This is a genomic window from Sphingomonas kyeonggiensis (assembly GCF_030812785.1).
GTDB lineage: Bacteria > Pseudomonadota > Alphaproteobacteria > Sphingomonadales > Sphingomonadaceae > Sphingomonas > Sphingomonas kyeonggiensis_B.
In genome coordinates, this window is sequence record NZ_JAUSTJ010000002.1 from 1,567,362 (window position 1) to 1,624,824 (window position 57,463).

The following is a 57,463-nucleotide window of genomic DNA, read 5'->3' on the forward strand; positions in this document are numbered from 1 at the left end:
GCGCGCGAGCTACACCCCGGCCGGCACGATCATCCCGCTCTCCGGCGCCAGCTCCGGGACGGTGCTGGTCAACAACCCGAACGGCAACGGCACCTTCATTCCGATCAACAGCGGACCGTCGGGCGCCTCGGCCAATCCCTATGACGACTGGGCGTTCCAGCGGCCGTTCAACCGCGTCAACGCAGGCGGCTTCCTGACCGCGCAGATCGACGACCATATCGAGCTGTACAGCAACGTGCTGTGGTATCGGGACAAGTCGTACAACACGCAGCTGAACCGCACCTATTCGTACAGCGTCTATGGCAGCACGCCCTATCAAGTGAACTGCGACAACCCGTTCCTCTCGGCGTCGCAGGCGCAGACCCTGTGCGGTGCGAACGCGGGCGTGGCGGGTCAATATGCACCGCTCGACGTGCGCTATCGCTTCGATTCGATGCCGCTGGTCCGTCAGGAGTTCGTCAACACGGGCTACCGCGTCGTCGCGGGCCTGCGTGGCCGGGTGCTGGACGATGTCTGGTCCTATGACGTGGCGGGCATGCTGTCGCGCGCGCAGCTCGACACCATCGACGTGCCGTTCGCGAAGTTCGACAACGTCAACCGCTCGCTCGACGTGGTGAACGTCAACGGCCGTCCGACCTGCCGCTCGGTGGTCAACGGCACCGATCCGAACTGCGTGCCGTTCAACGCCTTCTCGCCGTTCAACAAGGATCCGGCGCTCAACAACTATCTCTATGGCGGCGCCACCGGCGGCATCAGCACGCGCATCCCGCGCCTGCTGCAGTTCGTCGGCACCGTCAGCGGCGATCTCGGCAAGTACGGCATCCGCTCGCCCCTCGCCGAGCAGGGCATCGCGATCGCGCTGGGCGGCGAATATCGCGAGGAGATGGAACGCACCATCGTCAACGAGATCTACCAGGAGAACAACGGGGGCACGAACCAGCGCGTTACCCAGAGCATCCTGGAGGCCAATGCCGAAATCCAGGTGCCGCTGGTCGAGAACAAGTCCTGGACCAAGCTGCTCCAGCTGAACGGCGGCTACCGCCTGTCCAAGTATAACCGCCTGGACAACAAGTTCGGCACCTGGAAGATCGAGGGCATCTGGTCGCCGGTCGAGGACATCAGCTTCCGTGCGTCGTACAACAAGGCGCAGGCTGCCCCGGGCGTCGGCACGGCCGCCGGCGCGGCCAACATCTTCTGGAACCAGGGCTTCTACGCGGATCCCTGCGCCCCCCGGATCGATCCGGCCAACCCCGGTGGACCGCGCATCGCTCCTGCCGCAACGCAGCAGCAATGCGCCAACACCGGCCTTCCGGCGAACCTCTATGGCAGCACCACGCTGATCTGCCCGGACGATCGCTGCACCGTCCGTGAAGGCGGCTTCAACCTCAAGCCGGAAACCGCCTACACCAAGACGTTCGGCGTGGTGTTCCGTCCGCGCTTCGTGCCGGGGCTGACCGTCTCGGTGGATCGCTGGCTGATCGACCTGGAGGACCAGCTCGACTTCCTCCAGCCGCAGAACCTGATCAACGACTGCCTCAGCACCGGCAACGACTATTTCTGCCGGGCCATCGTCCGCAATGCGAACGGCACGCTGTACAGCTCGCCGGCCACGCGTCCGGCAACGGGCTGGGTCGCGCGCGGTTCGGCGAACGGCTATCGCTCGCAGTCGCATGGCTGGGATTTCCAGGGCCAGTATGACGTCGGCATGGGTTCGGCCGGCCGCCTCGAGATGAGCTTCAACGGCACGCTCATGACCCGGGTCGCGTCGCAGGCATCGCCTACCGCCACCTCGCGCGATTGCGTCGGCTATTGGGGCAATTCGTGCGGCGAGAGCATGCCCAAATGGGCGCACCAGATGCGCACCACCTGGATCCTGCCGGAGCGCATCGCCAGCGTTTCGGTGAACTGGCGCCATCGCTCGGCCATGCCGCTCGACGTCTACGCGCCGGCCAGCACGGGCATCCCGACGGCGGATCCGAGCCAGCGGCGTGACCAGTTCCCGGGCATCAAGGCCTATGACTGGTTCGATCTGGCACTCACCTTCGACATCAACAAGCAGATGACGTTCCGGCTTGCCGCGAACAACATCTTCGATCGCGACCCGCCGATCGTGCCCGACAGCCGCTCGCGCATCGGTCTGCTGCGCGGCAACACGATCATGGGCTATGACCTGCTTGGCCGGCAGATCGTCGCCGGTGTGTCGTTGCGCCTGTAACGGTGTGGAATCCCCGGGGACCTGGGTCTCCGGGGATATTTTCGTGTTTGCGTACACATGGGCCCGTGCAGGGCACGACGCTACTACAGCTTTCGCGTCCTCCATTTCGAATGCGACGCGGCCAAATCAGATAGGTGAAGGCGCCGCCGCGGCAGGTACACTACCTGCCTCATGCAAGCTTGCAGACGTCCACCCAGCGCTCCGAAACCAGCCCTGCAAGCCGCTCCGGCGCCACCTCCATCGAAGTCCTCCGCGATCCCGCCGCCGGGAAAACGGTCACGTAGCTGCGGATCGAGACGTCGCAATAGACCGGCAGCGGCGTCGCCAGCCCGAAGGGGCAGACGCCGCCCACCGGATGCCCGGTCAGCGCCTCCGCCTCCTCGGCGCCGAGCATCGAGGCGCGGCCGCCGAACGCCGCCTTGGTCTTCGCATTGTCGAGCCGTGCATCGCCGCGGGCGACGACGAGCAGCACGCCCTCGCCCACCCGCAACGCCAGCGTCTTGGCGATGCGCCCGGGCTCGACCCCGAGCGTCGCCGCGGCCTCCGCCACCGTCGCCGTGCTTGCCGATTGTTCGATCAGCTCAAGATCGGGAGCATGTTCGGCAAGCCACGCGCGCACGGTTTCGACGGTCAATCCTCGATCCTCTTCCTGAAGGTCTCCGGGAGCAGCAGCAGGCCGAGGATGAAGGTGCAGGCCGCGGCCACCACCGGGTACCAGAGGCCGTAATAGATGTCCCCGGTCGCCGCGACCATCGCGAAGGCGGTCGCCGGCAGGAAGCCGCCGAACCAGCCATTGCCCAGATGATAGGGCAGCGACATCGAGGTGTAGCGGATTCGGCTGGGGAAGAGTTCCACCAGCATGCCGGCGATCGGGCCGTAGACCATGGTCACCAGCAGCACGAGCGCGAACAGGATCGCCACCACCATCGGCTTGTTGATCCGGGCGTCGTCGGCCTTGGCGGGATAGCCGGCTTCGGCCAGCGCCGCGCTCAAGCGCTTGGAATAAGTGGTCATCTCGCCGACCGCGACATTGGTCGCGCCGATGCTGACGTCGCCCGAGCCGTTCGCCTTGGTCGCATAGGGAACGCCCGCCTTGGCGAGGGTCGACTTGGCGATGTCGCAGCCAGTCTTGTCGAACTTGTTCTTGCCGATCGGATCGAACTGGACCGAGCAGAGCGCAGGATCGGCATAGACCGTAACCGGCGCCTTGGCCTGCGCCTCGGCCAGCGCCGGGTTCGCCGCCTGGGTCAGCGCGTGGAACAACGGAAAATAGCTGATCGATGCCAGCAGGCAGCCCGCCAGGATGATCGGCTTGCGCCCGATCTTGTCCGAGAGCCAGCCGAAGAACACGAAGAAGGGCGTGCCCAGCGCCAGCGCGACGGCGATCAGCACGTTCGCCGTCATCCCGTCGACCTTGAGCGTCTTCTCGAGGAAGAACAGCGCGTAGAACTGGCCGGTGTACCAGACCACCGCCTGGCCGACGACCGCGCCGAACAGCGCGATCAGCACGATGCGCAAATTGCCCCAGCGCAGGAACGCCTCGGTCAGCGGCGCCTTGGAGACATTGCCGGTCGCCTTCATCCGGGCATAGACCGGGCTCTCGTTGAGCTGCAGCCGTACCCAGAGCGACACGCCGAGCAGCAGGATCGAGGCGAGGAACGGCACGCGCCAGCCCCAGCTCGCGAACGCCGCCTCGCCCAGCCAGGACCGCGTCCCGATCACCACCAGCAGCGAGGCGAACAGGCCGAGCGTCGCGGTGGTCTGGATCCAGCTCGTGTAGAGCCCGCGCTTATGGTTGGGGGCATGTTCCGCCACATAGGTCGCGGCACCGCCATATTGCCCGCCCAGCGCCAGCCCCTGCAGCACGCGCAAAGTCACCAGCAGGATCGGCGCCGCCACGCCGGCAGTGGCGAAATTGGGGAGCAGGCCGACCGCGAAGGTCGATCCGCCCATGATCCCCATCGTCACCAGGAAGGTGTTCTTGCGCCCGACCAGGTCGCCGATCCGCCCGAATACCAGCGCGCCGAACGGCCGCACCGCGAACCCCGCGGCAAAGGCGGCGAGCGCGAAGATGAAGGCGGTGGTGTCGTTCACCCCCGCGAAGAACTGCGCCGAGATCGTCGTCGCGAGCAGTCCGTAGAGATAGAAGTCGTACCACTCGAACACGGTGCCCAGCGACGATGCCGCGATCACCATCTTCTCGTTCTTGGTGGCTGTATGATGATCGCCCTCGGGCGCCGACGGGGTGTCGGACGTCAGGTCCTGGCTCAAGCTATCTTCCCCTTATATTGTTAGCGCTAACCAACCACAGTCCTGCCGTGGTTGGAACCCCCGTCGCTAATGCGCGCTCTTCGGCACGCCTTAAGGGCAGGTTCAGCGATTTGGACGGGACATTGCAAGCCCCAAGCGGACAAAGCCCAGCTTGGGCACGCAAAAGCTCTACTTCACATGCGCGTCCCGGGCGGGTAAACGGCCCCCATGTTCGAGCGCTTCTTCCTCTCCCACCCGCGCGCCGTCGGCGAGACCTATGGCGAGCATGCTGCAACGGCCGCGCGATTCGGCTTCACCATGATCGTCGGGGGCGCGGCCTGCGTCGTCCATTCGATCTTCCCCTCGCTGTTCGCCCGCACCGCCAGCGACGCAGTGAAGCGGCTCTATGCGCAGATGATGGCACGCCAGCCGGGCATGAACGCCAAGCCGCTCGCACACCAGCAGCCCGAGTGGCAGATCGAATACGAAATCTGAGCGGGGGACCGCATACATGATCGAGCACGTCGCCATCATCGGCGCGGGCTTTTCGGGCACGCTGCAGGCGATCAACCTGCTCCGCCACGAAGGCCCCCGCGCCACGCTGATCGAGCGCGCACCGGTGGCCGGCCTCGGCCTCGCCTATGGCGCCGCGCATCCGAGCCATGTGCTCAACGTCCGCGCCGCGAACATGAGCGCGTTTCCGGACGATCCCTCGCACTTCGTCCGCTGGCTCGAGGCGCGCGGCGTGGAGAATGCCGCCACCGCCTTCATCCCGCGCGTGACGTACGGCGAATATCTGCGCGAGCTGCTCGACGCCGCGCTGCTCGACCATCCCGACCGGCTGACGCTGGTGCGCGACGAGGTCGAGGATCTCGAATTCACGGACGGCGTGACGGTACGCCTCAAGGGCCGCACGATCGAAGCCGATGCAGCGGTGCTCGCGGTCGGCAACCTGCCTCCCCACGATCCGCCCGGCCTCGATCCCGAGGTGCTGTCGGATTCCCGCTACAAGGGCGACCCCTGGCACGCCAGCGTGCCGGAAGGCCTGGGCCCCGATGACACGGTGCTGGTGATCGGCACCGGCCTGACGATGATCGACGTGGTGCTGCTGCTCGACGCGCGCGGTTTCCAGGGCAAGATCGTCGCCCTTTCCCGCCGCGGCCTGCTGCCGCGCAGCCATGCGCCCGGCAGCGACTGGAGGAAGCTCGCCGAGCGCCCCGCCACCACCGCCTCGCAGCTGCTCCGCGCCGTGCGCGCGCGTGCCGAGGCGATCGGCTGGCGCAACGCGGTCGATGAGCTGCGCCCCTTCACCCAGGCGATGTGGGGCAATGCCAGCGATGCCGAGCGCGGCCGCTTCCTGCGCCACCTGCGCCCCTGGTGGGACGTGCACCGCCACCGCCTGGCGCCCGAGGTCTATGCCCGGCTGATGGCGGTGATCGAGCGCGGCCAGCTCGAAGTGATCGCCGGCAAGACGCTCGGCTTCGAGGAGAAGCCCGAGGGCATCGAAGTGAAGCTGCGCCGCCGCGGTGCGAATGCGGCCGAGACCATGCTCGTCCAGCGCATCGTCAATTGCACCGGCCCGCTGGGCGACCTCAACCGCACCGATGAGCCGCTGCTCCAGAAGCTGGCCGCCCGCGGGGTGATCCGCCCGGACGCCGCGCATCTCGGCATCGACGTCGACAACCAGGGCCAGACGATCAACGCCAAGGGCGGCCCCAACCGCACGCTCTACGCGCTCGGGCCGATGACCCGCGGCGCCTTCTGGGAAATCGTGGCGGTGCCCGACATCCGCACCCAGACCTGGAGCGTGGCGCGGCGGCTGTCGAACGCGCACTGGGTCGGCGGCGAAGGGCTGTAGGGCGCGAGACACCTGCCTCCTTGCCGTCATCCCCGCGAAAGCGGGGACCCATCTCCGGGACTATCCCCAATCGCAACGGACGTATTCGCGGCGAACGCACGAGATGGGTCCCCGCTTTCGCGGGGATGACGGATGCGCCTGTCTCAGGGCGGCAGCAACGACCAGCTGTCGGCGCCGTGATCGTACCAGAGGTAGAGCAGCTTGTTCACCTCGGCATAGACGATCGCCGCCAGATGCACGTCGCCGTCGGGCGCATAGGCGCGGAACAGCACCGGGTCGCCCGTGATCGCCTGGCCGAAGGGCGGCGCGGCAAGGTTGAGCTTCACCTTGCCGTCGCTCGCCACGTCGAACGAAAAGCCGCAGAGCTGCTGACCCACGCGGCCGAGCACCACGGTCCGGCTCGGCGTCACATGCTCGGCTGCCATGCCGTCGAGCCGGAAGGGAATCTCCTCGATGGTCCAGGTGTCGGCGCCGCGGAAATAGAGCGTCTTCTGCCCGGAGGGCACGAACAGGTGGAAGATCGTCTTCGGCACCGTGGTGTTGATCACGCACATGTCGCCATTGGGCTCGCCGGGCCCGGGCGGCAGCAGCCGTTCGCCATATTTGGAGTCGCCGGTGTTCACGAACCCGTTCTTGAGCGGCGACTGGGGCACGAAGACATTGGCGATCGGATCGCAGAGCCCGGCGATCCGGCCATGCACTTCGCCGATCGGCAGAACGAAATTGCCGCTACAGGTCGGCTTCAGGCTGCCATCCTTCCCCACATCATAGATCACCACCCCACCCGTGATGCGCACCGCGAGCCGGGCGACTGCATCGGCGCGGCCCGTCGGCCCCGGCAGCAGCACCGGATCGCCCAGGCATCCGCCCTCCACCAGCATTGCCTTGCTGCCCACGAACACCGGCGTGCCGGAATCACCTTCCTGATAATGGCCCGCCCACAGCATCCGGCTCGAGCCCGCCACGCAATAGAGGCTGAAGGTGCGCGGCCCGGTGGGCACCAGCACGGGGCTGGAGCGCATCTGCAATCCGCCCTCGAAGGGCGGGATACGGCGCATCGTGGTGCCGTGCTCCAGGCGATATTGGGCGAGGTCACCGCCGACTTCGGCGAAGATGTCGTCGGCGCGAGGTCCCGATCGAACCGCCGGCCGGCGCGGCGCGAACCGTCCGCGCGGCAGCGGCTCGCTGCCGAGCTGCGCGCCCAGCATCGTCGCGGTCGGCCGGACCTGGCGCGGCGCCGCCCGCGGCAAGGCGATTTCCGCCGCTTCGTCGGGCGATCGCAGCGCAGCCGCGTCTACCGGGCTGAGCAGCTTGCCTGGCGCCCAGCTCGGCTCGGGCGCGAACGGTGCGCCTTCCGCTTCCAGCGACTCGGGCGCCGGCTCGGGCGCGATGGCCGCGCGGGTCCGACGGACCGGGGCCTTCTTCACTTGCTTCGGCTTGGCCATGGCGCGCCCCTATTTCAGCTCGAACAGCGCGAAGCTGCGCGCGAGCGGGAAGAGATACTGGTCGTAATCGAGCATCATCGGCTCGGACCGCCAGAGCTGCTGCCAGCACCAGAGCGTGGCGAAGATGCCGCGTTGCGCCTCCAGGCTGGCAAAGCGGTAGAGCGGCACCAGGTTGGTCACCTTCACCGGCCGCCACATCAGGCAGGCGCCGAGCGAGGCCGCCCATTTCGGCGGATCGGTGACCAGCCCGGGATCGCCGCCGATCGCCTGGAGCAGCGCAGTGCGCTCCTGATCGTCCTTCAGCTCCTTCTTCTCACCCGAAGCCGAAGCGGATGCGGCGACGTTCACTGCCATCGCTTTCACCGCCGCCTTCACTTCGAGCTGCCATTTGGACAGCTCTTCCTTTGAATGGACGGTCTTCTCGTCCTGGACGTAGAGCTTGCCGCCGATCTCGGTCTCCAGCGCGAGATAGGCGCCCCAGTCCTCGAAGAAGTTGCGCAGCGCCTCGAACTCCTCGAAGCGGCGGCCGGAGAATTTGGCAAAGCTCTCCAGCTCCTTCATGCAGGCGGCGGTAAGGCGCGGCTGCTGGAGCTGGCGCACCTCGAGCTTGGGCACCGATATCTCGCAATAGGAATAGAAGGTGCCGTCGATCGCCTTGGATCCGCCGGACATGCCGCCCGATGCGGAACCACTGGCGCCCCAGCCTGCCCCGCCGCCGCCGATGCTGAGCGATCCGCCCACCGCCGAGCGGACCTCCCGCTCGGTGCGGCTCGAGGTGACGAAGTCGTTGCTGACATAGCTCTGGCGCGGCATGCGCGAGAGCACCGCGGCGTGCGGCGCCTCGCCGGTGTCGATCACGTCGCGATAGCTCCAGCTGATCTCGCCGTTGCGCAGCAGCACGCCCTTGAAGACGTTGTTGACCTCGAGCACCCGCGCCTTGGTCTCGGGGGTGAGCGCGGCATAGACGTCGTTCACCGTGGATGCGGTGGCGGTCCCGTCGCTCAGCTTCTTGGCGAGCAGGTCCTGGATCTTGGTGAAGTCGCCCAGATCGGGCAGCTTGTAGCCCGCCGGCAGGTCCGGCGCGGTGCCGCGGCTCGCCTGGTGGACATGCGCGATGCCATCCTCGCCGAGCAGCTGGATCGCGGTCAGCTTGCCCTCGGCCTCGGTCTGCACCGCCGAGCTGTTGACCATGAACTTGAACGACTTGTCGAGATCGGTGACGCCCGCGAGCAGCTTGCGCAGCTCGGCCAGCGTGGTCGACTTGTAATAGACGATATGGACCACGATCGCCGGATCCTTGTCCGCCTGGATCGTCAGCGGATAGGATTTGCCCTGCACCGCCGGATCGGGCTTGTCGGGCAGCGTCTTGGGATCGACGATCGGCTTGGGCCCGGGCGGCGGTGTCGGCGTTGGTGTCGGGGTCGGCGTTGGCGACGGGCTGGGCGTGGGCTTGGGCGCCGGCGAAGGCGTCGGTTCCGGCACGGGCATGGCTTCCTCTCCGAAGCGCGCGCGGCGCCGGCGCGCGAAATCCGCACGAGACGCCGGCCATGGATTTGTATCGACCCCGAGGTGCGCGTGTTGCCCCCGCGCCCTTTCCTTTATGCGGCCAAGCTTCCCCATCCTCGGAAGCGAGTCAACGAAGGCTCAAACCGTTTCGGTGCCGTTCCCGTCAACTAGTATCAATTGACACTAATTGCCCAAGGGTCTAGCTCGCCCGCGTTGTAGCTGGAGCGCACATCATGACCGACCCGACCAATCCCCTGGGCCTCAACGGCTTCGAGTTCGTCGAATTCACCTCGCCCGATCCCGAGGCGATGGCGAAGCAGTTCGAGATGCTCGGCTTCGTGCCGACGCACCGGCATCCGACCAAGAACATCACCCGCTACAAGCAGGGCCGCATTAACCTGATGCTCAACCGCGACGAGGCCGGCCGCGTGGCGGCGTTCCGCGGCGAGCACGGCCCCTCGGCCAGCGCGATGGCCTTCCGCGTCGCCGATCCGGCCAAGGCGATGGAATGGGCGCTGGAACACGGCGCCAAGCCGACCGAGGAGGACGACACCGTCATCCAGGGCATCGGCGGCTCGTACCTCTATTTCATCCAGGACGGCACCGACCTGTACGCCGACTGGGCGGCGTTCGACGGCTGGGAAGCCGCGGAAGCCGAGAACAATGTCGGGCTCGATCTGCTCGACCACCTCACCCACAATGTCCGGCGCGGCCAGATGCGGGTGTGGTCGGAGTTCTACAAGACGCTCTTCGGCTTCGAGGAGCAGAAGTATTTCGACATCAAGGGCCAGGCCACCGGCCTGTTCAGCCAGGCGATGATCGCCCCCGACAAGGCGATCCGCATCCCCCTCAACGAGAGCCAGGACGACAAGAGCCAGATCGAGGAGTTCATCCGCGAGTACAAGGGCGAAGGCATCCAGCACCTCGCGCTGACCACCCCGGACATCTTCGACACGGTCGAGCGGCTCCGTGCGAGGGGCGTGCGCCTTCAGGATACGATCGAAACCTATTACGAACTGGTCGACAAGCGCGTCCCCGGGCATGGCGAGGACCTGGAGCGCCTGAGGAAGAACCGTATCCTCATCGACGGCAATGTCGGCGACGAGGGCATCCTGCTGCAGATCTTCACCGAGAACATGTTCGGCCCGATCTTCTTCGAGATCATCCAGCGCAAGGGCAATGAAGGCTTCGGCAACGGCAACTTCCAGGCGCTGTTCGAAAGCATCGAGCTGGACCAGATCCGCCGCGGCGTGATCAAGGTCGACGCTTAAACGCTTTTTAAGCACGATCCCGCGAAAGGGCCGGGATCGGATTTGCCGGGCGCGCGTTTGCCGCTTTGGAAAGTTTGGAGAGGAAGCCGGGGGAGCGCTGCCAGTTGCGTAGCGTGGCGCTCTACCCGGCCACCAAATTCCGTCAGGCCAGCGCGAGTTCGCCGCGCACCTCACCCGCCCCTTCCCGGAAGCGTGCCTCGTCGAGCAGGCCCTCGCGCTTGGCGACGATCACCGGCACCAGCATCTGCCCCGCCACATTGGTCGCGGTCCGCCCCATATCGAGGATCGGGTCGATCGCCAGCAGCAGCCCCACACCGTCCAGCGGCAGGCCGAGCGTCGACAGGGTGAGCGTCAGCATCACCGTCGCGCCGGTCAGACCCGCGGTGGCAGCCGATCCCAGCACCGAGACGAAGGCGATCAGCGCATATTGCTCGAGCCCGAGCGGAATGCCGTAGAATTGCGCGACGAAGATCGCCGAGATCGCCGGATAGATCGCCGCACAGCCGTCCATCTTGGTGGTGGCGCCCAGCGGCACCGCAAAGGCGGCATATGCGCGCGGCACGCCCAGCGCCCGCTCGGTCACGTCCTCGGTCACCGGCAGCGTGCCGACCGAAGACCGCGATACGAAACCGAGCTGGATCGCCGGCCAGGCCGAAGCGAAGAAACGCAGCGGGCCCAAGCCATGCGCGGCGAGCAACAGCGGATAGACCACCAGCAGCACCAGCCCCAGGCCGATATAGACTGCGCCCGCATAGGTGCCGAGCGCCGCAAGCGACTCCCAGCCATAGCGGACCACTGCATCGCCGATCAGCGCGGCGGTGCCGATCGGAGTCAGGCGGATCACCCAGCGCAGCAGCAGCCGGAAGACCGCGAGCGCCGAGGCGTTGAAGTCGAGGAAGCGATGCCCCGCCTCGCCCGCCTTCACCGCCGCCGCACCGATCGCGACCGCCAGCACGATGATCTGGAGGACGTTGAACGAAAGCCCGGTGGTCGCGCCGGCATCCGTCACCTTGGTGGAGGCCGCGATGCCGAGGAAGTTCGCCGGCACCAGACCTTTCAGGAAATCGAGCCAGCTGCCGGTACTGGACGGCGCCGCTGCAGCGGCTGCGGCCACCGCGCTGTGATGCCCCGGCTGGAGTACCAGCCCCAAAGTGATGCCGATTCCCACCGCGATCGCCGCGGTGATCGCGAACCACAGCAAGGTCTGCGCAACCAGCCGCGCGGCATTGTTGAGGTCGCGCAGCGCCGCGATCGAAGCGACGATCGCCGTGAACACCAAAGGCGGCACCAGCACCTTGAGCAGTTGCACGAAGATCTGCCCGACCGTCTGCAGCGCCTGGGCGAGCCCGTTCGCCATCTCGCCATCGCTGCCGATCGCCCGTGCCGCCAGCCCCAGCGCCAGTCCGGCGGCCATGCCGATCGCGACCTGCACGCCGAAGCCCGGTAGCTGGAGCCGCCGCGGTGCGGCTGCGCTGTTGGTGGCCATTGATTGCGACTCCGGAATTAAACCCACCAAAGAAGTAGGAATTACCCGGATGCGGCCCAAGAAAGTTTAGGTTCGCGCCCTGATAGCTCGCCCCGCAGTAGATAGTATCATTTGACACTTTATGTGCGGCACACCAGAGAGAGGGGCATAGAGAGGATGCGATGACCGACTATTTCTCCGGCTTCGGCAATCACGTTTCCACCGAGGCCGTGCCCGGCGCGCTGCCCGTCGGCCGCAACTCGCCGCAGAAGCCCGCCTTCGGCCTCTATGCCGAGCAGCTTTCCGGCACCGCCTTCACCGCGCCGCGTCATGAGAACCGCCGCTCCTGGCTCTATCGCCTGCGCCCCACGGCCGAGCATCCGCCGTTCACGCGTTATTCCGGCGCGGCGAACTTCGCGCCCGGCACGGTCAGCGATCCCCTGCCCCCCAATCGCCTGCGCTGGAACCCGATCGAGGTGCCCGCGCCCGGCACAGACCTTGTCGACGGCATGACCACCATGCTCGCCAATCGCGATCCCGCCGATCTCGAAGGCGTGGCGGTGCATGTCTACGCCGCCAACCAGGACATGGAAACCCGTGTCTTCTTCGATGCGGACGGCGAGCTGCTCTTCATCCCCCAGGCCGGCCGGCTGACCCTGCTCACCGAGCTTGGCCGCATCGACATCGCGCCCGGGCAAGTCGCGCTGGTCCCGCGCGGCGTCCGCTTCCGCGCACTGCTGCCGGAGGGCGAGGCGCGCGGCTATGTCGCCGAGAACCACGGCGCGCTGTTCCGCCTGCCCGATCTCGGCCCAATCGGCGCCAACGGCCTCGCCAATCCGCGCGACTTCGAGACGCCGGCGGCGTGGTTCGAGGATCGCGACGAGCCCTTCGAAGTCATCCAGAAGCATCTCGGCAGCCTGTGGACCACCACCCTGCCCCATTCGCCGCTCGACGTGGTCGCCTGGCACGGCAACCTCGCGCCCTGGCGCTATGATCTCGCCCGGTTCAACACGATGAACACGGTGAGCTTCGACCATCCGGATCCGTCGATCTTCACCGTGCTGACCTCGCCGTCGGACGTGCCAGGCCGCGCCAATGCCGATTTCGTGATCTTCCCGCCGCGCTGGATGGTCGCCGAGGACACGTTCCGCCCGCCCTGGTTCCACCGCAACATCATGAGCGAGGCGATGGGCCTGATCACCGGCGCCTATGACGCCAAGGCCGAGGGCTTCGCCCCTGGCGGCCTGTCGCTGCATAATCTCATGGCAGGCCACGGCCCCGACGTGACCAGCTGGCAGGGCGCTTCGAACGCGGACCTCAAGCCTCACAAGATCGACGGGACGATGGCCTTCATGGTCGAGACCTGCTGGCCGTACAAGCCGACGCAATACGCCCTCGACCGCGCCCAGCCCGATTATGACGCGGCCTGGGCGGGCTTCCCGAAGGCACAGCTGCCATGACCGCAAATTCCTCCCCGGCACGGGGAGGGGGACCGCGACGCGCAGCGGCGTGGTGGAGGGGGCCCGCTCTCCACGAGCGAGATTCCTTGCGGAGCACGGGCCCCCTCCACCATTCGCTGGCGCGAATGGTCCCCCTCCCCGTTCCGGGGAGGATTTAAGTGGACCGCCTCACCGAGACCCCGCCCAACGTCACCCTCGGCCCGCTCGACCTCATCCCCGACGGCAAGGCACGCAACTTCGTCCTCGAGATGCGCGCGGGGCGGTTCCACGGTTTCGTCGTCCGCCAGGGCGAGGCCGTGCATGGCTATCTCGACCTCTGCGCGCACATGGCGCTACCGCTGTCGAACAGGCTCGACGACTATCTCACCCCCGATGGCAGCCACATCCAGTGCAGCTGGCACGGCGCGCTCTATCGGATCGAGGACGGTGCCTGTGTCGGCGGCCCGTGCGTCGGCGCGAAGCTGCGCCCCTGGCCGGTCATCGTGCGCGACGGGATGATCGTCACTGCCTGAATGTCGGCATATCCGGAACGGACCAAGTTGAATCCCAAGTCACAGTGCTTTCTATTGACCGACTCATCTTGAGGGCGCCCAATGCTCTCCGGTAAATATCCCTTACGATACTTGCCAATCTACAGGAGCGAACCATGGCTGACCTTACCAAGTTCGTGAATTCCGCACTCAAGCAGGGCGAGACGTTCGACGTCTATCTCAATCGCTTTCCCAAGATCGGCTCCGGCAAGGCCAATGCGCTCGTGCCGTTGCATGCCAACTTCACCGTCGATGCCTCGGTGCTCGGCCATCCGATCAAGGGCGACATCGACATCACCATGCCCGATCTCAGCCCCTCGGGTACCTGCACGATCGGCTTCCTCGGCGGCCGGCAGCAGGCGCCCTACACCACCAGCGGCAACAAGCTCGAGATCAAGGCGCAGGGCCGCACGATCACCTTCTACGGCGGCGACAAGCAGTGGAGCTGGATCGATGTGAGCGGCATCCCCGGCTCGGTCGGCATCTGGCCGACCAGCCATGCGCTCCAGGACGAAGACGAACTCGACCTCGCCGGCATCGAGGCCTGATTTCTCCCCCGGTTCCCCCGGCATGAGGTCGCGCCGGGGGAATTTCCTCTCTTGCTCTCTCCCCTCTTGCCGCCCCGAGTGAAATCGGGGAAAAGGCAGGAAAATAGGTCAGTATTGCTGACGCGCATATCCGGAGAGAGGCCATGGAACCCACGCTCGATTTCGGTCTCGGCGAGACCGCCGACATGATCCGCGAGACCACGCAGCGCTTCGCCAAGGAGCGGATCGAGCCGCTCGCCGCGAGGATCGACGCCGAGGACTGGTTCCCCCGCGAAGAGCTGTGGACCGCGATGGGCGAGCTCGGCCTGCACGGCATCACCGTCGAGGAGGAGTTTGGCGGCCTGGGCCTGGGCTATCTCGAACATGTCGTCGCCCAGGAGGAAATTGCCCGCGCTTCGGCCTCGATCGGCCTCAGCTACGGCGCGCATTCGAATCTCTGCATCAACCAGATCCGCCGCTGGGCCAATCCCGAACAGAAGGCGAAGTATCTCCCCAAGCTGATCTCCGGCGAGCATGTCGGCAGCCTCGCCATGTCGGAAGCCGGCGCCGGATCGGACGTCGTCTCGATGAAGCTGCGCGCCGAGAAGACCGACCGGGGCTATGTCCTCAATGGCACCAAGTTCTGGATCACCAACGCGGCCTATGCCGACACGCTGGTGGTCTACGCCAAGACCGGCGAAGGCTCGCGCGGCATCACCACCTTCCTGATCGAGAAGGACATGCCCGGTTTCTCGATCGGCCAGAAGATCGACAAGATGGGCATGCGCGGCTCGCCCACCGCCGAGCTGGTGTTCAGCGATTGCGAGGTTCCGGAAGAGAATGTCATGGGCCCGCTCAACGGCGGCGTTGGCGTGCTGATGTCCGGCCTCGATTATGAGCGCACCGTGCTCTCGGGCATCCAGCTCGGCATCATGCAGGCCTGTCTCGACGTCGTCCTGCCCTATCTGCGCGAGCGCAAGCAGTTCGGCCAGCCGATCGGCCAGTTCCAGCTGATGCAGGCCAAGGTGGCGGACATGTACGTCGCCCTCAACTCGGCCCGCGCGTATGTCTATGCGGTCGCCAAGAGCTGCGACGCTGGCAGGACCACCCGCTTCGACGCCGCCGGCGCGATCCTGCTCGCCTCGGAGAATGCTGTGAAGGTCTCGCTCGAGGCGATCCAGGCGCTGGGCGGCGCCGGCTATACCAAGGACTGGCCGGTCGAGCGCTTCGCCCGCGACGCCAAGCTGCTCGATATCGGCGCCGGCACCAACGAGATCCGCCGCATGCTGATCGGCCGGGAACTGATCGGCGCCGCATGAAGGCGCTCCGCATCCTGGCCGTGATCGGCGCGATCCTGTTGATGGCAGGCGAAGGCTATCGCTCCTGGGGCGCCGGCCGACCGGCGGTGTTCTGGATGGACGACATGCTGGCAGGTGCGATGATGATCGCCGCCGCGATCCTGGTCGGCCGCCAGAGTTTCGCCACGCGCAGCTTCTTCGCGGCGAGCTGGGGCGTCGCGGTCGGCATGCTCTACGGCAGCTTCTTCGGAAAGCTCTACGATCCGGCGAGCAGCAATCCCGGCAATTTCTCGATCGGCCTGCTGACCTGGCTAGTCGGCGCCGCGTTCGCCATCGCGATCGGCGGGCTGGTGGCCAGCATCCTGCTGCCGGGGCCGCGTCGGTGAGGAATTCCCCCTCCCGCAAGCGGGAGGAGGAACGCAGGTCACCTGAACAAGCTCAGCGGGATCGCCTCGCCCATCTTCGTCTCGCCCGCGCCATTGGGGTGGAGATTGTCCCCACCCTGCAGCGCCGCGGCCAGCCGCTTCGGGTTGGCCGGATCCGCCACCACCTTTTCCAGGTCGACCACGGCATCGAAAGTGCCCGAGGTCCGGATCCAGTCGTTGATCGCGATACGCAGCGCCTCGCCATCCGGCGTATGATAGCCCGCCCCCTCATAGGGCAGGATCGTCATCCCGATCACCTTGATGCCATGCGCATGCGCGCGCTGGACCAGTTGGCGATAACCGGCCTTCAGATCCTCGGGCGTGACGACAGCATGTCTGGTACCGTTCCGCTCCTTGCCCGAATTGCCGATATCGTTGACGCCTTCGAGCAGCACGACATGCGTGACGCCCGGCAGCGCCAGCACGTCGCGGTCGAACCGGGCGAGCGCACTCGGCCCCAGCCCGGGCTCGATCACGCGATTGCCCCCGATTGCCTGGGTCACCACCACATGCGGCATCCCCGCCGCCGCGATCCGCCGGCCGAGCACATCGCCCCAGCGGCACACCGGCACCGCATCATTGGCGCAACCGGTATTGTCGGTGATCGAGTCGCCATAGGCGATGATCACCGGGCGTGGCTTCGGCGCCAGCACATCGACTTCGGCCAGCAGCGGGCGCGGGTCCGATTGGCTGACCGGCGTGAAATCCCGGCCGGTGAAGTCGCCTGCCGGCGAGATCGCCGTCTTCGCCCCGCCCGCGCCGTGCACGGTGTCGATCTCCACCTTGTCGGGCATGTAGAGCGAGACGTCGATCAGGTCGAAAGCCTTGACCGGCAGCGCGACCGGATCGCTCACCAGCGGCGCACCGCCGCGCAGCTTGCCTTCGCCTTGCCCGTCAAAGGTAACCCGCACCGGTTTGCCCCCGGCAATCCGCACCGTCGCCGCGCCGATCCGCATCGCCGGGCCATAATCATTGGCCAGCCGGATGCGGACCTTGCTCCCCGCAGCCGCCACGCGCACCTGCATGCGCAACGTCGCATTCTCCAGCGACACGCGTTGCTCCGCCTGGGTCGCCTGCCACATGCTGGCGGTCCAGGCGGGGGTCCAGCCGTCAGGGCCGGCATGAGCGGGATTGGCGGCAAGCAGCAAGGGGGCGATTGCCGCTCCCAGGGGCACTAGGCGCATTCGGGTCTCTCCAGCTATTTTGCGGGCATATTATCTTATCAGTCTTATATTACTAGAGCGCAGTCTCGACTTCTTCTCTCCCCGGCCTGCGCCGGGGAGAGACGCAACAAACTGGCTAGTAACGCTCCTCTCCTGGTTTTCCGGAGGAGGAACCAGATCACCAGATCTTCACGCGCTTGTCCGGCGCCAGGTAGAGCTTCTCGCCCTGCTGGACGTTGAACGCCGGATACCAGGCGTCGAGATTGCGCACGGTGAAGGCGCGCCAGCGGCCCGGCGCGTGCGCGTCGGTCGCCACTTCGGCCCGCAGCGCCTGGTCGCGCTGCTTCTCGCGCCAGCTCTGGGCGAAGGCGAGGAAGAAGCGCTGGTCGCCGGTCAGCCCGTTGATCACCGGCGCTTCCTTGCCCTTGAGCGAGGCGTGATAGGCCTCATAGGCGGCGGTCAGCCCGGCCACGTCGGCGATGTTCTCGGCCAGCACCTGCTTCCCGTTGAGGAACAGCCCCGGCAGCACTTCATAGGCGCTGTACTGCGCCGCCAGCGCGGCGCTCGCTGCCTGGAAATGCTTCAGGTCCTCGGGCGTCCACCAGTTGCGCAGCTTGCCCGCGCTGTCGAAGCTCGATCCGGTATTGTCGAAGCTGTGGCTGATCTCGTGCCCGATCGTCGCGCCGATCGAACCATAGTTCGCCGCCGCGTCCGACTTCGGGTCGTAGAAGGGCGCCTGCAGGATCGCCGCCGGGAAGTTGAGCGCGTTCTGCAGCGGCAGGTTTACCGCGTTGACGGTCTGCGGCGTCATCCACCACTCGCCCTTGTCGACCGGCTTGCCGATCTTGGCGAGCTGGTGCGCCGTCTCGGCCTTGTCCGCCCGGATCAAATTGCCCACCGGATCGTCCGCTTTCACCTCAAGCGACGCATAGCTGCGCCACGTCTCGGGATAGCCCACGCCGACGCGCATCGTCTCGATCTTCTTGCGCGCCTCGGCCTTGGTCGCCTCGTCCATCCAGCTCAGCCCGGCGACGCGCTTGTCGAACGCCGCCTTGATATTGGTCACCATGTCCTGGATGTCGGTCTTCGACGAAGCCGGGAAGTAATCCTTCACATAGAGCTGGCCGACCGCGTCGCCGAGATTGTTGTTCACGCTGGCGATGGCGCGCTTGTCACGCGGGCGCATCGCCTGCTGGCCGCGCAGCTGCTTGGAGAAGAAGTCGAAGCTCGCCTGGTCGAATTTCGCCGGCAACACGGAGGTGACCTGGTTGATCTGGTGGAAGGCCAGCCAGTCCTGCCACGCCTCGATCGGCTCGCTCTCGACCAGCTTGGCCAGCTTCACCGTCGTGTCCGGCTGCCAGACGATGAACTCCTGCTGCCCGCTTAGTCCCGCCGCGGCCCAGAAGCCGTCCCAGTCGATCCCGGGCGCCTTGGCGGCGAAGTCGGCCTTCTTCCACCAATTGTCGGCCTTCTGCACGTCCTGGCTGGCGACCAGGTCGGTATGCGCGGTGGCGATCTTGGTCTCCAGGTCGAACACTCGCCCGGCCCGCGCCGCCGGATCGCTCATGCCGGCCAGCGTGAAGATCTTGACCACATAGGCCTTGTAGCCCTCGCGCGCCTTCTTCATCTCGTCGGTCTGCGAGAGATAATAGTCGCGGTCTTCGAGCCCCAGCCCGCCCTGGAGCACATAGGGAACCGTGGTGTCGGGCTTGTCGAGCGCCTGGCTCACCCACAGGCCGAACAGATTCTCGGTGTGGAAATTGGTCGCGTTGAGCGGATCGACATCGGCGCGGACATTGCCGCCCAGCATCGCGGAAAGCTCCTTCTTGTCCTTGATCGCCGCGATCGCATCCAGGGTCGGCTTGAGCGGCGTGATCCCGCGCGCCTCGATGCCCCCAGTATCGGCATAGGCATTGTACCAGTCCGCGATCCGCCGCGTGTCGGTGCCCGCCGCGGCATTGGCCTTCAGCGCGGCATCGATGATCGCCTTGTTGTTCGCCTCGGCCTTGTTGAACACGTCGAGGAACATGCCGGTCGCAGTACGGTCGGCCGGAATCTCGGTCTTCGCCCGCCATCCGCCATTGGCATATTCCTCGAAATCGTCGCCCGGCTTCACCTGCTTGTCGAGCCCGACCAGGTCGACGCCTACTCCGGTGCCGGCCGCGGCGGTGGTGCCGGCGCCCGAGCCGGACGGCGTGCAGGCGGTGGTCGCGAGCAGCGCCGCGACAAGGAGCATATGGGTCTTCAACGCGACTCTCCTGTATTGCTGTATGGCAGGGGTGCTACTCCTGCGATCCGCTTTTCGCCAGCACCTTCCCATGCCCGCTTCGGCGGTGTAGGGAGAGGAAAACTAGGACAGGAAGGATGCCCTATCTATGAGCGCCCCGGTGCTCGATTCGAGGGTTGCGGCGGACGCGGAAGACTTCCGCGCACGCGCCGCGCATAACCGCACGCTGGTCGAACAACTCCGCGCCGATGTCGCCCAGGCGGCGCTCGGCGGCAGCGAGTCGTCACGCGAACGCCACACCGCCCGCGGCAAGCTGCTGCCCCGCGAGCGAGTCGAGCGCCTGCTCGATCCGGGCGCGCCGTTCCTCGAGATCGGCCAGCTCGCCGCCTGCGACATGTACGAAGGCGAAGTCCCCGGCGCCGGCATGATCGCCGGCATCGGCCGCGTCTCGGGCCGCACCGTGATGATCGTCTGCAACGACGCCACGGTGAAGGGCGGCACCTACTACCCGATGACGGTGAAGAAGCATCTCCGCGCCCAGGAGATCGCCGAGCAGAACCGACTGCCCTGCATCTATCTGGTCGATTCGGGCGGCGCCAACCTGCCCCACCAGGCCGAGGTCTTCCCCGACCGCGATCATTTCGGCCGGATCTTCTTCAACCAGGCGAACATGAGCGCCAAGGGCATCCCGCAGATCGCCTGCGTGATGGGCAGCTGCACCGCCGGCGGCGCATACGTCCCCGCCATGTCCGACGAGACGGTCATCGTCCGCGCGCAGGGCACGATCTTCCTCGCCGGCCCGCCCTTGGTGAAAGCCGCCACCGGCGAGGTCATCACCGCCGAGGACCTTGGCGGCGGCGACCTGCATGCCCGCAAGTCGGGTGTGGTCGATCATCTCGCCGAGAATGACGAGCATGCGCTGACCATCGTCCGCGACATCGTCAGCCACCTCCCCGCCGATCGTACCCCGGACCTCGCCCTGCTCGATCCCCGCGCGCCGAAATATGCGCCCGAGGAGCTGTACGGCATCATCCCCGAGGACGTCCGCGCACCCTATGACGTACACGAGGTGATCGCCCGCATCGTCGACGGCAGTGAGTTCCACGAGTTCAAGGCGCTCTACGGCAGCTCGCTGGTCTGCGGTTTCGCGCATATCTGGGGCATGCCGGTGGGCATCATCGCCAACAACGGCGTGCTGTTCAGCGAGAGCGCGCAGAAGGGGGCGCATTTCATCGAGCTGGCCTGCCAGCGCCGCATCCCCCTGCTCTTCCTCCAGAACATCTCCGGCTTCATGGTCGGCGGCAAGTATGAGGCGGAAGGCATTGCGAAACATGGCGCAAAGCTGGTCACCGCCGTCGCCACCGCGACTGTGCCCAAGATCACCGTGCTGATCGGCGGCAGCTTCGGAGCCGGCAATTACGGCATGTGCGGCCGCGCCTATTCGCCCCGCTTCCTGTTCACCTGGCCCAACAGCCGCATCTCGGTGATGGGCGGCGAGCAGGCGGCGAGCGTGCTCGCCACCGTCCACCGTGACGCGGACAAATGGACGCCGGAAGAGACCGAGGCGTTCAAGGCCCCGATCCGCCAGCGCTACGAGGACGAAGGCAACCCCTGGCACGCCACCGCGCGGCTATGGGACGACGGCATCATCGACCCGGCCCAGACTCGCGACGTCCTCGGCATCGCCCTGGCGGCCACGCTGAATGCTCCGATCCCCGAGCGGCCCGCGTTCGGCGTGTTCCGGATGTGATGAAGCCAAACGCCCCCTTCTCATTCCTCCCCGAGCTTGCCTCGGGGAGGGGGACCGCCCGGCGAAGCCGGGTGGTGGAGGGGCAAGCGCGCAAGCGCTTCCGCGACGATCCCGCGCAGAACAGCATCAAGGTCCTGGAGAACCTCGGCCGCAGGAACCCGCAGCGTCGCAATCCCGCAATCCGCCAACCACACATCCCGTCGCGCATCACGCACCGGCCTCTCACCAAAGTCATGCGCCTCGCCATCCACTTCGATCGCGAGCCGCGCATCGCTGCAATAGAAGTCGAGACTGAATGCACCCGTCGCATGCTCGTGACGAAACTTGAGCCCAGCAGGCCGCTTGCGCAGCTCGCGCCACAGCAGCCCCTCGGGCAAACTCATCGCGCGTCGCCTTGCCCGCGCCCGCTGCACAGCGCGCTTGCTCCCTTTCGGCGCATGATCCTTGAACATCGCAACCGCCCCTCCACCATGCTTCGCATGGTCCCCCTCCCCGAGACTAGCTCGGGGAGGAATTGAAAGATCCGGAATGAAGCAGCTTCTATTCGCCCTCGCCCTCCTCGCCCCGCTCCCGGCGCTGGCGCAATCCGGTCCCGTCACCCCCACGCAGAAGCTCCCCCCGGCCAACCCGCTTCCCTATGAGGACGCCGAGGCCGCCGCGGTGATGACCCCGATCAATGCGATGTTCGCCGGCCTCGCCGCGCATGACGGCGCCGCGATCCTCGCCCAGACGCGCCCCGAGGGCGGCGCCACCGTCGCGGTCGAGAAACCCGATGGCAGCCGCGCGATCCGTCACCTGAGCTGGGCCGAGTTCGCCGCCGGCATTAAGCCTGGCCCGGAGAAGCTCGAGGAGCGCATCTCCACCCCCGCGATCGAAGTCGATGGCGACATCGCCATGGTCTGGGCGCCCTTTGTCTTCCTGATCGACGGCAAGGCGCATCATTGCGGCACCAATCATTTCGATCTGATCCGCGAGAACGGGTCGTGGAAGGTGCTCAACGTCACCTGGTCGCAGCGCACCGCGGGCTGCACCGCCCAATGAGCCGGGACACGCTCTTCCTGCTCGATCCCGACTGGGCCGACCCGGCCTATGGCGGTGAACGGCATTTCTACTGCAAGGAATGCATGATCGTTGAGGGCCTGCTCGCCACCTTCCCCGAGCGCGCGGCGAACATCGACGTGGTCCGCGTCGCCTGGCCCCGCCCTCGCACCGCGGTGGTCGAGGCGATCGGCGAGGACAACCAGAACCTGCCCGCCCTCGTGTGGGACGGAGGGTTCGCCAACGACATCGAAGCCCTGCTCGCCGCACTGGCCGAGCGCCACGGTTTCCCGGAGCGACACCCTTGAGTGCTGGAAATGTAGGATTTTCCATGTTGAAACGAGACTCGGGAGCGTCCCGATGCTGGCCGCGCGCCTGTGCGTGGGGATTCAAGGGATTCAAGATAATGCACAACCAGATGGTTGAATATCGATGATCAATTCCCTCCTGATCGCCAATCGCGGCGAGATCGCCTGCCGCATCATCCGCACCGCCCGCGCGCTCGGCATCCGCACCGTCGCGGTCTATTCGGACGCCGACGCCAAGGCGCTGCACGTCCGCCAGGCGGATGAGGCGGTGCATATCGGCCCGTCCCCCGCCCGCGAGAGCTACCTGGTCGGCGAGAAGATCATCGCCGCGGCCAAGCAGACCGGCGCCGAGGCGATCCATCCCGGCTATGGCTTCCTCTCGGAGAATGCCGACTTCGCCGAGGCGGTGATCGCCGCGAGGCTGGTCTGGGTCGGCCCCAGGCCCGACAGCATCCGCGCCATGGGCCTGAAGGACGCCGCCAAGGCACGCATGATCGCGGCCGGCGTGCCGGTCACCCCCGGCTATCTCGGCGAGGACCAGTCCCCCGACCGGCTCCAGGCCGAGGCGGACGCGATCGGCTATCCCGTCCTGATCAAGGCGGTGGCCGGCGGCGGCGGCAAGGGCATGCGGCTGGTCGAGGCGTCGGGCGATTTCCTCGACGCCCTCGCCTCGTGCCAGCGCGAGGCCGCCAGTTCGTTCGGCGACGACCGGGTGCTGCTCGAGAAGTACATCCTCTCGCCCCGCCACATCGAAGTGCAGGTGTTCGGCGACACGCACGGCGACGTCGTCCATCTGTTCGAGCGCGACTGCTCGCTCCAGCGCCGTCACCAGAAGGTGATCGAGGAAGCCCCGGCCCCCGGCATGGACGAGCAGACCCGCGAGGCGATCTGCGCCGCCGCCGTCCGTGCGGCCAAGGCAGTCGATTATGTCGGCGCCGGCACGATCGAGTTCATCGCCGATGCCAGCGAAGGCCTGCGCGCCGACCGCATCTGGTTCATGGAGATGAACACTCGCCTCCAGGTCGAGCATCCGGTGACCGAGGAGATCACCGGCCAGGACCTGGTCGAATGGCAGCTGCGCGTCGCCAGTGGCGAACCGCTGCCGCTGCGCCAGGAAGAGCTGGAAATCCAGGGCTGGGCGATGGAAGCGCGCCTCTATGCGGAGGATCCGGCTACCGGCTTCCTGCCCTCGATCGGCCCGCTCACCGAGTTCGACCTCAATGATGGCCTTATCCGCTCGGACAGCGGCGTCGAGGAAGGCGGCGAGGTGTCTCCCTTCTACGACCCGATGATCGCCAAGCTGATCGCCTGCGGGCTGGACCGCGAGGATGCCATCGCCCGGCTCTCCAATGCGCTGCTCGGCACCAGCGTCTGGCCGGTCCGCACCAACGGCGCCTTCCTGATCAAGGCGCTGGCCGATCCGGACTTCGCCGCAGGCAATCTCGACACCGGCCTGATCGCCCGCAAGGGCGACGCGTGGCTGCCGCCCAGGCTGCCGAGCGACGAGGTCCTGCGCGGCGCCGCCTGGCGGCTGATCGAGAACGAGGAAGGCGAGACACCGCGCCTGCCCGGCTTCCGCCTCAATGCGCCGCAGCGCCTCCAGACCGTGCTCGACGTCCACGGCACCCGCGTGCCGGTCGATTTCGTCGAGCCCGCCGAGAACTGGTACATGCGCCACCTCGACGACCGGGTGATGGTCAACGAGGAAGGCCAGACCTTCGCGATCCGCCTCGCCCGGTTCGACGGTGCCACCGGCGCCTCGGCCGGCGACGGCGCGATCCTGGCGCCGATGCCGGGCCGCGTCACCTCGGTGGAGGTCGCTGCGGGCGAAGCGGTAACCAAGGGCCAGCGCCTCGTCACGCTCGAGGCGATGAAGATGGAGCATGGCCTCACCGCCCCGTTCGATGGCACGATCGCCGAATTGAACGTGGCGCAGGGCAGCCAGGTGACCGAAGGTGCCCTGCTGGTGAAGGTCGAGAAGATAGAATCCTAATCCGTCATCCCCGCGCAGGCGGGGATCCAGAGCCAAACAGGTCTGGTTTCTGTTACCCTGGATCCCCGCCTTCGCGGGGATGACGAAAAGAGAAGTGAAGCGACATGGCAGGCAGGTTCTACGACGAATGGCAGGTCGGCGACACGGTCGCCCACGAGCTCCGCCGCACGGTGACGGAGACCGACAACCTGCTGTTCTCGACCATGACCCACAACACCCAGCCGCTCCACCTCGATGCCGAGGCGGCGCGGACGAGCGAGTTCGGCCAGATCCTCGTCAACGGCACCTTCACCTTCAGCCTGATGGTCGGCGTCACCGTGGGAGACACCACAGCCGGCACGCTGGTCGCGAACCTGGGTTATGACGAACTGCGCATGCCCAAGCCGGTGTTCATCGGCGATACGCTCCGGGCGACGAGCGAAGTGATCGAGCTGCGCCCGAGCAAGTCTCGCCCCGGCCAGGGCATCGTCACCTGGCGGCACCGCATGCTCAACCAGCGCGACGAAGTGGTCTGCGAATGCCTGCGCTCGGCCCTGCTCAAGAGCCGGCCGGCAGCGTGAAGCATAGCGCCGACATCGTCGTGATCGGCGGCGGCGCAGCGGGTGTCGGTGCGCTGCGCACCCTTGCCGATGCCGGCCGGGACGTGTTGCTGCTCGAGGCGCAGGACCGGCTCGGCGGCCGCGCGCATACCGTGCACATCGCCGGCATGCCGATCGACATGGGTGCCGGCTGGCTCCATTCGGCGACCAAGAACCCCTGGGCCGTCATTGCCGAGACGCGCGGGTTCGAGGTCTATCGCTCGCCGGCGCGCTGGGGCGAGCAATGGCGCGAATTGGGCGCCTCCAAGGCGGAGCAGCAGGCACTCTGGGCGGCGTTCGAGACGTTCATGAACGCGATGCACAACCCGCCGCCGAGCGACTGCGCTTCCGATCTGTTGCCGCCGGACGGCGAATGGAACGCCGCGCTCGATGCGCTCTCCGGCTATATCAACGGCGCCCCGATGCGCGAGATGTCGGTGATCGACTGGCTCGCCTATGAGGAGGCCTCGCTCGACATCAACTGGCGGGTCTGCGACGGCTATGGCGCGCTCGTCTCCTCGCATGCCGCGGCGCTGCCCGTGGCGCTGGCAACGCCGGTTTCCGCGATCGACACCTCCGGCAGGCAACTCCGCATCGAGACGCCGCGCGGATCGATCACCGCCAATGCCGCGATCGTCACCGTCTCCAGCAACGTCCTGGCCAGCGGCGCCATCCGCCTGCCCGGCCATGACGCGATCCTCCACGCCGCCTCGGAACTGCCGCTCGGTCTCGCCGACAAGCTGTTCTTCACGCTGGAGGGCGGCGAGGCGATCGACGACAACGCCCATCTGCTCGGCAATCCGCGCAGTTCCTGCACCGGCACCTATACGCTCAAGCCCTTTGGCCGCCCGCTGGTCGAGTGCATGCTCGGCGGCGAAGGCGCGCGGGCGATGGAAAAGGAAGGGCTGAACGGCGCCGCGGAGTTCGCCATCGGCGAGCTGGTCCATCTGCTGGGAAGCGAATGGCGGGCGAAGCTGCGCTTCGTCGCCGGCTCGGCATGGGGCCGCGAGACCCATGTGCTCGGCGGCTACAGCCACGCCCTGCCCGGCAAGCACGGCGCCCGGGCCGTGCTGCGCGCCGGCGCGGATCCCCGCATCCGCTTCGCTGGCGAAGCCACCTCGGACGACGAATTCTCCACCGCGCACGGCGCGTACAACACGGGCGTAGCGGCGGCCAAGGCGCTGCTTTAGGTTCTCGCTGTACCCAATACTCGTCATCCCCGCGAAGGCGGGGATCCAGGGTTTCTCTGCCGCGTCGCTTTGAACTCTGGATCCCCGCCTTCGCGGGGATGACGGAGTATCTAGGCCGCCTTCCTGCCAGGCTCCGGATTGGAGAATTCCATCTCCTGGTCGATCCCGCCAAACTTGAGCGCCATCACGTCGCGGGCATAATTCTGGTTCAGCCTCCACGGCTTGCGGTGCCCCTGGCGGGGCAGCTTGTCCGAGGCGCGCTGGACATAGCCCGAGGTGAAGTCGAGGAACGGCACTTCCTCCACCGGCGCCGCCAGCCGCGGCGTCACCTGCCGCATGCCCCGCTTGCGCATCGCGTTGAGCAGGCGGGTGACATAGTTGGCGGTCAGGTCGGCCTTCAGCGTCCAGCTGGCATTGGTATAACCGAACGCGATCGCGAAATTGGGCACGTCGGAGAACATCATGCCCTTGTAGGTCATCGCCCTGGCCGGCTCGAAGAGCTTGCCGTCGACAGTGATCGGCATCCCGCTGAACAGCTGAATCTCCAGCCCGGTAGCGGTGACGACGAGGTCGGCCGCCAGTTCCTTGCCCGAGCCGAGCCTGAGGCCGGTCTCGGTGAAACGGTCGATCGTGTCGGTCACCACCTCGGCCTTGCCGCCCTTGATCGAGGCGAACAGGTCAGCATCGGGCACCAGGCAGACGCGCTGGTCCCAGGGATTGTAGCTGGGCGTGAAATGCGTGCCGACATCATAGTCCGGCCCCAGCTCGTCGCGGACCATCTGGACGATCCGCTCGCGGGTCTTCTCCGGGTTCTTGCGGGCGAGGCGGAAGAAGAATTGCTGGAGCAGCACATTCTTCCAGCGGGTGAGGCCATAGGCAGTCATCGCCGGCATCCAGCCGCGCATCCAGTTGGCGATGGCATCCTGCGAAGGCCGCGAGACGATATAGGTCGGCGAGCGCTGGAGCATGGTGACGTGTGCCGCCTGCTTGGCCAGCTCGGGCACCAGCGTCACTGCCGTCGCCCCGCTGCCGATCACCACGACGCGCTTGTCCTTGTAGTCGACGTCCTCGGTCCAGAATTGCGGATGGACGATCCGCCCCTTGAAGTCCGCCGCCCCGGCGAAGTCGGGCGTGTAGCCCCGGGCATAATTGTAATAGCCGGTGCACAGGAACAGGAACGAACAGGTGAAGGTAGACACCTCTCCGCCCCGCTCGGCGGTTACGGTCCACAGCGCATCTTCGCTCGACCAGCTCGCGCCGGTCACCCGCGTCGAATAGCGGATATGCTCGTCGATCCCGTAATCCTTCACGGCCTCGTCGAGATAGTTGAGGATCGACGGCCCATCGGCGATCGCCTTGCTCTCGGTCCAGGGACGGAAGGCGAAGCCCAGCGTGAACATGTCCGAGTCCGAGCGGATGCCCGGATAGCGGAACAGGTCCCAGGTCCCGCCCAGCCGCTCGCGCCCCTCCAGCACCACATAGCTGCGATCCGGACTGTTCTCCTGGAGATGCCAGGCGGCACTCACGCCGGAGATGCCGGCTCCCACGATCACCACGTCGAAATGCTCGGCCACGCGCCCTCTCCCGCCGATCTGTTTACACCAGTGTAAACAGAAAACGCGCCGGCTCAATAATCCCGCGAATATTTGAGACTGACGCTCGATCCGCCGAACGACCCCGCCTGGGAGAGCAGGCTCAGCGTGCGGCTGAGCGATATCTCGAGCTGGGTGGCGGTGAAGCCCCGCGCGTCGGTGATGATCTCCACATAGATGTCGTCGGTCAGATATTTGCCCGCCGCCAGCGCCATGCCGCGCCCGCTGACGTCGTCGGCGCCGAGGATGCGCAGCCGGTCGATGCCGGTGGCGGACTTGAGCTGGCCCAACGGATTGAGCCCGCCGCCCGAGCCGCTTAGCGACTGGAGCGCCGCAGCGAGCTGGATCGCCTCGGTAGCCGAGAGATTGGTCACGTTGGTCCCGAAGAACAGCCGGGCGAGCACTTCCTCCTGTGGCAAGGTCGGCGTCGAGCTGAACACGATCTGCGGCTGCTGGGCGGTGCCCGAGACAGTCAGGATCGCGGTGATCCCCTCGGCGGTGGTGCTGGCCTGGATATCGACGCTCGGATTGGTCAGCGCCGATCCCTGGAAGCGGATCGTGCCGCGCGAGATGTCGAAGCGACGGCTGGCGAAGCTGTAGGTGCCGCGCACGATCTCCATCGTGCCGCGGATATCGGGCGCCAGCGTGGTGCCGCGCACCGTGATCTGCGCGCGCCATTCGGACTCGAGCCCCATGCCGGTGACGAACAGGCGGTTGTCGGCATTGATGCGCAGGTTGAGGTCGAAATCGCCGAACGAGCGGCTTATCGCCTTGGCTGGCTCGTCCACTTCGCCGGTCGCGCGCTTGCGGCGGATGCCGGTCAGCTCGGGCACCTCGGCGGCGCCCTGGCGGATGATCTGGTAATGCGCCTCGGGGATGGTCAGCCGGCCCTCGATCTTCGAGACCTCGGGGTTCTTGGTGATGGTGATCTGGCCCGTCGCCGTCGCCCCCAGCGCGTCACTGCGTGCCAGCCGGGCGTTGTTGAGGTCCGCAGTGATCGAGATCGGATAGCCATTCGCCGAGGACAGGCTCACCCGCCCCTGCGCCTTCACCGTGCCGTCGCCCGCCTTGGCGGTGAGCGAATTGAGGATGAACGCGTCGTTCGAGAAGGCGCCGTCCACCGCCATGCCGGTCAGCCGCGTGCCGAAATTCTCGTTCTCGTATGTGAGGTTGGTCGCGCGGACCACGCCGGTAAGCCGCGGTTCCTCCAGCTTGCCCGAGAAGTCCGCCGCGATGCCGATCGGCCCATCGACCTGCTGGCCCGAGAGCCCGGCCAGCGAGAAGGGCACCGCCGCCGGACCGTTGTAGCGGATACCGCCCGAGAGCGGTGCGGCGAACATGCGCTCGGTCCAGGAGCCGGCATCCGCTCCGAGCGGGCTCAATGTCGCCACCACGCGGCCGATCGTCGTGTTGCCGCGCCGGATCAGCGCACGTGCGTCGCCGCCACTGGGCAGCAGCTTGCCGACGAAGCTGACGTTCACCGGCGTCGAGAGGCTGGCCAGGCTCGCCCGGGTGAAGTCGGCGATCTCCAGCCGCGCATCGGCGCTGGGGAAGGCCTCGGGCGAAGCCTGGGCGAAGTCGAGGCTGCCGGTCGCGGTGCCGCCGATGCCGAGATCGGGGACGAAGGCGTTGATCGCCGCCAGGTCGAGGCTGTCGAGCCGCGCCTGCAGCACCATGCCCTTGCCATAGCTGCCGGCGATCCGCGCCTTGCCCCGGTCGAAATCGAGCTGGGTCGGGGCGAGGTGATAGACCCCGTCGCGGATCGCGATGCGGGCCGGCTGCACGGTGTGGAAATTGACGCCGCTGCCACTGCCCTGCACCGCCACCAGCCAGTTTTCCGGCGCCAGCCTGGCGTTCGCGGCGATCTGGAACGGCACCCCGGTCGAGCCATTGGCGAAGAGCTGGGCAGTGCCGTTGCCGCCGGCATAGGCGATCTTCGCCCGCGCGGTCTTCAGCACGAAATTGCCCTGCCGCAGGTTCGCCACCTGCACGTCGCCGGTGATCTCGGGCGTCTCGGCCAGCACCACGGTTCCGTCGATCAGTGCACGCCCGATCGTCAGCCCGGCCTGGCCGGGTATCTTGGCGTTGGACGCGGTCGCATGCACGTCCGCCCGTTGCAGCTTGCCCTGCGCCGACAGCGCCGCCCGCCCGACCACGCCCGACCCGTTGAACGCCAGCGCACCCTCGAACGGGCGGGCAGCGGTCTGGGCGACCTTGCCGGTGATGTCCATGCCGGCAAAACGCCCGGCATTGATGTCGATCGCCAGCCTGTTGCCGGTCCGCACCAGCACGTCGGCATTGAAAGGCCCGTAATCGGTGTCGCCCTTGGCCAGCACCGCCCAGGCATTGCCCTTCCCGCGCACCTGCGCCTCGAGATTGGCCAAGCCGATGCCAAGCCCAGGCTTTGGCGCCCTGAGCAATATAACCGGCGCGTTGAGCGTCCCCGTCACCCGCGCAGTGAGCGGCCCGTACTGGTCGGAAACCGCGTCAGCGTTGATCAGGATCGGCCCCGCCGGATCATAGCGCCCCGATCCGCGCAGCACGCGGAACTTCGGCGCCTTCATCCGGACGTCGCTGATGCTGATCACGCCCTTGGGATCGAGCACCAGCCGCGCCGAGGCGACTGCGTTGCCGCCCAGGAACTCGCGCGCGCCATCGCTGAAGATCTTGCGTGAATTGCCGGCGATATGGCCCTTGATGCCCCAGCCGCCGCCGGGCGCCGCGAACAGCTCGGCATCGGTCCGCAGGTCGACAATGCCCACGCCGTCGATCTGATAGTCGTTCACCCGGCCCTTGAGCGCACCGGTATAACGGCCCTTGCCGACATCGGCGGCGATGATCGCAGTCGCGTCGATCTTGTCCGATCGGATGCGCAGATTGTCGGACAGCACCTGCTGGCCGGAGATCGCCAGGTCGCCGTTCACTGTCAGGTTGGTCACCAGCCCACCCGCCGCTGCATTCAGCCCCGAGACCCGCTTCGCCCGCGCCCGCACCGGCACAAGGATGCGATCCGTATCCACCCGCGCCCGCCCCTCGGCATAGAGCTGCTCGGCCACGGTCTCCCCAAAGCCGAGTGCGCCAGCGCTGAGCTTGTAATCGACCACAGGCCTGTCGAACGCCCCGTCCAGCGCCACCGACGCGCGCACCGAGCGCCCGACCAGGTTCGGCGCGATCGCCCCCGCCTTGAGCAGGATCGCATCGACCTTGAAGTCGTGGAACTGGTTATGCCCGAGGTCGACCTTGCCCTTGCCCTCGACCGACAATGCATCGGAGTGGAGCTTCACCACGCCATCGGCAACCCGGTCGGCCCATTTCATGTCTAGGTCCAGATCGAGCTGCGGCGAGGCCAACCGCTCGACCGGCCCCTTCAGCCACACGCCGGGATGCAACGGCCCGCGCAGCTGAAAGCGGCCATTGGTCGCGATCAGATCGAGATTGGCGAGCTGCGCCCCGCCCAAGGTACCAAGCGCCTTGCCCTGCCAGCGCGCCCAGTCGCCCTTTCCGGCCACTGCAACCGTCAGCGGCGCATCGAGCCCGGCCAACCCGGCGACCAGCCCCTTGGCCGGCGCATCGAGCTTCAGGTCGACATCGAACCGGTTCTTTTCCGGCGTCGCATCGAGCCTCAGCGCCAGCTTGTCACCGCCCGGCACGTTCGCCCCGGCAAGCGTGCCGCCATCGAGCACGAGCTGCGCACGCCCATCGGCCAGATGCGCCTTGCCCGCCAGCCGCCCGAGATAGCGCGCCCGCCCGTCGACTTCCTTCGCGATATCGATCCGCGCCACATCGAGCCGGCCGATATCGATGTTGATGTCGGGCAGCAGCGGCGCATTCGGGTCGCCCGAAGGCTTGAGCGCCGGCATGCGCAACAGCTTCACCTCGGGGCTGGTAGCGCTGCGCACGTCGATCCGGTTCTTGAGATAGGCGAAGGGCCGCCAGTCCAGCCGGATCTCGCGCGAGGTGGCGAACACGCCCTTGATATCGCGCACCTGCACGTCGCGCAGGATCATCGCGCCATAGAGTGAGCCGTCGATCCGCCCGATCCGGAAATTGAGCCCCGATCCCAGCGTCAGCGCAGCGATCCGGTCCGCGACGAAGCGCCGGCCCGGCTGGGTATTGATCCCCAGCACGAGCGCGCCGATCGCCAGCGCCAGGCCGGCGAGCGCGATCCCCGTCCACTTCACCACGCGCTGCCATAGCGGCCGGCGGACCTTCACCACCTCGGGCTCGGACGCCACGGCTTCGGGCGTTTCCTCGGCCATCAGAAGGCCTGCCCGATCGAGATGTAGAGCGAGACCTTGGACTCGCCCGGCTTGCGCGCGATCGGCGTCGCCACATCGACGCGGATCGGGCCGAAATTGGTGTAGAGCCGCCCGCCGATGCCCGCGCCGAAGCGGATATTCTGACCCGTGGGGTAGATGCCCTCATAGACCTGGCCGGCATCGATGAACGGGACGATGCCGTAATTGCCGAAGCGGTAGCGTGCCTCGATCGCGAACTCGTTGAAGCTACGTCCGCCCACCGGCTTGCCGTCCGGCGCGCGCGGGCCGAGTTCCTGATAGCCGAAGCCGCGTACCGATCCGCCGCCGCCCGAATAATAGCGCCGCGAGGGCGGCAGGTCGTCACGCGCGATGCCGACGATCGAGCCGACCCGCGCCCGCCCGGCAATCACGATGCTGCTCGACACCGGCTGGTAATAGGTGCCCTCGAGCATGAACCGCGCATAGGGCCGCGCCGCGCCGCGCACCGAGGTCTCCGGACTGGCATTGCCCTTGATCCGGAAGCCGCGCGTCGGGTTCAGCAGATTGTCTGAGCTGTCATAGCCGAGGAACAAGGGCGCGGCGGCGATCAGCCAGGTGCCGCGGTCACGCTGGTTGCGGTTGTAGTTCCAGCGATCCTCGTTCGATCCGACCAGCTCGGCGCCGTAATAATAGGTCCAGCGCTTCTGCCAGATCGGCGTGGAATCGCGCGAATATCGGAACGAGAGCGTGCCGGTATAGCTCTCATACGCGTCGTAATCCTGGTGGTTGAGCTGCGCGGCGATCTGGAAGGTCCTGTCGCGCTGGCCGGCGTTCGAGCGGCGGAAGGTGGTGGTCAGCCCCTGCTCCTGGGTGCCGAGCACGCCCGCGACGATCAGCGCGCCTTCGGGCGGGAACAGGTTGCGGTGCGTCCAACTGCCGGTCAGGCGGATGCCCTGCCCGGTCGAATAGCCGAGCTCCGCCGCCAGCGTGCGCGGCCGGCCGGGGTTCTGGCGGACGAGCAGATCGACCACCTCGGTGCCGTCCGGGCCCGCCTGCCCGGTGCGCACCGGCTCGACCGAGACAGTGGAGAACAGGCTGGTCGCGATCATCGCCTCGCGCAGATCGTCCACCGCGCGCACGTCATACAGCTCGCCCGGCTTGTAGCGGCGCAGCACGCGGATATGGTCGGCGTCGAACACCAGCTTGCGCGCCCGGCGCTGGCGCCGCTCACCGCGCTGCCCCCGCTCACCACGCCGCGCCGCGCGCTCGGCATCGCGCGCCGCCTGCTCGGCAAGCGTGCCGCTGCCCACTTCGGTACGGATGTCACCGAACACCGCCCGCGGCCCCAGCGCGATCGGCAGCGCATAGTCGCCGATATGGGTTTCCTCATCGAGCAGGATGTCGCGCTGCCCGACCTTGACGAAAGGGTAGCCCTGTTGCGGCAGGCGCAGCGCGACATTGGCCTCGGCACCCTGCACCCGCTCCGCCTCGATCGGGTCGCCGGGGTTGAGGTTGAGCTCGCGCAGCAACAGCCCTGGCGGCACGGTCGGATCGCTCGTCACCGTGACATTGCCCAGCCGGTAGAGCGGTCCCGGCGTCGCGCTGATCGTCGCGCGGACGATGCCGGGGGTCTTGGGATCCTGGTCGATCGTCGAGACCGCGGTCGCGTCATAATAGCCACGCGAGTTGAGCAGGCGTATCGCCAGCCGCTCATCCTCCCGGGCCCGCGCCGCGACCATCGCGCTGTTGGCCGCCTTGCCGCCGCCATTCTCCAGCGCGGAGAGGTCCTCGAACAGGCCTTCCAGCCCTACCGAGGACAGGCCGTCCTCATGCGTAGTGTAGCGGATCGTCACCGCCTTCTTGTCGGCGACCTTGTCCTCCACCGGCGGCTCGACCTTGAATTCGGAGAGCGGCGGCAGCGGTTTGGCGAATTCCGGGTCCTCGGCGGGCGCGGCGGCGAAGCTCTGCTCGACCTGGTCCTTCACCTGCTGCGCCGCCTCGCCCTGGGTTACCGGCGCAGGCGCGGGGGTCGGCGCGCCGCGGGGCGGCGGCATCGCCTCGAGCGGCGCGTTGATGTCGCCCTCGATCTTCGGCATCGCCGCCTCGAACTGGTCGTCCGGGACGATCGGGCTCTCATCGGCCGGGGCGACGATAACGGTGCCGTCCTGTGACGGGGCTGGCGTCGGCGTCGGGCTGGCAGAGGGTGCCGGCGCGGGGCCGGAAGGCGGCGCCCCCTGCCCCGGCTTCGGATCGGATATCTGGGCATGCGCGAGCCCCGGCACGAATGCCGTGCCGGCGAGCGCCGCCAGCCAAATCCGCTTCACCCCTTTACGCAAACGGCTCCCTTTCGAACCGCGTTCCTAGCCCGGCCCTCTCGCAAGCGTAACGACCCAAATGCGCTTTGGGTCCCCGTTTTTGCGAAAGCCGGGGGATTTCAGCGTGCTACCGCCTTCGCTTCAGCGCGAAATCTGTGGAGAAGTGGCTCGGTATAGCCGTTCGGCTGTTCCAGCCCCTCGAACACCAGCGCCCGCGCCGCCTGGAAGGCCAGGCTGGTGTCCTCATTTCCTGCCATCGGCCGGTAGAGCGGATCGCCGAAATTCTGGGCATCGACCTTGGCCGCCATTCGCGTCAGCGCCGCATCGACATCCGCCGCCTGCGCCACCCCGTGGAGCAGCCAGTTGGCCATATGCTGCGATGAGATGCGCAAGGTCGCCCGGTCTTCCATCAGCCCCACGTCATGAATGTCAGGCACCTTGGAGCAGCCGACGCCCTGATCGATCCAGCGCACGACATAGCCGAGGATGCCCTGGGCATTATTGTCCAGCTCCTGCGCGACTTCCTCGGCCTGCCAATTGCGCCCCTCGGCCAGAGGAACCGTGAGCAGCGGCTTCAGCGCCGGGATCGCTTCCCCGGCAATCTCCTTCTGCCGGGCGAAGACATCGACCTGGTGGTAATGGAGCGCATGCAGCGTCGCCGCGGTCGGGCTCGGCACCCAGGCGGTATTCGCCCCGCTCATCGGATGCGCGATCTTCTGGGCGAGCATGTCGGCCATCCGGTCCGGCGCCGCCCACATCCCCTTGCCGATCTGCGCCTTGCCGCTCAGCCCGCACGCCAACCCGATGCGGACATTGCGGTCCTCATAGGCCTTGATCCAGTCCGCCCCCTTCATCTCGCCCTTGGGGACCATCGGCCCGGCACGCATGCTGGTGTGGATTTCGTCGCCGGTGCGATCGAGGAAGCCGGTGTTGATGAAGACGATACGGTCCTTCACCGCATGGATGCACGCCGCGAGATTGGCCGAGGTCCGCCGCTCCTCGTCCATCACGCCGACCTTGATCGTGTGGCGCGGCAGCACGAGCAGGTCCTCGACCGCGTCGAACAGCGCGTCGGTAAAGGCGCATTCCTCGGGCCCGTGCATCTTGGGCTTCACGATATAGATCGAGCCCGCACGGCTGTTGCGGTACCTGCCCAGTCCGCGAACGTCATAGAGCGCGATCGTGCTGGTCAGGATCGCGTCGAGAATGCCCTCGGGCGCCGCGCTGCCGTCGGCCAGATGCAGCGCCGGCGTGGTCATCAGATGCCCGACATTGCGAACGAACAGCAACGACCGCCCGGGCAGCACGCCCCGGTCGGGGTTGAGCCTGCGGGTCAGCGTCCTGCCGCCCTTGTCGAAGCTCTCCTCCAGGTCGCCCTGCATCAGCCCCAGCCAATTGGCATAGGCCGCGACCTTGTCCTCGGCATCGACCGCGGCGACCGAGTCCTCCAAATCGACGATCGCAGTCAGCGCGCTTTCGAGGATCACGTCGGCGATACCGGCGGGATCGGTTCGACCGATCGGATGGTCGTAATCAATGACCACCTCGATATGCAAACCGTTGTGCTGAAATAGGAAATTCTGCCCATTCCGTCCAACGAAACCCGACCGGTCATCGATCGACATATCGATCTCGTCCGGACAGCTGGCATCTCCCCAACTCCAGCAGTTCAGCGGCACTGCCTTGTCGAGAAACGCCTTGGCGAAGGCGATCACCTGCGCCCCACGCTCCGGATCATAGCCACCCGGCTTCGCGACACCCGGCAGCGCATCGGTGCCGTAGAGCGCGTCGTACAGGCTCCCCCAGCGCGCATTGGCGGCGTTGAGCACGAAGCGGGCGTTGAGCGCCGGCACCACCAGCTGCGGCCCGGCCATGGTCGCGATCTCGGGATCGACATTGCGCGTGCCGATCTCGAACGGCGCCGGCGCCTCGACCAGATAGCCGATGTCACGCAGGAACTTCTCGTCGCCCGACAGCGTCGGATTGACGTCGATCATCGCCTGCAGCGCATCGCGCTTCGCCAGCAGCGCCCGGTTCTCCGGCGCGAACCGCGCGAAGATTTCCGCCACGCCGGCCCACCACCCCTCGGCTGCGATATCGAGCCCGGGCAGTACCCGTTCCTCGACGAAGCGCGCGAGCGGCTCGGCGACGGACAGGCCGGAACGAATGACGGTCATGAAAATCCTCCTGCGACACGATATTACAGCGTTCGCCTGGGGAGGGCTCGCCCGGCTTAGGCGATAGCCGGGCCCGGGATCAACCCTTTGCTTCCAGCTGCTCGACCGCCGCCTCGATCCGGTCCAGCATCTGGCGGAGCTGCTGCCGCTCCTCGGACGAAAAGTCGGCGAAGACCTGCCGCTCGAGCTGCAAGGCCTTGGGCGCTACTTCCTCGTACAGCTCCCAGCCCGCCTTGCTCAGCGTCAGCAGGTGCGATCGCTGGTCGCCCGGATTGCTCGCCCGGCTGATCAGCCCGCGTTCGGAAAGCGCGATCGCCGCCCTGCTCACCGTCACCTTGTCCATCCGGGTCCGCCCGCACAGCGCCTGCTGGCTCATCGCCCCGCCCTCGGCCAGGATCGTCACCAGCCGCCATTCGGGGATCTTGAGCCCGAACAATGCGCGATAGGCGCTCGCCACGGCGTCCGACACCGCGTTCGACGCGATCGACAGGCGATAGGGGAGGAAATCGTCCAGCTTCAGCACGGTCATGGTGTCACTCAATTATCATATTTTGGCTTTCGCAACTGACAACGCTAGACAGTTGCAATTTTTGCAATGCTACCGGTAACATTACGCACTTGCGATATAAACCGCTGCGATGCACAAAGATCGGGCCTTTCAGGCATCCTCTCCTAAGACTTTCACGGCCGTCCTTCGGGGCGGCCTTTTTTTGCGCGGAGCCGGCGGCGCCCGCAAGCCTATCCAGGCATGGCGACCTTAAATCCCGACTGTTCCCCGGCGAAAGCCGGGGCCACAAACGATATCGCTTTTGGCTCTGGGCCCCGGCTTTCGCCGGGGAACGAGAAGGATTGGGTCCCGCCCCTCTCAACTCTCCGTATAGCGCAGCAACAACCAGTCCCGCCCGGTCAGCAGCGCCGTCAGCGCCTCCGCCGCACCCACCGGCGTTCCAGCATAGAAATCCGCGACATCCCTCGCGAGTCGCGCCGCCACCGCGCCATCCATCACCGCCGCCCGCCGGAACCCGAGCACGCTCGCCCCGATCCCGAACAGGCCCAGCCCATATTCGGTCTCCAGATGCCGGGCGAGTGCCAGGCTCTGCATCGGATCGAGGTCGGACGCGAAATAGCCGTTCGGCATGGCGGCCAGCGCATCCGCGGCCTCGTTCACCGGCACGAACTGCGCCAGCGAGTCCTTCTCCCGGTCGATCCGCAGCGCCGCCTCGGGATCGCGGTTGATCGTCACCGGATCATTGTCGTCCCCGCTGGTCTCCCAGTCGAGTACCCCGCGCGGCACCGCCACGCCTTCCGCCTTCGCCCGCAGATTGGCGAGGCGGACCGCGAATTCCGGCGGTCGGTCGGCGAATTCCTCCCCCGCCATCACGTCCAGGTCATGCGAATCGACGGCGTGGCCGGAGGTATATTCGGCCTGTGCGCGATCGTTCAGCGTCAGCAGCACCCGCATATCCGGCCGTTCCGCCTGCAGGCGCGCCTGCACGTCCAGCAGCGCGGCGAACGAGCCCGGGTTCAGCACCACCACGCCATCGCACAGCAACCCACCGAAACTGCGCGGCTTCGCTTCGGCGAAGGGCACCAGCGCGGGCGGCTTCTCGCGCCGGAACCCGAAAAAACCGGAACCAATCGCCATTCCAGCTACTTCATCTGCCGCGCGATCGCCGCGCGTGTCTTCTTGCCATAGGGCGGCTTGAGCCCCGCCAGCCCGGCCACATCCAGCTTGGGCTGGCTGTACACCGACTTTGCATGGCTGAACGTCCGGAAGCCGATCTCGCCATGATAGGCGCCCATGCCCGAGGGGCCGATGCCGCCGAACGGCAGCTCCTCCTGGCTGACATGGAAGATCACGTCGTTGACCGTCGCCCCGCCCGAGATCGTCCGGTCGAGCACCTGGCGCTTCTCGCCCTCGTCCTTGCCGAAATAATAGAGCGCCAGCGGCCGGTCGCGCCGGTTCACTTCGCCGATCGCATCCTCCAGCTTCGCGTAGCGCCGCACCGGCAGCACGGGGCCGAAGATCTCCTCCTGCATCACCGTCATGTCGTCGGTCGGGTTGCGGATGATGTGGAGCGGCAGCTTGCGCGCATTGGAGCTGCCCAGATCCTCCTTCGCCGGATTGACCGCGATCACCTCGGCACCCTTGGCCCGCGCATCCTCGATCCACCCGGTCAGCCGCTCATAATGCCGGTCGTTGATCACCGCGGTATAGTCTGGGTTCGACAGCAGCGTGGGATACATGCGCGTGGCCGCGGCGACGAGCCCGTCGACCAGCTCGGCCTCCTTCTCCTCGGGCACCAGCATGTAATCGGGCGCCAGGCAGATCTGGCCCGCGTTGAGCATCTTGCCCAGCGCCACCCGCTCGGTCGTCTGGGCGATATCGGCCGAGCGGCCCACCACCACCGGCGACTTGCCGCCCAGTTCCAGCGTCACCGGCACCAGATTGTCCGCCGCCGCGTGCAGGATGTGCTTGGCGATCCCCGTAGCGCCGGTGAACAGCAGATGGTCGAACGGCAGTTCGGCAAAGGCCTTGCCCGCCTCGGGCCCGCCGCTGACGAACGCCAGCTCGGCCGGATCGAAATAGCGCGCCGCCAGCTCGGCCATCAGCGCGCTGGTCACCGGCGTATACTCGCTGGTCTTCACCATCGCCCGGTTGCCCGCGGCGAACACGCCCGCGAGCGGGCTCACCACCAGTTGCACCGGGAAGTTCCACGGCGCGATGATCCCCACCACGCCCTTGGGCTGATACTCGATATGCCCACGCCCGCCGAGCAGACCCAGCGGGAACAGCACCGGCTTGCGTTCCGGCTTCGCCCAGCGCGCCAGATGCTTGAGCGCATGCTTGAGCGGCCCGACCGAGGCGGCGATGTCGGTGATCATCGATTGCTCGCGGCTGCGATGCCCGAAATCCTCGCTCAGCGCGTCGCAGAGCCTGTCGGCATTGTCGGCGACCATCGCGATCGCCCGCTTCAGCCGGTCGCGCCGCACATCGAGCGGAACGGGCAGCTCGGCCATGAAGGCCCCACGCTGGGCATCAAGCAGGTCACGCATGCTCATCGGACGATCTCATAGCTGAGGTTGAGGCGGGCGGTTATCGTAACCTTGTCCGGATTTATGGCGACTGGCACAGATGCTAGGCGCGAACCGCTCACCATCACCCGCGGCGCGGCGCCGATGTCCTGCGCCACGATCCCGTCCCGCATGTCGAAATCGGTCACCCGCAGCAGCGGCCCCAGCTTCGCACCCGAAGCCGCGGCGATAGCATCGGCCTGCGCCTTGCCGTTGGCGAGTGCCACCGCCATCGCCTTGCGCCGCGCCGCCGCAGGATCGCGCAGCGCGAATTGCGCCATTGCGACCTCCGAGCCGCCCGCCTGCGCCACCGCGCCGGTCAGCGTTCCTGCCCGGTCGATCGGCGATACCGACGCCGTCACGCTCATGTCGGCAACATAGCCCTGCACGGCACAGGCGCCGGTGGAGAGCCGCGGCTGCGCCATGCCCATCTCGCCCCGCCGGCACTCGGCGCTGCGCACTTCCTGCACGCGCATCGTACCCGTGCGGATATCGAGCCTGGTATCGGCGAACTGGCCGAGCGCCTGCTCTATCTGCCCCTTGCGCGCCACCAATGCCCGGGTCGCCTCATCCGCGCTCTGGCCCTCGCCGCGCACGACGTAGCGGATCGTCGCGATCTCGGGGGGAAGCTCGACCGTCCCGCTGGCGACCACGTCGATCCGTGGCGGTTCCGGCCGCTCCTGCGCCAGCGCCCCGCCACCGATGCATGCCCCCAGCACCACGCCCGCGCCCAGCATCACGCTTCGCATGCCCACTCTCCCTCTTTTGGGGCGAGCCTAAACCGGTATCGGTCCGATCGCCAAGCCGAGCCACACCGCAAAGGCCGCCGCCGCCAGCATCACCCCGAAAGGCAACCGGTCGGTCGCCGTCACCCGGTGTCCGCCGACCATCAACCCCAGCACCCCTGCCAGCCCGATCAGGCAGGCGGCGAGCAGCACCAGCGGCAGCGCATGCCAGCCGAGCCACAGCCCGATCCCGCCGAACAGCTTCGGGTCGCCCCCGCCCAGCCCCTGCCGCCCGCGCAGCCGCTTGTAGCTCCAGGCGACCAGCCACAGCACGCCGAACCCGGCAGCCCCGCCGATCAGCCGCTCGTCCAGCGGCGGCCCCAGGCCCAGCAAGCCGGTACCCAGCCCCGTTGCCGCCAGCGTAGCGGTCAGCGCATTGGGCAGCCACAAGGCCGCCACGTCGAGCGCCGCCAGGGTGAGCAGCAGCCAGCCGAACACCGCCCCCGCGGCCCCGGCAGGATCGGGCGAGACGATCGCCGCCGCCACGCCGATCGCCCCGCCGACCAGCTCGGTCAGCAAATGGCTCATCCGGATCGGAGCGCCGCAGCCCCGGCAGCGGCCGCGCTGGAGGAGGTAGCTCAGCACCGGCACCAGCTCGCCGGCGCGCAACCCCTTGCCGCAACTGTCGCATTCCGAGCGGCCATGGCCGATCTCGCGCCCCGCCGGCCAGCGGATCGCCAGCGTCGCGATGAAGCTGCCGAAGACCAGCCCCAGAACGCCAAGCAGCACGCCCCAGCCCCATGCCGAATCAATCGTCATGAACGGGCTTCTTCCTGCGGATCAGATAGCGATAGATGCCCAGGCAATTGATCCCGAACAGCACGATGTTCTGCGTCCAGAGCGGCTCGTCCTTGGTCATCAGCGCCCCGCAGATCCAGGCGATGCTCGAGGTGACGAACAGCACGAAGCCCCAGCCGGTGATCCGGCGTCCCAGGTCCAGCGACACCATGAACGCTGCGATGATCCCGCTGATCGAGGCATACCATTTGAGAATCTCGACCAGGTTCATGTTCGGCGCCTTTCATGCCGGGCCGCGCGGCTTTTGCAAACCGTCGCATCAGTTACTAGATGCGCCCCAACCAATGAGAGGATCCAATATGTCCGCCGACGACGTCGTCATCGCTTCCTATGCCCGCACGCCAATGGGGAGCTTCCAGGGCGTGCTGACCGACGCTTCCGCCACCGATCTCGGTGCGGCCGCCGTCGGCGCCGCAGTTGAACGCGCGGGGCTGAAGGGTGACGCGATCGAGCGCATCTATATGGGCTGCGTCCTCCCCGCCGGTCTCGGCCAGGCGCCGGCGCGCCAGGCGGCGCTCAAAGCAGGCCTGCCCAACCACATCGAAGCGACGACCGTGAACAAGATGTGCGGCTCGGGCATGCAGGCGGCGATCATGGCCGCCGAGGCGCTCGCCGCCGGCTCGGTCGACCTGCTGATCGCGGGCGGGATGGAGAGCATGACCAACGCGCCGTACCTGTCGATGCGCCACCGCGCCGGCGCCCGCATCGGCCATGACGTGCTCAAGGATCACATGTATCTCGACGGGCTCGAGGATGCCTATGAGCCCGGCAAGCTGATGGGCAATTTCGCCGAGGAAGTGGCGCAGGAATATCAGTTCACCCGTCAGGCGCAGGACGATTTCGCCATCGCCAGCCTCGAACGCGCCAAGGCCGCCCAGGCGAGCGGCGCCTTCGACCGCGAGATCGTCCCAGTCGAAGTGAAGACCCGCAAGGGCGTGGTCTCGGTCGCCGCCGACGAGCAGCCCGCCAAGGCCGATCCCGCCAAGATCCCGACGCTCAAGCCCGCCTTTTCCAAGGACGGCACGATCACCGCGGCCAACGCCTCCTCGATCTCCGACGGCGCCGCCGCTTTGGTGATGACCCGGCTGAGCGTCGCCGAGAAGCTTGGCCTTACGCCGGTCGCCCGCGTCGTCGCCCATGCCGCGCACGCCCATGCCCCGGCGCGCTTCACCACCGCCCCGGTCTTCGCGATGAAGAAGGCGCTGGCGAAGGCCGGCTGGGGGATCGGCGATGTCGACCTGTTCGAAGTCAACGAAGCCTTCGCCGCCGTCGCGATGATCGCGATGAAGGAGCTGTCGCTCGATCACGCGGTGCTCAACGTCAACGGCGGCGCCTGCGCGCTCGGCCACCCGATCGGCGCGAGCGGCGCCCGCGTCCTCGCTACGCTGCTCTCGGCGCTCGAGACCCGTGGCGCCCGGCGCGGCCTCGCCTCGCTCTGCATCGGTGGCGGCGAAGCGACCGCGATGGCGGTGGAATTGTTGGACTAAGCCCCAAGCCGTCATCCCGGCTTCCGCCGGGATGACGAAGAGAGGACGAAATGGTCTTCGATCTGCGAGGCGCGCTGCTCAAAAAGGCCGAGGTGGAATCGGCGCGCCTCGACGATTTCGAATTCCGCCTGCGCGCCCGCACCATGCGCCTGCTGGCGCCGCTGCTCGGCGTGGAAGTGGAGGAACTGGTCGGCCGCATCGCAGTCGAGCCCGACGAAGCGATCCTCGCCTCGCTCCCGGAGACCGCCCGCGCCTGGTACGAAGAGGCGCGCACCGAGGCCCGCCGCCAGCTGATCGAGGAACGCGGCGACCCGACGCCCTACAAGCTCGCCTGAGTTACTGGCAGTATTCCTGGGAAAGCAGGAACCCAGGGTAATCAAGCACTTCGTTACCCTAGGCTCCTGCTTTCCCAGGAGCACAAAGAAGGGATTGGCGCTTCCATCCGGTGAGCGCTAGCGCCGCGCCAACACCTTCGCCCGCGCCTTCGTCACATCGACCCAGCACTGCGCCACCACCACCGGCGCGATCGTGCCACCTCGATAGCGCTTCCCCTTGGCAACGCACCCCCGGTCGCGCTCGGCCAGCCATTTGCGCTGCTCCACCAGCAGCTTCTGCCGAGCCGCCGGCTTCAACCGCGCCCGCAGCGCCGAATAGCGCGCGCTCATCTGCGCATCCGCGACCCGCAGGTCACGCGCCGCGCAATGCTGCATGTCGAACGTCGTCTCGCACTTGGCCGGCGCGGGATCCTTGAAGGCAGGGTTCTGCATGAAGGCACCCGCGGTCTGCGCCGAGGCGCCGCTCGCGATCAACGCGCCCGCAAGGGCGGCAAGAGCAAGTCGGAAGGTCATTCGTTTCTCCTCAGCCCTGCAACGCCCACACACCGGCTCGGCTCCCCGCTGCGCCCCAACAGGGGGTGGATCAGTTCACCGTCTCGCCGGGGTCTGTCCCCCAGATATGGCTCTGCTCGACATAGCCGCCGCGCCCGGCGACGTCGAACCAGCACCAGTTGCTCGCGCAGCGGCTCACCCGGCCGACAACGCCCGGCGCCGCGCGCCAGCTCACCCGGGCGTTGAACCGCGGCGCGTCCCGCATCTCGGTCACCGTGCCGATCACCATCGCGGTGCGCACGTCGTCGAGCAGGTTGGCGAGCATCCAGCCCTGGGTACCGTCCGGGTCCTCGACCTTGCGCCACTCGCCATAGATGTCGATCACCTTGAGCGGCAGCCCGCGGCGCTGGTAGAGCCAGTTCGACGGATAGTTGCGCCCCGGCCCGGTGCGCATCCGCGCCTTCTCGGCCTTGATCGAGACGAAATAGGGCGTCTTGCGCTGCGCCGATGCGGGAACGGCCAGCCCCAGCGCGACGACGCCGAGCACGACCCACTTCCCCAAACGCATGCGACCCCCATTCAAACTGTGTCCGAGCCGCATCTACGCGCACCTCGCCCCCGCCATCAACCGTTGACTGGCGCCGTGCCACCCGCCAAGCCGCTCTTTATGGCACAAGGCCCGCGCCCTTCCCGCCCCCGGGTGATCGTCACCCGCGCGCTGCCCGAGAGGATCGAGGGGCGCATGTCCCAGCTGTTCGATGCGGCGACCAATGCCACCGACACCCCGATGACCGCCGAAGCGCTCGCCGCCGCGATGGCCGATTGCGACGTGCTGGTCCCCACCGTCACCGACCGGATCGACGCCGCACTGATCGCCGCCGCGCCCGATCGCCTGCGCCTGATCGCCAATTACGGCGCCGGCGTCGGCCATATCGACCTCAAGGCGGCCCGCGAGCGCGGCATCACCGTCACCAACACGCCCGGCGTGCTGACCGAGGACACCGCCGACATGGCGATGGCGCTGATCCTCGCGGTGCCGCGCCGGCTGGTCGAGGGCGACGAGCTGGTCCGCGCCGGCGGCTGGACCGGCTGGGCGCCCACCTCGATGCGCGGCCACCGGATCGGCGGCAGGAAGCTCGGCATCCTCGGCATGGGCCGGATCGGCCAGGCGGTGGCGATGCGCGCCCGCGCCTTCGGCCTGCAGATCCATTACCACAACCGCCACCGCCTGCCTCAGGTGCTCGAGGCCCAGTTGGGCGCCACCTGGCACAGCGAGCTCGATTCGATGCTCGAGGCGGCGGACATCCTGACCATCCACACCCCGCACACCGGCTCCACCGGCGGACTGATCGATGCGCGCCGGCTCGACCTGCTCGGCCCCAAGGGCTGGCTGATCAACACCGCCCGCGGCGAGATCGTCGACAATGACGCGATGATCGCAGCGCTGTCGGAGCGGCGCATCGCCGGCGCCGGGCTCGACGTCTATGTGAACGAGCCCGCGGTCGCTCCCCGCCTGCTCGGCCTCGAAAACGTGGTGCTCCTCCCGCACCTCGGATCGGCGACGTTCGAGGGTCGCGAGGACATGGGCGTCAAGGTAATCGCCAATATCCGCGCCTGGTCCGACGGCCACCGCCCGCCCGATCAGGTGCTCGACGGCTGGCTGTAGTTATCTGATAAATACTTGCGATTACTTAGCCGATAACTCCGATACGGAGCTTCTTCCGGCGCATTAACCAGAGTCCGCAAGCGGTCGGTAAATGTAATTCTGCGTAATTCTACTTACGCGAAGCTGCCTGTCCGGGCGGCGCGTCGGGGGACATCCGATGATACCGAGAGAATCGCGGCGGGAGGTCGTCATTCCCGCCCAGATGCGTAGCAAGGGAGGATGGAGTGACGTTACCATCCGCAACATCTCGCCCCACGGCATGATGCTGCTGGCGCCGTTCCCGCCCAGGCCGGGAACCTTTGTCGAGGTCCGCCGGGCCTCGCTGGCGCTGGTCGGCAAGGTCGTCTGGGTGAAGGGCAAGGCGCTCGGCATCAAGCTGATCGAACGGCTCAACTTCAACGCCCTGCTCCGGGCCGCGAACGAAGGGCCGGCGGTAACCCAGAACCGGACCGCCGCCAATGATGCAACGGTCCCGCCGGCCGGCACCAGCCCCGGCATCTTCCAGAGCTGGCTGCGCGCCGGCCTCAATCGCCTCCGCGGCCCGTCGCGCCGCGCTTCCGCACCGGCGGATCTGACCGAAGTCTCCTGACGACCCCCGAGATGCGGCCGAAGCCGCGCCGGAAACCCCTCAGTCGCCCGTCAGGATACGGTCCACCAGCTGCTTCACCGTCGGAACGAAGCCGTTCGAATAGAACGGGTCCCGCTTGAAGTTGTAGGCGGCATGCCCCGCGAACATCAGATTGTGGTCGGTCGGGCCGCCATGCGCGATGTCCTGCAGCGTCTTCTGGATGCAGAAGCTGCGCGGATCGGCCAGCCGGCCGGTCGAGTTGGTCTCGGTATCCGCCCAGGACGAGAAGGCGCACTGGCTGAGGCAGCCCATGCAGTCCTTCTGGTCGGTGCGGATGATCTGCTGCTCCTCCGACGTCACGAACACCAACGTGTTGTCCGGGGTCTTGAGCGCCGAGGTGAAGCCCTCGCCGAACCACTGGCGCGCACGCAGCAGGTCGTTGCGGGTCACCCAGAAATTCTTGCCCTTCACGCCCACGTCGAGCTGGAAGGTATGGTCGCCCGCCTCTTCCGTCGAATAGGGGATCTGGCGCTCGCTGCGCGCTTCCAGGCTGCGCAGGAACGGGTTGCGCACCGCCGAGGAGTAGAAGCCGGTCGGCGAGAAGCGGTGCAGCAGCACCTCGCCTTCCTCGATCTCCATCAGCTTGGCCTTCCACTCGGCCGGGATCGGGCTCTCCTGGGTGAGCAGCGGGCGGGTGCCGAACTGGAAGGCGATCGCACCCAGCTCGGGATTGTCGATCCAGTTGCTCCAGTCGCGCAGATACCAGACGCCGCCGGCCATAACGATCGGCACGCTGTCCGAGATGCCGCCTTCGCGCATCACCGCGCGCAGTTCCTTGACGCGCGGATAGGGGTCCTGCGGCTTCAGTGGGTCCTCGGCGTTCGACAGGCCGTTATGGCCGCCGGCGAGCCAGGGATCTTCGTAGACCACCGCGGCCAGCCACTCGCTCGCCTTGGAATAGGCGCGCTTCCACAGCGCCCGGAAGGCGCGGCCCGAGCTGACGATCGGCAGGTAGTTGACGTTGTACGACGCCGCGATCTCGCTGAGCTTGTAGGGCATGCCCGCGCCGCAGGTGACGCCCGCAACCATGCCGCGGGTGCGCTCGAGCACGCCGTGCAGCACGCGCTGCGCGCCACCCATCTCCCACAGCACGTTGATGTTGATCGCGCCCTTGCCGCCGGCGATCTCGAAGGCCTTCTTGACCTGCTGGACGGCGCCTTCGATCGCATAGGCGATCAGCTCTTCATGGCGCTCGCGGCGCGTGAGTGCGTTGTAGATCTGCGGGATGATCTTGCCCTCGGCATCATAGCTGTCGGCATTGACCGCCGAGACCGTGCCGATGCCGCCCGCAGCGGCCCAGGCGCCTGCGCTGGCGTGGTTGGTGGCAGCCACACCCTTGCCCCCCTCGACGATCGGCCAGACCTCGCGGCCGTTGTACTGGATGGGCGACAGACCCTTGAACACATAACCTCCAATAAAAATTCGGGCGACGCTAGACGGATTGGACGCCACAAGCGAGCAACATTCGTTATTGCAGTGCGTCAGGCCGTCCCATTGCGGCGCCGTAGAGCCGCGCATAGGCGGCGATCATCTCACCCTCGTCGAACAACGCACGGACGCGCGCGCGGTTCTCCTCGCCCACCAGCGCGCGCTCCTCGGGATGCTTGGCGAACATGCCGAGATAGTCGCGCAGCAGCAGCTCGGTGCGCTCGGGCGGCAGGAAATGTGTGTTGCGCTCGCCGACCATCTTCGGGATGTCGCCCACCCGGGGCGCGACCACCGGCAGGCCCGCGGCCATCGCCTCCAGCACCGAGAGCGGCGCCTGCTCGCTCTTCGACGAGAGCGCGAACACGTCGAACAGGCCCATGTAGCGGTGCGGCTCGCGCAGGAATCCGGGCAGGATCACATCGTCCTCGATCGCCATCGCCTCGGCGGCGTCGAGGATGGTCTGGCGCTCCGGCCCCTCGCCGACGATCACCAGCTTGAAGCGCGTGTTGAGCCCCGCCGCGGCGCGGACCAGCATCGGCAGGTCCTTGACCGGCCTGAGGCCCGCCACGCAGCCGATCACCAGGGTGCCCGGCTTTTTCTTCTTGAGCTCGGGGATCAGCTCGATGTCGGGCTTGCCGGCATAGAGCTTGGTCGGAATGCCATTGGCGATGCGGAACAGCCGATCAACGGGCTGACGCCACTGCCTGAGCGCGATCCGTTCGAGCACGTCGGAAGGCACGACCAGCGCATTTGCAGCCGGCAAGGCGAGCCGGCGGTACATGTTGCGCACCGGATTGAGCTTCTCCGCCTCGTCCTGGTTGAACCCATCCTCGTGGTGAATGACGGGCGGCAGGCCCTTGCCGAACACCCGCGCCGCCATCACCCCGTCGATCGCGCCCCAATTATAGGTCAGCACCAGGTCGAACCGGCGCATGTAGCGCGCGATCGCCTCGTAGCGCTTGACCGAAGGCTTGCCCGAGAGCGGCGGCGGGTCCTGGGCGATTTCGTACTTGATCCCCTTGGCGATCATCGCCCGCGCCTCGAGCTGGTCGGGCATCGCCGAGACGATCGTGTGCCGCGCCTTGTCGCCGAACGCGTTCATCAACCGCACGGCACGCGCTTCCTTGCCGCCGAGGTTGAAGGTCGAATGGAGGTGAAGGATGTGGACAGGCATTGTTGGAAGGGGTGCTTAGCGTCCAAAATGCAATCCGTCATCCCGGCGCGGCGCACAGGGTGACGCTTCGTCGTCACCCAACCCGGTCGCTCAGCGCTGCGGGCCGAACTGCGCCTCATAGCGCCGCAGGCATTCCGCCAGGGAGCGCTCGGCGACCGGCCTGAACTGCGCCCCCGTGGTCGCCAGCCCCGCGGCGCGATCGAGCCGGAACATCCGGAAATCTTCCCGCGCTTCGCACCACGCCACCAGCGTCCAGACCTTACCCCAGAACCACAGGCCCAGCGGATGAACGCGGCGCTGCGTCGCGGCACCCTGCCGGTCCTCGTAGGAAAAGTGCAGGATATCGCGCGCTTCGATGGCCTTCTCCACCAGGTCGATCCGCGCGCGCCCCTCGTCGGTCAATTCCATCGGCGGTGCGAAGACATGGGTCTGCGCGACCCGTTGCTGCTCGGTCGGCGGCAGCACGAGTTCGATCTTCACCAGCGCTTCGGCAGCGGCGCGCGCCATGCTTATGCCGCCCCAGGATCGCACCATGCGCACGCCCGCGACGAGAGCGACGATCTCGTCGCGGGTGAACATTAGCGGCGGCAGGTCATAGCCGCTGCGCATCACATAGCCGACGCCGGCCTCGCCATCGATGGGCACGCCGGTGGATTGCAGGTCGGCGACGTCGCGATAGATGGTGCGCTCGGACACTTCGAGCCGCTCCGCCAGCATCGCCGCGGTGACGAGGCGACCGCCCCGCAGATACTGCACTATCTGGAAAAGGCGGTCGGCCCTGCGCATCAGCTCTTGTACTTGAACAGGCCCAGGCTGTTGCCCTCGGTGTCCCTGGCATAGAAGAACGATCCGACCGGAATGTCGATCACCTCCGACACGACTTCCCCGCCGCCCTTCCGGACACGCTCCATCGCGTCGGCCAGGGTATCGTCCACGGCGAAATGGGCGGTCATGCCGTTGCCGTCCTTCGCAGGCTGGCCGGGATAGACGTGCCCCGCAGCATGCCCGCTCTCGGCGTGCGGGAACATCCACATCGGATTGGGACCGCCATCGACCTTGGCAAGCGGGCCTTGCAGCAAGGTCTCGTAGAACCGGCAGGCGCGCTCGGGATCGGCGGCCGGAATCTCGGTGAAGACGATATGGGCTTGGGTCGCTTCAGGCATCTGCTCGTTCCTTTTCGCGTTGAACAAGCATCTTCTGCCATACCCCTACTGACAGCATGTCGTCAGGAGCGTGTTATCCTGCCACCCTCACCAGCAGCCGCTCGATCCCCGCCACCGCCTCGGGTTCCTCCAGCGTCGGCGCATGGCCGATGCCGGGCACGGTGACCAGCTCGGCGCCCGGCACCCGCGTCACCATCTTGGCAGCAGTCTCCTCGCTCAGGATATCGGAGCGCTCGCCACGCACGATCAGCAGCGGCCGGCCGTTCATCGCGTCGATCGTCGGCCACATGTCCGGCCCGGCCTCGTTGCCCGGCACGCGGAACGGCTCGGCGATCTTCATGTCATAGTCGAGGACGATGCGCCCCGAGCTGTTCACCCGGTAGAGCCGCTTGGCCATGCGCAGCCAGTCCTCGATCGCATAATTGGGATAGACATCGGCATTGCCGCTCGCCAGCGCCCGCGCCGCATGCATCCAGGTCGGGTACCACACCCCCTTGCCGACATAGGTGCGGATCCGGGCGAGTCCCGCCGGATTGATCTCGGGCCCGACATCGTTGAGCACCACGCCGGCCAGCTTGTCGCGCTCCGTGGCGGCGAGCAGCATCGTCACCAGTCCGCCCAGCGAGGTGCCGACCGCGACGAACCTGTCGACCTTCAGCTCCTCGAGCAACGCCTCGACATCCTGGAAATAGGTGAGCGGCACATAGGACATCGGGTCCTTGGCATAGCCGCTCTCGCCGCGCCCGCGGAACTCGACACAGAGCACGCGCCACTGCCCCGCCAGCCGCTCGGCCAGCGCCTCGTAATCGCGCGCATTGCGCGTCAGCCCCGGGAAGCACAGCACCGGCGGCTTGTCCGCCGGGCCTGCATATTCGCGATAGTGGAGACGAATCCCGTCCCGCGACCACCAGAAACCGTCGGAATAGTTGCGTCGCTCGGCCATTGTTCCCCATATCGCCGCATGGACTTCACTCCGCAACAGGCGATCCTCGAACTCGGCGATCGCTTCTACGATCCGGTCGCCGCCGCGCGCTTCCCGCAGACGATCCTGCGATTCCGTAACGACCGCGCCGCAGCGGAGGTCGGGCTGGACGGACTGACCGACGAGCAATGGATCGCCCATTTCGGGCGGTTCGCGCCGCTCGCGGGTTCGCTACCGACCCCACTGGCGCTGCGCTATCACGGCCACCAGTTCCGCGTGTACAATCCCGAGATCGGCGACGGCCGGGGTTTCCTGTTCGCGCAGATGACCGACTCGCGCGGCCGGCTGATGGACCTCGGCACCAAGGGCTCGGGCCAGACGCCGTACAGCCGCTTCGGCGACGGCCGCCTCACGCTCAAGGGCGGCGTCCGCGAGATCCTCGCCACCGAGATGCTCGAGGCGCTGAACGTGCCCACCTCGCGCACCTTCTCGCTGATCGAGACCGGCGAGGAGCTGCACCGCGGCGACGAACCATCGCCCACCCGTTCCTCGGTGCTGGTCCGCCTCAACCACGGCCATATCCGCATCGGCACCTTCCAGCGCCTCGCCCATTTCCAGGAAGCCGAGGCGATGGAGCGCCTCGTCGCCTATGTGCTGCGCCATTATTATGGCGAGGAACCCGGCGAGGACGGCCCCGCCCGCCTGCTCGCCCATGTCTGCACCCGCACCGCGACCCTGGCCGCGCGCTTCATGGCGGCCGGATTCGTCCACGGCGTGCTCAACAGCGACAATATCAACGTCACCGGCGAGAGCTTCGATTACGGCCCCTGGCGCTTCGCCCCCTTCTGGGAGCCGGGCTTCACCGCCGCCTATTTCGACCATGCCGGCCTCTACGCCTTCGGCCGCCAGCCCGAGGCGATCTATTGGGACGCGATGCAGCTCGCCATCTCGCTGCGCCTGATCGCCGACGAGGAAGCGCTGATCGAAGCGATGGAGGCCTTCCCCGAAGTCTATCAGCGCGAAGTCACCAGCGCCCTGCTCTGGCGGCTCGGCGTCACCCCGCGCGGCACTGAGGCAGACGGAATCCTGACGAGGGTGCTGGAAAAGGCCCTTGCCGAGACGCTGACCCCGCTCGACGAATTCTTCTTCGACGCGTTCGGCGGTGACCTTCCTGCCCATTTTGGCGAAGCGTTCGATGATCTGCGCGGACAGCTGGAATTCTACCAGCCGCGCAAGAGGCGCGATCACGCCTATTGGTCGGGCGCCCCCTGTTCGATGCTGATCGACGAGGTGGAGACGATCTGGGCCGCGATCGCCGAATCGGACGATTGGGGACCGCTCCATGCCAAGGTCGCCGCGATCCGGCATATGGCAGAGGCACTGGCCTAGCAGCCGAAATTCGTGCAAAGCACGGCAACCTTCCCGAAAGACCAATTCCCCCCGACATCGATGCCCGGCACGGAAATCATCTCGACCGAACCCGCCACCGGCGCGGTTCTCTGGCGCCAGACTAGCGGAGACGCCGACAAGGAAGTCGCCCTCGCCCGCGCCAGCTGGGCCGCCTGGGCCGCCCATCCGCTCGCCTATCGGATCGAGGCGCTGCGCCGCTTCGCCAATGTCGTGCGGCAAAAGGCGGATGCCTTCACCGACCTGCTCGCCCGCGAGACCGGCAAGCCGCTCTGGGAAGCGCGCACCGAAGTCGAGACGGTGATCGCCAAGGTCGACATCTCGATCACCGCCTTTTCCGAGCGCACTGGCCAGCGCCGCATCGACGCGCCGATGAACACGCGCCTGGCGCTGCGCCACAAGCCGCACGGCGTGCTCGCGGTGCTCGGCCCCTACAACTTCCCGGTCCACCTGCCCAACGGCCACATCGTCCCCGCCTTGCTCGCCGGCAATGCGGTGGTGTTCAAGCCGTCGGAGAAGACCCCCGCCTCGGGTGCCTTCCTGGTCGATTGTTTCCACGCCGCCGGCATTCCCGAGGGCTGTGTCCGCCTGCTGATCGGCGGGCCGGACGAGGGCAAGGCGCTTGCCGCGCATCCGGACATCGACGGCCTGCTGTTCACCGGCTCGGCCAATACCGGCATCGCGCTCAACCGCCAGTTCGCCACCAGGCCCGAGAAGATCCTCGCGCTGGAGATGGGCGGCAACAACCCGATCGTGGTGTGGGACACGCCCGATCTCTATTCGGCCGCCGTCCTCATCGTGCAGTCGGCCTTCACCACCGCCGGCCAGCGCTGCACTGCCGCGCGCCGCCTGATCGTCGACGAGAAGCTCTACGAGCCGCTGATGGCCGAGCTCAACAAGCTGGTCGGCCGGCTGATCATCGGCGAGCCGCATGCCGATCCCGCCCCGTTCATGGGCCCGGTGATCGACAATGACTCGGCCGACATGCTCACCGAGAGCTTCCTCGCGCTGCTCACCATGGGCGGCCGCCCGATCCGTCACATGGAGCGCCCGATCGAGGGCCGCCCCTTCCTTACCCCGGGCATCATCGACATGACCGGCGCGAACGAGAAGGTCGATGTCGAGCTGTTCGGCCCGATCCTCCAGGTCTATCGGGTGAACAGCTTCGAGGAGGCGATCGTCGAGGCGAACGACACGCGCTACGGCCTGTCGGCCAGCCTGGTCTCGCAGAACCCCAAGCTCTACGACCAGTTCTGGGCGAACATCCGCGCCGGCATCGTCAACTGGAACCGCCCGACCAATGGCGCGTCCTCGGCGGCGCCCTTCGGCGGCGTGGGCTGGTCGGGCAACCACCGGCCGAGCGCCTATTACGCCGCGGACTATTGCGCCTATCCGGTGGTCTCGTCGGAAAGCGAATCCTCCCGCGCTTCGATGGGCGTCGGCTTGCGCGACGCCTGAGCCAGCGGGGCCACGGTCGAACCCATGACTAAGCCACGCACTCTCGCTGAAATAATCGCTGACACAGCGCGGCAGAAGCTGGCGGCCGCCGATGCAAGGCGCAACCCGAACCTCGCCGCCGAGAAACCCCGCGATGCAATTCTCGCCGGCTTGGGAATCATCGCCAAGGCGCTCGCCGCGGACGGATTTGCGTACACGCCCTCCGGCCCGAAGCTCAGCCGCAAGGCCGGCGACCTGACTTTCACGCTTTCCGTACAATCAGATCGTAACAACATCGCGGGAAGGCGGGCTGCAGTGTGGATTCACGCCGCCATCTATTCCCGTTCGCTTGCCGGCTGGAGAAAGCACCATAGCAGCCCATGGGTTCGGCCAGCAGCACAGTTCCCGATACCGATCATCACCACGCAGCTCGGCTATTTGTCCGAAGCTGCCTCTTGGCTGGAATGGGACTTCGTCGATGCCGCAAGGCGGGACGTTGTCGCCGATCAACTCCTCTCGTTGATCCGCGCTGGCGCATACCCTCTATTCTCGACCTTCGAACGTTCTCCCGAGGCGGTTCCGGCTCTCGCCAACCTCGATCTGCAATCGCCGGAAGGGATATTGAGCTATCTTCTAGCGAGCGGAGAGCCGACCCTCGCCCGACAAACCCTTCGCGACTATCTTGCCGCACGACCGAGGCTGGGCGCGGAATTCGATAGATGCCGGCGGCAATTTTCGCAGGATGGCCTCCCCGCCTATCGAAGCGGCATCGGGCATGATCTCGCTGCATTCGCGACAGCTACGGACCTCCTGTAAACAACGACGCCACAGCAACAATTCGTTACAAACCCGGCGTTGAAGCGTCACGACCCGCCGCCTACATTCCAGATGCGGACCGGGCCCCTCTGGCGAGGGCTTTTCCAAGCCCTCGTGATGTCGGCCGCATCGAGCGCGCTCGGTGCAGGTTCGGACGGCCAAGTCCCCCTTCCCCACCGAGACTGAACCGGGCGCCGCTCGATCGAACTTGCTTCGATTGGAGTTTTCGCACGTGAACCCTCTCTACCAGACTCCCCGCACCGGCGCCGCAGCCGCGCGCTTCGACGAGGGGCTGCGCCAGCACATGCTGGGCATCTATCGCAACATGGGGATCGGTCTGGCGATCACCGGCCTCGTCGCGCTCGCCGTGGCGAGCACGCCGGCACTGGTCGCGCTGATCTTCGGTACGCCGCTGAAGTGGGTGGCGATGTTCGCCCCGCTCGCCTTCATCTTCTTCTTCCAGTTCCGCATCGAGCGGATGAGCGTGGCCGGCGCGCGCACTGCCTTCTTCGCCTTCGCCGCGGTGATGGGCGTGTCGATGGCCGCGATCTTCCTGGTCTTCACCCAGCAGAGCATCGCCATGGCCTTCTTCGCGGCGTCCGCGATGTTCCTGGCGCTGAGCCTGTTCGGCTACACCACCAAGCGTGACCTGACCGGCCTGGGCACTTTCCTGTTCGTCGGCCTGATTGCCGTGGTGCTCGCCAGCATCGTCAACGTCTTCCTAGGCTCGACGCTGCTGCAGACGATCTTCTCGGTCGTCGGCGTCGGCATCTTCGCCGGCCTAACCGCCTGGGACACGCAGCGCCTGAAGAGCGAGTACGCCTATTACGGCCGCAGCGAAGCCGCCGACAAGCTGGCGATCATGGGCGCGCTGTCGCTCTATCTGAACCTGATCAACATGTTCCAGCTGCTGCTGAACCTGACCGGCGAGCGGGAGTAACCTCATGGCCAGCTTCACCTGCCCCGTCGACGGCACCGTGCTGGTGCCGGTCGAGCGCTCGGGGATCGAGATCGACCATTGCCCCAGCTGCCGCGGCGTCTGGCTCGATCGTGGCGAGCTCGACAAGATCATCGAGCGCAGCGCCGCGCCGGCGGCACCCCAGCCGCAGCAATATCGCGGCGGCGAGTATCGTGAGGAGCGCCCGCGCTACGACGATCGCGGCCATGGCGGGCACTATCCGCACAAGCGCCGCAAGTCGTTCCTCGAGGAACTGTTCGACTGACCTCATCCCCAGCCCGCGTGCAGGCGCAATACACGCGGGCGGACGGTGGCGCGGCCTTTTACCCCTCTCACCTGCGAAGGCCGCGCCCCGTCCAACCCCACTTCCTCCTCGCGCCGTGGCGGTTATGATGTGATCGCTAACAGGGGAGGAAGACCATGATCACCCGCAGGTCCGTGCTCGGATCGACCGCCGCCGCGCTCGCCGGCGCCGCGCTCCCCCTTCCCGCCAACGCCGCCCCTGGCGACTTCGTCACTCGCAAGGGCACCGGCCTGCAGCTGGCTGGCCGCCCCTATCGCTTCGCCGGCACGAACATGTGGTACGCCGCCTGGCTCGGTGCAGATGCGCCCTGGGGCAATCGCGACCGCCTGCGCCGCGAGCTCGACACGCTGGCCGGCATCGGCGTCCGCAACCTGCGCATCGCCGCTTCGGCCGAGGATTCGCCCCTCAAGAACTCGGTCAAGCCCGCCTTCCGCACCAGGGGCAACGCCTGGAACCCGGCCCTGGTCGACGGCCTCGCCTATGCCCTGTTCGAGCTCGCCAAGCGCGACATGAAGGCGGTGCTCTACCTCACCAATTTCTGGGAATGGTCGGGCGGGATGATGACCTATCTCAGCTGGGTGAATGGCGGGAAGTATCTCGACGCGAACGACCCGGCGCATCCCTGGCCCGAATTCCCGGACATGACCGCGCAATTCTACGCCAGCAGCGAGGCAGTCGCCCTGTTCCACGACTATGTCCGCGCCACCGTCAAGCGCCACGCCGGCGACCCCGCGATCATGGCCTGGCAGCTCGCCAACGAGCCGCGTCCGGGCGGCAGCCCCAAGTCCGCCGAGCCGAACCTCGCCGCGTACAATGGCTGGATCCAGGGCACGGCGAAGCTGATCAAGTCGCTGTCGCCCCGCCACCTCGTCTCCACCGGCAGCGAGGGGCTGAAGGGCTCGGTCGAGCGCGCCGATGTCTACAAGGCCGCCCACGCCTTCCCCGAGATCGACTATCTCACCGCCCATATCTGGCCGCTCAACTGGGGCTGGGTCGATGCGAAGGACATCGCCGGCACCAACGATGCCAGCTTCGCCAAGGTGCGCGAATATATCGCCCAGCACATCGCCCTCGCCACCGACATGGGCAAGCCGCTGGTGATCGAGGAATTCGGCTATCCGCGCGACGGTGGCGGCTATGATCCCGAGTCAGCAACGCACTTCAAGGACTTGTATTACAAGCTGATCTATGACGCGGTGGAGGCGAATCCGAGCATCATCGCCGGCTCCAACTTCTGGGCCTGGAACGGCGAAGGCCGCCCGGTCCATGGCGACCACCGCTTCCGCCCCGGCGACACCGCCTGGCTCGGCGACCCGCCGCACGAGCCCCAGGGCTGGTACGGCGTGTTCGACAGCGACGCGAGCACGCGGACGGTGATACAGGCGCATGCCAGGGCATTGGCGAGCAACTGACCAAACACCCACGTCTCGCCTTATCTCGTCACCCCGGCCTTGTGCCGGGGTCCACCGGGAGGCGAGCCTTGCGCAACAGGCTCTTGCGACAGAAAACGAGGTATAGTGGACCCCGGCACAAGGCCGGGGTGACGAGTATAGATACCGCGATGATCGCTTCCCCAAACCAAAACCCCACGCCCCCGGGAAGGATAGTTTCCCTAGCCCCACCCCAAGCAACCGTCCGTTGCCCCCCGCGCCGCCGCGGCCCATTTGCCCTCCATGGCGACCCTTCTCGATCCCACCGCGCGCGGGCGCGTGATTCTCGTTGGCGCGGGCCCAGGCGATCCCGGCCTGCTCACCGTCCGCGCCGTCGAG

The 57,463-nt window shown here is 67.0% G+C and carries 51 protein-coding genes (2 of these 51 only partly in view); 26 read left to right on the plus strand and 25 right to left on the minus strand.

Features of this window, described 5'->3' with window-relative positions:
• Positions 1-2,215: the 3' portion of a TonB-dependent receptor domain-containing protein gene (locus J2W22_RS17035; RefSeq protein WP_307119417.1), read on the plus strand. Its footprint begins 806 nt before the window's first position; the window shows 2,215 of its 3,021 coding nt (coding positions 807-3,021); its start codon lies beyond the left edge, outside the window; its stop codon occupies positions 2,213-2,215.
• A gap of 169 nt (positions 2,216-2,384) precedes the next feature.
• Here J2W22_RS17035 and J2W22_RS17040 read toward each other — a convergent pair whose 3' ends face one another.
• On the minus strand, positions 2,385-2,849 hold the full coding sequence (locus J2W22_RS17040) for a YbaK/EbsC family protein (protein ID WP_307119418.1): 465 nt from the start codon (positions 2,847-2,849) through the stop codon (positions 2,385-2,387).
• Positions 2,846-4,411, minus strand: a complete 1,566-nt coding sequence (locus J2W22_RS17045) for an MFS transporter (RefSeq protein ID WP_307119610.1) — start codon at positions 4,409-4,411, stop codon at positions 2,846-2,848. Before J2W22_RS17045 ends, J2W22_RS17040 begins: the two co-directional genes overlap by 4 nt.
• A 282-nt stretch (positions 4,412-4,693) precedes the next feature.
• On the opposite strand from J2W22_RS17045, the gene J2W22_RS17050 reads away from it, so the two are divergent.
• Positions 4,694-4,960, plus strand: a complete 267-nt coding sequence (locus tag J2W22_RS17050) for a DUF6356 family protein (RefSeq protein ID WP_184165650.1) — start codon at positions 4,694-4,696, stop codon at positions 4,958-4,960.
• Positions 4,961-4,976: 16 nt separating this feature from the next.
• Complete coding sequence (locus tag J2W22_RS17055; RefSeq protein WP_307119419.1) at positions 4,977-6,323, plus strand: FAD/NAD(P)-binding protein; 1,347 nt, start codon at positions 4,977-4,979, stop codon at positions 6,321-6,323.
• Positions 6,324-6,466: 143 nt separating this feature from the next.
• Here J2W22_RS17055 and J2W22_RS17060 read toward each other — a convergent pair whose 3' ends face one another.
• Both J2W22_RS17060 and J2W22_RS17065 read right to left on the minus strand, forming a co-directional pair.
• Entirely contained in the window at positions 6,467-7,768 is a 1,302-nt protein-coding gene (locus tag J2W22_RS17060; protein ID WP_307119420.1) for a hypothetical protein, read from the minus strand.
• Between the two features lie 9 nt (positions 7,769-7,777).
• Positions 7,778-9,256, minus strand: coding sequence for a hypothetical protein (locus J2W22_RS17065; RefSeq protein WP_307119421.1), 1,479 nt, complete (start codon positions 9,254-9,256; stop codon positions 7,778-7,780).
• A gap of 251 nt (positions 9,257-9,507) precedes the next feature.
• On the opposite strand from J2W22_RS17065, the gene hppD reads away from it, so the two are divergent.
• A complete protein-coding gene (gene hppD / locus J2W22_RS17070; RefSeq protein ID WP_307119422.1) occupies positions 9,508-10,545 on the plus strand; it encodes a 4-hydroxyphenylpyruvate dioxygenase in 1,038 nt (345 codons plus the stop codon).
• A 142-nt stretch (positions 10,546-10,687) separates the two neighbouring features.
• Here hppD and J2W22_RS17075 read toward each other — a convergent pair whose 3' ends face one another.
• Positions 10,688-12,031 carry a dicarboxylate/amino acid:cation symporter gene (locus J2W22_RS17075; protein ID WP_307119423.1) on the minus strand — a complete coding sequence of 448 codons (1,344 nt, stop codon included), beginning with the start codon at positions 12,029-12,031 and terminating at the stop codon, positions 10,688-10,690.
• 161 nt (positions 12,032-12,192) lie between these two features.
• Between J2W22_RS17075 and hmgA the strand changes: the two genes are divergently transcribed.
• The 5 genes from hmgA (at position 12,193) to J2W22_RS17100 (ending at position 16,211) form a co-directional block, all read left to right on the plus strand.
• Positions 12,193-13,470, plus strand: a complete 1,278-nt coding sequence (gene hmgA / locus J2W22_RS17080; protein ID WP_307119424.1) for a homogentisate 1,2-dioxygenase — start codon at positions 12,193-12,195, stop codon at positions 13,468-13,470.
• Positions 13,471-13,628: 158 nt separating this feature from the next.
• Positions 13,629-13,982: a Rieske (2Fe-2S) protein gene (locus tag J2W22_RS17085; RefSeq protein ID WP_307119425.1), complete on the plus strand. Its 354-nt coding sequence runs from the start codon at positions 13,629-13,631 to the stop codon at positions 13,980-13,982.
• A 134-nt stretch (positions 13,983-14,116) separates the two neighbouring features.
• Positions 14,117-14,548 (plus strand): hypothetical protein, encoded by a 432-nt coding sequence (locus J2W22_RS17090; protein ID WP_307119426.1) that lies wholly within the window; start codon positions 14,117-14,119, stop codon positions 14,546-14,548.
• Between the two features lie 143 nt (positions 14,549-14,691).
• On the plus strand, positions 14,692-15,846 hold the full coding sequence (locus tag J2W22_RS17095) for an isovaleryl-CoA dehydrogenase (protein ID WP_307119427.1): 1,155 nt from the start codon (positions 14,692-14,694) through the stop codon (positions 15,844-15,846).
• The gene (locus J2W22_RS17100) at positions 15,843-16,211 is read left to right on the plus strand and encodes a hypothetical protein (RefSeq protein ID WP_307119428.1); all 369 of its coding nucleotides are present in this window, start codon (positions 15,843-15,845) and stop codon (positions 16,209-16,211) included. Before J2W22_RS17095 ends, J2W22_RS17100 begins: the two co-directional genes overlap by 4 nt.
• 38 nt (positions 16,212-16,249) lie before the next feature.
• On the opposite strand, the gene J2W22_RS17105 is transcribed toward J2W22_RS17100, so the two are convergent.
• Together J2W22_RS17105 and J2W22_RS17110 are read right to left on the minus strand one after the other, a co-directional pair.
• On the minus strand, positions 16,250-17,434 hold the full coding sequence (locus J2W22_RS17105; RefSeq protein WP_307119429.1) for an SGNH/GDSL hydrolase family protein: 1,185 nt from the start codon (positions 17,432-17,434) through the stop codon (positions 16,250-16,252).
• Between the two features lie 157 nt (positions 17,435-17,591).
• The gene (locus J2W22_RS17110; protein WP_307119430.1) at positions 17,592-19,661 is read right to left on the minus strand and encodes a M13 family metallopeptidase; all 2,070 of its coding nucleotides are present in this window, start codon (positions 19,659-19,661) and stop codon (positions 17,592-17,594) included.
• A 127-nt stretch (positions 19,662-19,788) separates the two neighbouring features.
• Between J2W22_RS17110 and J2W22_RS17115 the strand changes: the two genes are divergently transcribed.
• Entirely contained in the window at positions 19,789-21,390 is a 1,602-nt protein-coding gene (locus tag J2W22_RS17115) for a carboxyl transferase domain-containing protein (protein ID WP_307119431.1), read from the plus strand.
• Positions 21,391-21,410: 20 nt separating this feature from the next.
• Here the strand turns inward: J2W22_RS17115 and J2W22_RS17120 are convergent, their stop codons facing one another.
• Positions 21,411-21,842, minus strand: coding sequence for an endonuclease domain-containing protein (locus tag J2W22_RS17120; RefSeq protein ID WP_307119432.1), 432 nt, complete (start codon positions 21,840-21,842; stop codon positions 21,411-21,413).
• Between the two features lie 76 nt (positions 21,843-21,918).
• Here J2W22_RS17120 and J2W22_RS17125 point away from each other — a divergent pair, with 76 nt between their 5' ends.
• The 5 genes from J2W22_RS17125 (at position 21,919) to J2W22_RS17145 (ending at position 26,497) form a co-directional block, all read left to right on the plus strand.
• Entirely contained in the window at positions 21,919-22,431 is a 513-nt protein-coding gene (locus J2W22_RS17125) for a hypothetical protein (protein WP_307119433.1), read from the plus strand.
• Positions 22,428-22,736, plus strand: a complete 309-nt coding sequence (locus J2W22_RS17130; protein WP_307119434.1) for a DUF3088 family protein — start codon at positions 22,428-22,430, stop codon at positions 22,734-22,736. Before J2W22_RS17125 ends, J2W22_RS17130 begins: the two co-directional genes overlap by 4 nt.
• Before the next feature lie 124 nt (positions 22,737-22,860).
• Entirely contained in the window at positions 22,861-24,729 is a 1,869-nt protein-coding gene (locus J2W22_RS17135) for an acetyl/propionyl/methylcrotonyl-CoA carboxylase subunit alpha (RefSeq protein WP_307119435.1), read from the plus strand.
• A gap of 104 nt (positions 24,730-24,833) precedes the next feature.
• The gene (locus J2W22_RS17140; protein WP_307119436.1) at positions 24,834-25,289 is read left to right on the plus strand and encodes a MaoC family dehydratase; all 456 of its coding nucleotides are present in this window, start codon (positions 24,834-24,836) and stop codon (positions 25,287-25,289) included.
• The gene (locus J2W22_RS17145) at positions 25,286-26,497 is read left to right on the plus strand and encodes a flavin monoamine oxidase family protein (RefSeq protein ID WP_307119437.1); all 1,212 of its coding nucleotides are present in this window, start codon (positions 25,286-25,288) and stop codon (positions 26,495-26,497) included. The genes J2W22_RS17140 and J2W22_RS17145 overlap by 4 nt, the downstream gene beginning before the upstream one ends.
• 110 nt (positions 26,498-26,607) lie before the next feature.
• On the opposite strand, the gene J2W22_RS17150 is transcribed toward J2W22_RS17145, so the two are convergent.
• The 10 genes from J2W22_RS17150 to J2W22_RS17195 all read right to left on the minus strand — a co-directional run bounded on the left by J2W22_RS17150 (position 26,608) and on the right by J2W22_RS17195 (position 41,688).
• On the minus strand, positions 26,608-28,071 hold the full coding sequence (locus J2W22_RS17150) for a flavin-containing monooxygenase (RefSeq protein WP_307119438.1): 1,464 nt from the start codon (positions 28,069-28,071) through the stop codon (positions 26,608-26,610).
• A 53-nt stretch (positions 28,072-28,124) separates the two neighbouring features.
• Positions 28,125-32,348: a translocation/assembly module TamB domain-containing protein gene (locus J2W22_RS17155; RefSeq protein ID WP_307119439.1), complete on the minus strand. Its 4,224-nt coding sequence runs from the start codon at positions 32,346-32,348 to the stop codon at positions 28,125-28,127.
• Complete coding sequence (locus tag J2W22_RS17160) at positions 32,348-34,651, minus strand: BamA/TamA family outer membrane protein (protein WP_307119440.1); 2,304 nt, start codon at positions 34,649-34,651, stop codon at positions 32,348-32,350. The genes J2W22_RS17155 and J2W22_RS17160 overlap by 1 nt, the downstream gene beginning before the upstream one ends.
• 110 nt (positions 34,652-34,761) lie before the next feature.
• Positions 34,762-36,819, minus strand: coding sequence for a malate synthase G (locus tag J2W22_RS17165; RefSeq protein WP_307119441.1), 2,058 nt, complete (start codon positions 36,817-36,819; stop codon positions 34,762-34,764).
• Between the two features lie 79 nt (positions 36,820-36,898).
• Positions 36,899-37,348: a MarR family winged helix-turn-helix transcriptional regulator gene (locus tag J2W22_RS17170; RefSeq protein WP_307119442.1), complete on the minus strand. Its 450-nt coding sequence runs from the start codon at positions 37,346-37,348 to the stop codon at positions 36,899-36,901.
• A gap of 336 nt (positions 37,349-37,684) precedes the next feature.
• Entirely contained in the window at positions 37,685-38,464 is a 780-nt protein-coding gene (locus J2W22_RS17175; protein WP_307119443.1) for a hypothetical protein, read from the minus strand.
• Positions 38,465-38,469: 5 nt separating this feature from the next.
• Complete coding sequence (locus J2W22_RS17180; protein WP_307119444.1) at positions 38,470-39,882, minus strand: coniferyl aldehyde dehydrogenase; 1,413 nt, start codon at positions 39,880-39,882, stop codon at positions 38,470-38,472.
• On the minus strand, positions 39,879-40,643 hold the full coding sequence (locus J2W22_RS17185; RefSeq protein ID WP_307119445.1) for an SIMPL domain-containing protein: 765 nt from the start codon (positions 40,641-40,643) through the stop codon (positions 39,879-39,881). Before J2W22_RS17185 ends, J2W22_RS17180 begins: the two co-directional genes overlap by 4 nt.
• A gap of 27 nt (positions 40,644-40,670) precedes the next feature.
• Positions 40,671-41,438, minus strand: a complete 768-nt coding sequence (locus J2W22_RS17190; RefSeq protein WP_307119446.1) for a prepilin peptidase — start codon at positions 41,436-41,438, stop codon at positions 40,671-40,673.
• Positions 41,428-41,688 (minus strand): hypothetical protein, encoded by a 261-nt coding sequence (locus J2W22_RS17195; RefSeq protein WP_307119447.1) that lies wholly within the window; start codon positions 41,686-41,688, stop codon positions 41,428-41,430. Before J2W22_RS17195 ends, J2W22_RS17190 begins: the two co-directional genes overlap by 11 nt.
• An 88-nt stretch (positions 41,689-41,776) precedes the next feature.
• On the opposite strand from J2W22_RS17195, the gene J2W22_RS17200 reads away from it, so the two are divergent.
• Together J2W22_RS17200 and J2W22_RS17205 are read left to right on the plus strand one after the other, a co-directional pair.
• The gene (locus J2W22_RS17200; protein ID WP_307119448.1) at positions 41,777-42,964 is read left to right on the plus strand and encodes an acetyl-CoA C-acyltransferase; all 1,188 of its coding nucleotides are present in this window, start codon (positions 41,777-41,779) and stop codon (positions 42,962-42,964) included.
• Between the two features lie 50 nt (positions 42,965-43,014).
• Entirely contained in the window at positions 43,015-43,299 is a 285-nt protein-coding gene (locus tag J2W22_RS17205) for a hypothetical protein (RefSeq protein ID WP_307119449.1), read from the plus strand.
• A gap of 117 nt (positions 43,300-43,416) precedes the next feature.
• On the opposite strand, the gene J2W22_RS17210 is transcribed toward J2W22_RS17205, so the two are convergent.
• Positions 43,417-43,812, minus strand: coding sequence for a lysozyme inhibitor LprI family protein (locus J2W22_RS17210; protein ID WP_307119450.1), 396 nt, complete (start codon positions 43,810-43,812; stop codon positions 43,417-43,419).
• Positions 43,813-43,882: 70 nt separating this feature from the next.
• Complete coding sequence (locus J2W22_RS17215) at positions 43,883-44,359, minus strand: SH3 domain-containing protein (RefSeq protein ID WP_307119451.1); 477 nt, start codon at positions 44,357-44,359, stop codon at positions 43,883-43,885.
• Between the two features lie 99 nt (positions 44,360-44,458).
• Between J2W22_RS17215 and J2W22_RS17220 the strand changes: the two genes are divergently transcribed.
• Together J2W22_RS17220 and J2W22_RS17225 are read left to right on the plus strand one after the other, a co-directional pair.
• The gene (locus J2W22_RS17220; RefSeq protein WP_307119452.1) at positions 44,459-45,457 is read left to right on the plus strand and encodes a 2-hydroxyacid dehydrogenase; all 999 of its coding nucleotides are present in this window, start codon (positions 44,459-44,461) and stop codon (positions 45,455-45,457) included.
• Between the two features lie 157 nt (positions 45,458-45,614).
• Entirely contained in the window at positions 45,615-46,046 is a 432-nt protein-coding gene (locus J2W22_RS17225; RefSeq protein ID WP_307119453.1) for a PilZ domain-containing protein, read from the plus strand.
• A gap of 39 nt (positions 46,047-46,085) precedes the next feature.
• On the opposite strand, the gene J2W22_RS17230 is transcribed toward J2W22_RS17225, so the two are convergent.
• The 5 genes from J2W22_RS17230 to J2W22_RS17250 all read right to left on the minus strand — a co-directional run bounded on the left by J2W22_RS17230 (position 46,086) and on the right by J2W22_RS17250 (position 50,793).
• On the minus strand, positions 46,086-47,489 hold the full coding sequence (locus J2W22_RS17230; RefSeq protein ID WP_307119454.1) for an NAD(P)H-dependent flavin oxidoreductase: 1,404 nt from the start codon (positions 47,487-47,489) through the stop codon (positions 46,086-46,088).
• A 64-nt stretch (positions 47,490-47,553) separates the two neighbouring features.
• Positions 47,554-48,687 (minus strand): glycosyltransferase, encoded by a 1,134-nt coding sequence (locus J2W22_RS17235; RefSeq protein ID WP_307119455.1) that lies wholly within the window; start codon positions 48,685-48,687, stop codon positions 47,554-47,556.
• Between the two features lie 90 nt (positions 48,688-48,777).
• Positions 48,778-49,473 carry a helix-turn-helix transcriptional regulator gene (locus J2W22_RS17240; RefSeq protein WP_307119456.1) on the minus strand — a complete coding sequence of 232 codons (696 nt, stop codon included), beginning with the start codon at positions 49,471-49,473 and terminating at the stop codon, positions 48,778-48,780.
• The gene (locus J2W22_RS17245; RefSeq protein WP_307119457.1) at positions 49,473-49,850 is read right to left on the minus strand and encodes a VOC family protein; all 378 of its coding nucleotides are present in this window, start codon (positions 49,848-49,850) and stop codon (positions 49,473-49,475) included. The genes J2W22_RS17240 and J2W22_RS17245 overlap by 1 nt, the downstream gene beginning before the upstream one ends.
• A gap of 73 nt (positions 49,851-49,923) precedes the next feature.
• Positions 49,924-50,793, minus strand: coding sequence for an alpha/beta fold hydrolase (locus J2W22_RS17250; protein WP_307119458.1), 870 nt, complete (start codon positions 50,791-50,793; stop codon positions 49,924-49,926).
• An 18-nt stretch (positions 50,794-50,811) separates the two neighbouring features.
• On the opposite strand from J2W22_RS17250, the gene J2W22_RS17255 reads away from it, so the two are divergent.
• The 7 genes from J2W22_RS17255 to cobA all read left to right on the plus strand — a co-directional run.
• Positions 50,812-52,161: a protein adenylyltransferase SelO family protein gene (locus tag J2W22_RS17255; RefSeq protein WP_307119459.1), complete on the plus strand. Its 1,350-nt coding sequence runs from the start codon at positions 50,812-50,814 to the stop codon at positions 52,159-52,161.
• A gap of 60 nt (positions 52,162-52,221) precedes the next feature.
• Positions 52,222-53,637, plus strand: coding sequence for a succinylglutamate-semialdehyde dehydrogenase (gene astD / locus J2W22_RS17260; protein WP_307119460.1), 1,416 nt, complete (start codon positions 52,222-52,224; stop codon positions 53,635-53,637).
• A gap of 24 nt (positions 53,638-53,661) precedes the next feature.
• Entirely contained in the window at positions 53,662-54,432 is a 771-nt protein-coding gene (locus tag J2W22_RS17265; protein WP_307119461.1) for a hypothetical protein, read from the plus strand.
• Between the two features lie 232 nt (positions 54,433-54,664).
• A complete protein-coding gene (locus tag J2W22_RS17270; RefSeq protein WP_373422987.1) occupies positions 54,665-55,372 on the plus strand; it encodes a Bax inhibitor-1/YccA family protein in 708 nt (235 codons plus the stop codon).
• A 4-nt stretch (positions 55,373-55,376) separates the two neighbouring features.
• Positions 55,377-55,655, plus strand: a complete 279-nt coding sequence (locus J2W22_RS17275; RefSeq protein ID WP_307119462.1) for a TFIIB-type zinc ribbon-containing protein — start codon at positions 55,377-55,379, stop codon at positions 55,653-55,655.
• Between the two features lie 155 nt (positions 55,656-55,810).
• On the plus strand, positions 55,811-57,106 hold the full coding sequence (locus J2W22_RS17280) for a glycoside hydrolase 5 family protein (RefSeq protein ID WP_307119463.1): 1,296 nt from the start codon (positions 55,811-55,813) through the stop codon (positions 57,104-57,106).
• A gap of 261 nt (positions 57,107-57,367) precedes the next feature.
• On the plus strand, positions 57,368-57,463 hold the 5' end (the start) of the coding sequence (gene cobA / locus J2W22_RS17285) for a uroporphyrinogen-III C-methyltransferase (RefSeq protein ID WP_307119464.1). 690 nt of this gene lie beyond the right edge of the window; 96 of the gene's 786 nt are visible here — the first part of the coding sequence; its start codon is at positions 57,368-57,370; its stop codon lies off the right edge, out of view.

Coding starts and splice junctions, on each gene's coding strand:
- J2W22_RS17045 (WP_307119610.1), bottom strand. CDS start 4,411: ATGGTGATCGCGGCATCGTCGCTGGGCACCGTGTTCGAGTGGTACGAC.
- J2W22_RS17050 (WP_184165650.1), top strand. CDS start 4,694: ATGTTCGAGCGCTTCTTCCTCTCCCACCCGCGCGCCGTCGGCGAGACC.
- J2W22_RS17055 (WP_307119419.1), top strand. CDS start 4,977: ATGATCGAGCACGTCGCCATCATCGGCGCGGGCTTTTCGGGCACGCTG.
- J2W22_RS17060 (WP_307119420.1), bottom strand. CDS start 7,768: ATGGCCAAGCCGAAGCAAGTGAAGAAGGCCCCGGTCCGTCGGACCCGC.
- J2W22_RS17065 (WP_307119421.1), bottom strand. CDS start 9,256: ATGCCCGTGCCGGAACCGACGCCTTCGCCGGCGCCCAAGCCCACGCCC.
- hppD (WP_307119422.1), top strand. CDS start 9,508: ATGACCGACCCGACCAATCCCCTGGGCCTCAACGGCTTCGAGTTCGTC.
- J2W22_RS17075 (WP_307119423.1), bottom strand. CDS start 12,031: ATGGCCACCAACAGCGCAGCCGCACCGCGGCGGCTCCAGCTACCGGGC.
- hmgA (WP_307119424.1), top strand. CDS start 12,193: ATGACCGACTATTTCTCCGGCTTCGGCAATCACGTTTCCACCGAGGCC.
- J2W22_RS17090 (WP_307119426.1), top strand. CDS start 14,117: ATGGCTGACCTTACCAAGTTCGTGAATTCCGCACTCAAGCAGGGCGAG.
- J2W22_RS17095 (WP_307119427.1), top strand. CDS start 14,692: ATGGAACCCACGCTCGATTTCGGTCTCGGCGAGACCGCCGACATGATC.
- J2W22_RS17100 (WP_307119428.1), top strand. CDS start 15,843: ATGAAGGCGCTCCGCATCCTGGCCGTGATCGGCGCGATCCTGTTGATG.
- J2W22_RS17105 (WP_307119429.1), bottom strand. CDS start 17,434: ATGCGCCTAGTGCCCCTGGGAGCGGCAATCGCCCCCTTGCTGCTTGCC.
- J2W22_RS17115 (WP_307119431.1), top strand. CDS start 19,789: ATGAGCGCCCCGGTGCTCGATTCGAGGGTTGCGGCGGACGCGGAAGAC.
- J2W22_RS17120 (WP_307119432.1), bottom strand. CDS start 21,842: ATGTTCAAGGATCATGCGCCGAAAGGGAGCAAGCGCGCTGTGCAGCGG.
- J2W22_RS17125 (WP_307119433.1), top strand. CDS start 21,919: ATGAAGCAGCTTCTATTCGCCCTCGCCCTCCTCGCCCCGCTCCCGGCG.
- J2W22_RS17130 (WP_307119434.1), top strand. CDS start 22,428: ATGAGCCGGGACACGCTCTTCCTGCTCGATCCCGACTGGGCCGACCCG.
- J2W22_RS17135 (WP_307119435.1), top strand. CDS start 22,861: ATGATCAATTCCCTCCTGATCGCCAATCGCGGCGAGATCGCCTGCCGC.
- J2W22_RS17140 (WP_307119436.1), top strand. CDS start 24,834: ATGGCAGGCAGGTTCTACGACGAATGGCAGGTCGGCGACACGGTCGCC.
- J2W22_RS17155 (WP_307119439.1), bottom strand. CDS start 32,348: ATGGCCGAGGAAACGCCCGAAGCCGTGGCGTCCGAGCCCGAGGTGGTG.
- J2W22_RS17165 (WP_307119441.1), bottom strand. CDS start 36,819: ATGACCGTCATTCGTTCCGGCCTGTCCGTCGCCGAGCCGCTCGCGCGC.
- J2W22_RS17170 (WP_307119442.1), bottom strand. CDS start 37,348: ATGACCGTGCTGAAGCTGGACGATTTCCTCCCCTATCGCCTGTCGATC.
- J2W22_RS17175 (WP_307119443.1), bottom strand. CDS start 38,464: ATGGCGATTGGTTCCGGTTTTTTCGGGTTCCGGCGCGAGAAGCCGCCC.
- J2W22_RS17180 (WP_307119444.1), bottom strand. CDS start 39,882: ATGAGCATGCGTGACCTGCTTGATGCCCAGCGTGGGGCCTTCATGGCC.
- J2W22_RS17185 (WP_307119445.1), bottom strand. CDS start 40,643: ATGCGAAGCGTGATGCTGGGCGCGGGCGTGGTGCTGGGGGCATGCATC.
- J2W22_RS17190 (WP_307119446.1), bottom strand. CDS start 41,438: ATGACGATTGATTCGGCATGGGGCTGGGGCGTGCTGCTTGGCGTTCTG.
- J2W22_RS17195 (WP_307119447.1), bottom strand. CDS start 41,688: ATGAACCTGGTCGAGATTCTCAAATGGTATGCCTCGATCAGCGGGATC.
- J2W22_RS17200 (WP_307119448.1), top strand. CDS start 41,777: ATGTCCGCCGACGACGTCGTCATCGCTTCCTATGCCCGCACGCCAATG.
- J2W22_RS17205 (WP_307119449.1), top strand. CDS start 43,015: ATGGTCTTCGATCTGCGAGGCGCGCTGCTCAAAAAGGCCGAGGTGGAA.
- J2W22_RS17210 (WP_307119450.1), bottom strand. CDS start 43,812: ATGACCTTCCGACTTGCTCTTGCCGCCCTTGCGGGCGCGTTGATCGCG.
- J2W22_RS17215 (WP_307119451.1), bottom strand. CDS start 44,359: ATGCGTTTGGGGAAGTGGGTCGTGCTCGGCGTCGTCGCGCTGGGGCTG.
- J2W22_RS17220 (WP_307119452.1), top strand. CDS start 44,459: ATGGCACAAGGCCCGCGCCCTTCCCGCCCCCGGGTGATCGTCACCCGC.
- J2W22_RS17225 (WP_307119453.1), top strand. CDS start 45,615: ATGATACCGAGAGAATCGCGGCGGGAGGTCGTCATTCCCGCCCAGATG.
- J2W22_RS17235 (WP_307119455.1), bottom strand. CDS start 48,687: ATGCCTGTCCACATCCTTCACCTCCATTCGACCTTCAACCTCGGCGGC.
- J2W22_RS17240 (WP_307119456.1), bottom strand. CDS start 49,473: ATGCGCAGGGCCGACCGCCTTTTCCAGATAGTGCAGTATCTGCGGGGC.
- J2W22_RS17245 (WP_307119457.1), bottom strand. CDS start 49,850: ATGCCTGAAGCGACCCAAGCCCATATCGTCTTCACCGAGATTCCGGCC.
- J2W22_RS17250 (WP_307119458.1), bottom strand. CDS start 50,793: ATGGCCGAGCGACGCAACTATTCCGACGGTTTCTGGTGGTCGCGGGAC.
- J2W22_RS17255 (WP_307119459.1), top strand. CDS start 50,812: ATGGACTTCACTCCGCAACAGGCGATCCTCGAACTCGGCGATCGCTTC.
- astD (WP_307119460.1), top strand. CDS start 52,222: ATGCCCGGCACGGAAATCATCTCGACCGAACCCGCCACCGGCGCGGTT.
- J2W22_RS17265 (WP_307119461.1), top strand. CDS start 53,662: ATGACTAAGCCACGCACTCTCGCTGAAATAATCGCTGACACAGCGCGG.
- J2W22_RS17275 (WP_307119462.1), top strand. CDS start 55,377: ATGGCCAGCTTCACCTGCCCCGTCGACGGCACCGTGCTGGTGCCGGTC.
- J2W22_RS17280 (WP_307119463.1), top strand. CDS start 55,811: ATGATCACCCGCAGGTCCGTGCTCGGATCGACCGCCGCCGCGCTCGCC.